This window comes from Campylobacter sp. RM9334 (assembly GCF_020138145.1).
Taxonomy (GTDB): Bacteria; Campylobacterota; Campylobacteria; order Campylobacterales; family Campylobacteraceae; genus Campylobacter_E.
In genome coordinates this window covers 1-57,671 of the sequence record NZ_JACGAX010000004.1, presented here as the reverse complement: position 1 = coordinate 57,671, position 57,671 = coordinate 1, and the positions used below count along the sequence as shown (strand labels likewise).

Genomic DNA, 57,671 nt, shown 5'->3' with positions numbered 1-57,671 from the left:
ATAATTTAGAAGATATTGTTAGAGTTATGTCTGCTTGTCAATTAGGCATAGTTATGCCAGATAAAGATGTTGATGATATAATAGAATTTTTAAAAACACTTGAAGGAAAAAGACCTAAGATTTTGGAAGAGAAATGAATAGAGAATATAAAAATATAGAAATAAAAACATTTGTTCAAAAGATTTTACAGATTTTCATTGCTGCAATGATGGTTGGCATTTTTGTATGCACTGGAATATTTTTTACCAAACTTCATCAAATAGATATTAATTACGATATAAATAATCATATACACGAAATTATGTTAGATAATCAAGAATTAATGCTAAATATAGAAAGACCAAGTATTTATGCAAATTTTGAAAATAGTGGCAAGAAGTTAAGTGAGATTGATGTTAAAACTAATGAGTTAATTCAAATTCTTAAAAACAATAATCAGTTGAGTATGGCTGAAGAAGAAAAAATTAAAAGTAGTATAGAAAAATTAAAACAATATATAAAAGATTTTAATAGTTTATTAGGGACTAGCGGAAGTGATTTTAAAAGCTTTAATGTGCTTTATTCTCAATCAAAATTGGTTGATGTAAAACAAAATGTTTTAGAGTATATATTTGCTACTAAAATTAGCGTGAGTTCAATAAAAGGATATATTGAGTTTTTAGACTCATTAATAGAAAATAATACAAAACAAATTATTGATTATAAAACACAATTAATTGAATTAAAACAAAATTATGCAAAAACCAAATTAGATAAAGATAAAGAATATATAGAGCTTTTAGAAGATAAAATATCAACTATTGATGATGAAAAAACATATTTAATATTAAGTAGAAAATTATTAGATGGAGTGAAAAAACTTCACGAAGAAAAAAATGAAATTAAAAATTTCACAGATTTTGAAAATATTTTAACTCAATTAAAATTGCAAGTTTTAAGTAAAATTGAGCATTTAGAAAAGACAAATGACCAATTAGTTTTAGTTGGTGCAATTTTTGCAGTTTTATTAATATTTACTACTTTTATTATTTTTAAATATAGCCTAGATTTAACAAATGCTTTAAATATTTTATATAAAGCATTTTTAAATTCTCCAATTCAACAAGTTTTAATAAATACAAAAAATAAAAAGAATTTATATGCTGAATATGTAAATGATACTTTTACATTCAATGTTCATGCACCAACTGAACAAAGTGAAAGTATAAGAAAAGCACAAGCGGTGAATTTTTATGATTCGTTAGATGGGATTATTGATTTAAGTGATAGTGCTAAGGGGTTTGATTATGGAACTTTAATTCAAGAAAGTCATAGCAAAATCCAAGCTTATAATGAAAATGATATTACAAGTAGAAAAGAAACTAGATTTTTCTCTGTATTTAGAAAAAATTTAGGTGATAATATTGAGCTGATTAATAAAGTTGATGTAACTAAAAAAATCTTACAAATTAAAGATTATAAAACCAAGCTTGATAATATGCAAAAGAAATTAGATACAGATAGCTTAACAGGTTTATTATCTTTACAAGCTTTACAAGATAGGGAATTAAAAGACGATAAAGCTAATAAAAATAATATTTTCTTATATTTAAAAATTGATAATTTCAATGATTTAAGGCTGAATTATTCAACTATTATGATTGATGAGATTATAAAAGTTTTTGCAAATTCTTTAAAAAATGCTTTAAATGTGAAAAATAACGATGAGGTATTAAAAAGCACTAGTATTTATCATTTGCAACTAGATGAGTTTTGTATAGTTTATAAAAACCACGAAGAAGCTATGGCAGCAGCTGATTTGATACAAAATCATTTTAAAACCCAAACAATGAACTCTACACGGGGCAAAAAAAATAAATTTGAGTTAAAAATAAATTCTGGTATGGAACTTAAAGACTTAGAATTAAATATCGGAATTTCAAGTGAGCGTGATATTAGAAAGTCAAATCAAGAGATTATTAATAGACTTGCACAAGCAATCTTAGCAAGTTATGAGACTATTAAAACAAAAGAGCCTTATTGTGTTTATAAAGAAGGTTTAAGTATAGAAAAACAACACGCAGAGCAACAAAGAGTAGTAGGTCAGATAAGATATGCTTTAGAAAATGATAAAATATTTGTGGTTTGTCAAGGTGTGCATAATTCTATTACAAAAGAAGTTTCTTATTATGAAGTATTAGTTAGGTTAAGAGATGAACATAATAATATAGTATCACCGGGACTTTTCTTAGATGTAGCAAGAAAAGTGGGTCTTTATAAAGATATTCAAGAAGTAGTAATTAATAAGGTTTTTGATTTGATAGAGCAATATCCTAATGCGAATTTTAGTATAAACCTAGCTAACTCTGATATTATCAATAAAGAAACTAGAGATGTATTTGAAGGTAGATTAGAAAAATGCTCTCGCCCAGAAGCTTTATGTGTTGAGATATTAGAAAGCGAAAGTATTGATAAATACGATGATTTATCAAATTTCTTAAAATCAATTTCGTTTAGGGGTTGTAAGATAGCAATAGATGATTTTGGTAGTGGATATTCAAATTTTTATAGATTATTAAAAATTAAGTTTGATTATTTAAAAATTGATGGCTCAATTATTGAAAGTTTAGTAATTGATAATAATGCTAGAACCGTTCTTGAAACTCTAGTAGGATTTGCTCATAAGCAAGGTTATGAAGTTGTGGCTGAGTTTGTAAAAAATCAAGAAATTTTAAAAATAGTTCAAGATTATGGAATAGAAAAAGCTCAAGGGTATGAGCTAAGCAAACCTGAAGAACCACATAATATTTTTATTTAGAATTTAAAATAGGAATTTGAAAATCTATTAATATATAAAAAGGAGCAATAATGAGAAGTGATACTATTAAAAAAGGTTATACAAAAGCACCAAGTAGGTCATTATTAAGAGCCGTTGGGCTAAAAGATGAAGATTTTGCAAAGCCATTTATTGGGGTTTGTAATAGTTTTATAGAGATTATTCCAGGGCATTTTTATCTAAACAAATATGCTGAAATTATCAAAGATGAAATACGCAAAAACGGCTGTGTGCCATTTGAGTTTAACTGCATTGGTGTTGATGATGGTATTGCTATGGGACATAGTGGAATGCTTTATTCGTTGCCAAGTCGTGAATTAATAGCAAGTAGTGTTGAGACGGTTATGAACGCACATAGCCTAGATGCAATGATAGCTATTCCAAACTGCGATAAAATTACTCCAGGTATGATTATGGGGGCTTTAAGAGTGAATGTGCCTACTATTTTTGTAAGTGGTGGAGCGATGGCTGCAGGTAAGCTTAAAGATGGTTCTCAAATTGATTTAAATACAGCGTTTGAAGCGGTTGGCGAATACGAAGTTGGTAAAATTGATGAAGCGAAATTAAAAGAAATTGAATGTGCCGCATGTCCTGGAGCTGGAAGTTGCAGTGGAATGTTTACTGCAAATTCAATGAATTCTTTAATGGAAAGCCTTGGTATTGCACTTAAAGGAAATGGAACTATTTTAGCTTTAACTTCTGAAAGAGAAGAATTATTAAGAAGTGCTGCAAGAAGAATTTGTGAGATTGCAAAGAGCGAAGAGCTAAGCGAAAAATACAAAATTAGAAATATTTTAAATAATAAGAGTTTAAAAAATGCTCTTGTTTGTGATATGGCAATGGGTGGTAGCACGAATACAATTTTACACACTTTAGCAATTGCAAAAGAAGCTTATGCTTATGAGATTGATTTAAAATTAATGCACGAAATCGCTCAAGATACACCACATATAGCTAAGGTTAGCCCAAGTCTGCCAGGAACTCATATGCAAGATGTAGGAAGTAGTGGTGGAATATATGCAATAATGAATGAAGTTAGCAAAAAAAGTAAATTCTTTAGCAAAGATGCACTTACTATTAGTGGAGATAGCATAGGAGAACTGATTAAAGATAGTAATCCTGATGGAAAGGCTATAAAAACTTTAAATAATCCATACTCTGAGCGTGGTGGATTATGCGTATTATTTGGCAATATCGCAAGAGAAGGTGCGGTAATAAAGGTAGCCGGTATCGTTGGTGATAAGGTTTTCCGTGGTAAATGTGTTTGCTTTAATTCTCAAGATGAAGCAATAGCAGGGATTAGCAGTGGAAAAGTGGTTGCTGGAGATTGTGTAGTAATTCGCTATGAAGGTCCAAAAGGTGGTCCTGGAATGCAAGAAATGTTAAGCCCAACAAGTCTTATTATGGGTAGGGGCTTAGGTGCGTCTGTTGCATTGCTTACTGATGGTAGATTTAGCGGGGCGACTCGTGGTTTTAGTGTAGGGCATTGCTCACCTGAAGCTGCTGAAGGTGGCGAAATAGGGCTTATTAAAGATGGAGATTTAATAGAAATTGACACTATTAAATGCACTATAAATCTATTAATTGATGATGAAGAAATGGCTAGAAGAAGAGCAGAATTTAAGCCTATTAAAAAAGAGCTTAATTCAAGATGGCTTAGAATGTATCAAAAGCTAGTTAGTAATGCTAGTAGTGGCGGTGTTTTAGACCTTGATGGTTTGAATGAAATTAAATAATTTTTAGGGATTTCTTAAGGAAATTCCTAGTTTTATATTTGAAATTTTTGTAGAATTTGAAATTGCTTTTTTACTTTAAATAAATTAATAAAAATCTCTTATTTTATTAGACTTGGTACGGAAAACCTAGAAAATCAAGTACAAAAAGGTGCAATTGATTTAGATATAGCTAGACAAACTAAAGATGATAAAATCGCACAAGAGCAAATAAAAACTGCAAACGATATGGAAACCCTAAAGCAAAATCAATTCGCTACAAAAACACAACCTGAAAATTTAAAATGCAACAACAAAGCCATAAAGCAAATATAAACAATATTTATTCAACGATAGCCGAGCGTAAGCAAAATATGTTCTTTAAAGACCAAGTTTATAAAGAACAAGAAGAAGCTAAAAAAGTAATGAGTGATTTTAATGAGTTTTCACTCAAGTTTCCTAACTTAAAAGGAGATGATTTAAAGAATGCTTATTTTAAAAACTTAGATTATAAGATGATATCATCTTTTAATGACCCACTAGCTGATAATACTACTCAAATAGCAAACGCTCAAAAATATTTAGATATGAAAACCCAAGCTACGAAACATTTAGGTTATGTATCTTCAGGCTATAATGCAATAGAAAGTAATTTTAACCCTATTCCTAAAGGTAGTGGTAATGGTGCAAATAGCGTGAGAAATAATGGCGTTTCTAATGTAGATTTAGCTATGTTTAATAAAGCACAAGAGCAAAATAAAGCTATAGAGCAGGAGTTTCTAAATAATGCAAGTAAGATAAAACAATTAGCCACTAGTTTAACAACTGCCGCATCAAACCTAGAAGACCCAGAAATAATTAGGCAAGAATTAGCAAAGCTACAAGAAAGACAAAAAGAACTAGAAAATATAAAAAATCAAAATAAAGCTTATATTAATAGCAATACTTCAGGTATTTATACTATGCTTAAGGATACTTTAGCAAGACAAGGATTTTCTAAACCTGAAGAAGAAATACAAGAAATACAAGATTTATTATTGTTATCTAAAGGCTTAAATGATATATATGATGTATTAGAAAATGGCAAAGGTAAGGATTTTAATGTAGGCTATACAGGTAATATTGGTAGATTTTTTACTAGAGTTGGTGGTAATTCTCATCCTGTAGACTTGCTAGAAAATAGAACAAAAACATTTATGAAGATATATCAAAATTCAGGCACTAAGCTAAAATCACAATATGAAGATATAAGGTCAGTATTCCCTGATTATACAGGTTTTTGGCAAAGTAAAGGCAAAGTAGCAAGTGATTTAAGAGATATTGAAGAGAGTATAAGAAATCAAATAAATAATAAATTATCAGCTTATAATAATGAGAGTAAAGAATTAATTAAGTCTTTAGTGGATAATATCTATACGAGTAAATATTCACTAAAGGCAACACAATAATGAAAAAAATATTAATTATTATAATGAGCCTTGTATATTCACAAGGCTTACAAATTAATCTAAGCGATGAAGAACTAATAAAGCAATTACCACAAGAATGGCACAATGATTATAAAATTAAAACAATTGAAAATTATAAAAAGTATGGCAAAGCAAATCAGAGCATAAAAGACTATTCAGAAAAAGTTGTTAATAATCTTCAAGCTATAAAAATACCTTTAAGTGAAAGTAATATAAAAAAATATTTTAATACCACTAAAGGTTATACACCTTTTACAAGTGATTATATAGATAAAGAAATGGAAAGGCATAAATTATTATCTAAAGCTAGTGAAGAGTATTTTAAATATGTAGATGAAGTAGCACCTACAGGAGAAAGAATATTAAGTGAAGATGAATGGATAGAAAAAAGAGCTTATAAGTTAGAGAATTTAGGTTCAAAATTGCAAAGTTATTATACAATGCTTAATGCGATAGATACGAAACAAAGCTATGAAAAAAATGCAAAAGAGCTAGGGCTTGAACTAACAAAAGAAAGTTTTATAAATACAATGCTATCATCTCATTTTAATGAATATGAATTAAGTAAAAATAACGATAATGAAACAATAGTAAAGGATAAAATACTTAATATTAATAAAAATGTAGGCGATATAGAAAGCTTTAATTACTACACCCTAAAGGCATTTATTCTAAACTATCTAGTAAGTTTTTTAGGATTAATCACAGGTATAATTCTATGCATAAAATATAAGGATAAGACATTAGTATATATAAGTCCGTTTGTATTATTAGCTTTAGGTTTAGTGATTGATTATTTTGTAATCGGAATAAAATTACTTAAATATGTATAAACCCTAGCAAAACACGGCTAATTTGCTAGGGTTAGGTGAATTGCTTTAAGCTTAGGCTAAGCCGTGCTTTACTATAATTTAGTTAGTTTGAAAAAATAAATGGTTTTACTAGAACTTTTTTAAAGTTCTTAGTAAAGCTATGATTAAAACGATTAAAATAATTGTTTCTCCCATATTACCACCTTTCCACCCTAACAAGCCTAAGGCAAAAAGCAAATCATATTATAAATTAATTTTTATTAAAAACATTTTAAATAATTATTTAAATTAAATAATTTTAAAACTATATTAATTTATAATTTTCATAAAACTACTTAAAATCTTGATTTAAATTATTTTAGGATAATTTTTGTATGATTAACATTTCTATTAACTTTTAACATTTATAATTTTTTAACAAATAAAAATTATTAATAAGGAGACAAATTATGTTAGTTACAAAAAAAGCACCAGATTTTACAGCTCCAGCTGTATTAGGAAACAATACAATAGATAACAATTTTAATCTATACAAAAATATGGGTAAAAAAGGAACAGTAGTATTCTTTTATCCAAAAGATTTTACATTCGTATGTCCAAGTGAAATTATCGCATTTGATAAAAGATTTAAAGATTTCCAAGATAGAGGAATTAATGTAATCGGAATTAGCGGTGATAACGAATTCTGCCATTTTGCTTGGAAAAACACTCCAGTGAATCAAGGTGGTATTGGCAATGTACAATTTCCTTTAGTAGCAGACCTTACAAAAGAAATCGCTCGTGGTTTTGATGTATTATTTGATGAAGCAGTAGCTTTAAGAGGTTCATTCTTATTAGATGCTGATGGCACAGTTCGCCACGCAGTAATTAATGACCTACCATTAGGAAGAAATATTGATGAAATGATTAGAATGGTAGATACAATGCTATTTACAAATGAGCATGGTGAAGTATGTCCAGCAGGCTGGCATAAAGGCGAAAAAGGTATGAAAGCTGATCCAAAAGGTGTTGCTGATTACCTAGCTAACAATAGCGAAAAACTATAATTTAAAGGCTAGGATTTTCCTAGCCTACTTAAAATTAAATAATTTTTTAAATATTGATTTTTTCACTTCTGTTTTCTTACTTATAAAATTTACTTTTATATTATTTATATTATTTGGTATAAAGTCTTTGTTGATTTTGTGATTATTTATATAAAAATATTTTTTGCTAATATTATTTGCGAATGGAATTTCGTTAAAAGATACATTGCCATCTCCAAGTGCTTTAAAAATCTCATCTTTTCTACTTTTTCTAAAATCATAAAACCTAAAGCCTTGCTTAATGCAGTTTAAATAAAATTCCACTTCTTTATCTATATCAAAATCTAACTCATTTGGGCTAAAAATACTATGATTTTTGGGTTTGAAATTATATAAAAACTCACAATTTTGATTAAATATTTTTATAAAATCTTGAGTGTATATAAATCTTAAAAATCTAGTTTTTTTACCCTTGAAATATCTTAAATCAGATTTTAAAAATCCGTTTGCAATAATTTTTGCATTTTTTGGAAAATTTATATTTTTTAAAAATGATAAATTTTCAATGAAAATATAATCAAAATATTTCAATTTTTTAACTTGTAAAATCGCTAAATCATTAAAAATATCTATGTGATAAATATTTTTATTTAAGCCTTTTGTATCAGTATTACAAATATATAAAACTAGATTATTTTTGCTTAGATTATTTGCTAATTCTTTTAAAAGAATTTCAATTTCGCTATTTTTAGAATATATATAAAATCCATCAAAATTCTGTGAAAACACATTATTAAGTGATGGATTTTTAAACATTTTAAAGCTTTAAAACGCCTTCTTCAATTAAAGAAATTGAGTGCGGCTCAACCACTCTTGTATGCACTTCTTCTCCATTTTTTAAAAAAAGTATCGTAGGAATATGGCGAATACCCAAATCAGCTCTTATATTTTCATCTTTATCAACATTTACATGGTAAAAATTTATATTAGTATATTTTTGACTAAGCTCTACCAAAAACGGCTCAGCAATCTTACAATCCCTACACCAAGGTGCTCCAAAAGCTATAACACAAGTTGCATTATCTTTAATATTTAAATATTCTTGATAATTAATCTCTTTCATTGTTTAAATCCTTATATTCATCTTTATTTAATGTTTTTAACTCGCTATCAGTCGCAATCGCTGCAATCATAGCACCATTTACATTGCTCATAGTTCTTACCATATCTATAATAGGGTCAATTGCAAAAATTACACCTAGTAAATAAAACTTATCCCCAAGTCCAAGCCCTGTAATCATAATAGAAGCTGCTACAATTGAAATTCCAGGAATTCCTGCGATGCTTAAAGACCCAACAATAGTAATTATGATAATTAAAACCGCACTAGATAAATCAATGCTAAGCCCTGCACTATGCATAATAAATGCAGCCACAAGCCCTACATAATACCCAGCACAGCCACTCATTCCTATAGTAGCACCTAGCCCTGCTACGAAGTTTGCATTGTTTTCACTAACGCCTAATTTAGTATGAAGTGTACGAATGGTAATCGGTAAAACACCCGCTGAACTTCTTGAAGTAAAAGCTAATAATAGCACTTCAAACGCTTTTTTATAATACACCATAGGAGATAAGCCGTGAAATGCTAAAATGATAGAAAATACAACAATCATTAAAATTCCACTTGCATAAGTTAATATTATAAATAACCCAGCTTCTTTCATAGCTGCAACTCCATTTGCTATTAGCACATTTGCAATCATTGCGACAACAGCATAAGGCATTAGTTGGATTATATTTGTAATTACATTCATAATAATTTTGTTTATAAAAATTACTAGGTTTTTATAGGTGCTAAATATTTCTTTATTTTCTTCTTTTGTGCCTATTTTTCTTGCACCAAGAGTGAATAAAAATGCTACTAAAATTACTCCTAAAATATTATTATTTGCAAAAGAATCTATGATATTATTTGGCATTAAACCTAATAAAATTGAGCTTAGGGTTCTAGCTTCTTTTATAGTTTTTGAAGTTTGCACTACAACATCGCTTCCTAGATTAAATATTACACCTAAACTAAGACCTATAGCACTTGCAATTGCAGTAGTTATTAAAAGCCAAAAAATACTTCTACTAAGAATTGATGAAATTTTTACTCCACCTTCAAGCTTTAATAAAGATGATGAAATTCCAAAAAACACAATAGGAACTATCATAAGTTTTAATAAGCTAATAAAAATACTTACAACGAAAGAATACCAAATTCTAGTTTGCTCAAGCCATAAAACTTCTTTAGAATTTGCAGGAAAATTTGCCAAATATTGAGCTAATACACCCAAAATAACACCTAAAAATAGTGCCAATGTCATTCTTTTTGCAAAACTTATAGTATATGCTAAACGATTTAGCCAAAAGCATAATATTAGATAAACTAATACAAAAGTAATTGATAAAGGCTCTGAAAGTGTAAAAAAGTTAATGAAAAAATCTTTCATAATTCTCCTTTAATATTTTTTTTTAAGAGATAGATTTTATCCTAAATAAATTAAGAAATAAAAATATTAAAGGAGAGAACTATTGTTTAAATTTTTAAAAGAAAGGGAAATGGCGCGGCGGACGGGGCTCGAACCCGCGACCTCCGGCGTGACAGGCCGATATTCTAACCAGCTGAACTACCGCCGCAACCTAGTTTAAGAAATGGTGGTCGCTATAAGACTCGAACTTATGACATCCACCTTGTAAGGGTGGCGCTCTACCAACTGAGCTAAGCGACCAAGATTGATGGTGTCCTGTGCTGGATTCGAACCAGCGGCCCCCTCATTAAAAGTGAGATGCTCTACCTGCTGAGCTAACAAGACATTAAAATATTTGTGAAAGGTTGAATAATACAAAAAAAATTTTTAATTGTCAAGAAAAATCTAAAAAATTATATTTTAATTCAAGAATTTGGCATAAAAAATAAAAAGAATTTAAATTCCGATAATTTAAAATAAAATATATTATAATTTTATAATTTAATTAAAATTTTTAAGTATAATTTAATTAAATACTTTGAAAGTATTGAAATTGAAGGAGTATTAATGCAAAGAAGGGAATTTTTAAAAGGCTCTGCATTTTTAGGTTCATTAGCCTGTATTAATCCAGTTTTGAGTGCTAATGCCTTAACACACGGGGATAAAAAAAGTGTTTTTTCGGTTTGCGAGATGTGTTCTACTCGCTGTCCTATTGAAATAAGCGTTAAAGATAATAAAGGTGTATTTATTAATGGTAATCCAAAATTTAGTGCAAATAAAACAAGCGTATGTGCAAGGGGTGGAGCAGGAATTAATCAATTATATGATAAAAACCGCCTTATTAAGCCTTTAATTCGTGTAGGTAAGCGTGGGGAAAACAAATGGCGTGAAGCTAGTTGGGATGAAGCTTTAAACCTAGTTGCAACAAAGTTAAATGAAATAAAAGAAAAGCACGGAGCAAAAAGCGTAATATTTACAAGCAAAGCCGGAGAATCTCACACTCATATGAGTAATTTTGCCTATGCTTACGGCAGTCCTAATATATTTTCACATTATTCAAGCTGTCCGATTACTTATAATATGGTTTTAGAGCATACTTATGGTGGCGGCTTATCAAGAGATTTTGCTAATGCAAAATATATTGTAAATTTCGGACATAATTTATTTGAAGGTATAGTGATAAGTGATGCTAAAAAACTAGCTAAATTTGCAGCTGCAAGTGATACAAAGCTACTTGTCCTTGAGCCTAGATTTAGCGTAGTTGCTGCTAAGGCTGATGAGTGGCTACCTATTAAGCCAGGAACTGATGTGGCGTTTTTAATGGCATTAATTCATATTTGGCTAAGAGATGAAAAATATGATAAAGAATTTGTAAATGAATATTGCATAGGACTTGATGAACTTAAAGCTAGTGTAAAAGATACAAGCCCTAAATGGCAAGAAAGTATCACTGGAATTAGTGCTGATACTATTGAGCGAATTGCTGATGAAATCTATAAAGCTGCTCCTAAAGTAGTAATTGATTGGGGACATAAAACCACTACTACTTATGCAGAATATCAACGCACAAGAGCTATTGCAATAGCAAACGCTTTAATGGGAAATTACGAGAAAAAAGGTGGCATTCACACTAGCAAAAATACAAATACTTTAAACAAAATCATAGGCGAAGATATTTTCCCTACTCTTGATAATCCTAGCAATGTTTTTAAGGTTCCTAACACTCCTAGAATTGATGGTGCAGGTGAAGATGGAAGTAAAAACTATTTTGTATCTAGAAAACACGGAGTTTTAATGGATATTGCCCCTGCAATACTTAGCAAAAAGCCATATCCTATTAAAGCTTGGGTAAATACTAGGTTTAATCACTTAGTAAATGTAGCAAATGTAAATGAGAGTTTAAAGGCTATAAATGAGTTAGATTTTATAGTAAGTATTGATATATATTTAAATGATTTTAGCAATTTAGCTGATGTGGTATTACCAGAAAGCTCATATTTAGAGCGAGATGAGAGCATTGCAACTATAGGAAATGGCTATTATATGAGAAATAAAGCCGTAGAAGTTATAGGCGATACAAAAAGTGGTTTTGATATTTTTAGAAAACTAGCAAGTATGATGAAAATTGATGAGCTTTATACTTATACAACAATAGATGAGTATAGAATGCAACAAGCTAAAGGCAATGTAGATTTACTAGCAAATCTTAAAAAAGATGGCATAGTAACTTATAAAGTCCCTAGTCTTTATTTAAGAGAGCCAAAAACTATAAAAGAATTTGCTAAAACTTATCCACAAATTAAAGATAAAATTAATAGTAACGGCGAACTTAGTTCGCTAATTAGTTTTAAGACACCTAGTAAAAAAATAGAGCTTTTCATAGAAAAAGTTGAAAACTTATTCCCAACTCACGGCTGTTTAAATACAACTGATTATGATGTATTTAAAAATCATGAATTTTGTCTAACGAGTGGCAAAACTCCAATTCATACAAACGCTCATACTCAAAATATCCCAATTTTAAATGAATTAATGAGTGAAAGTCCTGTGTGGATAAATGAAACTAAGGCTAAAGAATTAGGCTTTAAAGATGGCGATTTAGTATATTTAGAAAATGAATTTGGCAAAATCCAAGTAAAACTTATGCTAACTCAAGGAATTCGTCCTGATACATTGTTTATTTATCACGGATTTGGTCGTAATACTCCAGCACTTAAAAACATTCACGAAATAGGTGCAAATGATAGCATAGTGCTAGGTTCAAGAAGTGGTTATGTTTGTAGCACAATGGTTACAAATATAGGCGTAGATATTAAAAGGGCTTAAAGATGAAAAAGTTTGTAATGATTCACGATGAAAATTTATGTATAGGTTGCGAGGCTTGTAGTGTAGCTTGTAAAAACGAAAATCAAATTCCAAGTGGGGTTTTTAGAGTGCAAGTTCATGCGAAAATGAAGGGAGTTTTTCCAAATCTTCAAACAGATTTTACAAGGGCAAGTTGTGTAATGTGTGAAGATAGCCCGTGTGTAAGCGTATGTCCTACGGGAGCTAGTTTTAAACTAGCAAATGGAATAACATTAATTGATGAAAATTTATGCGTATCTTGCAAATACTGCATATTAGCCTGTCCTTATAATGCAAGATTTCTTAATCCTATCACAAAAGCAATTGATAAATGCACTTTTTGCTATCCAAATAGAGTAAGCGATGGTTTAACCCCTGCTTGTGTTAGCGTATGTCCTACTGATGCACTAATTTTTGGGGATATAAATGATAGCAATTCAGAAGTTAATAAAGTCTTAGCAAGTAAAAGCGTTGAATATCCTAAAGCTCATTTAGGCACTAAACCAAAACTAGGTTTTATAAAAAATACAAAAGGAGGACGCTATGAATAATATGGCAGGGAGTTTAATGCAATATAGTGAGATTTATTGGCCTTGGCCTATTGCACTATATTTGTTTTTAGCAGGGCTTAGTGCTGGGTGTTTGATGGTTTCATTAATAGTAAAATTTAATAGATTTACACATAATACTAATAGTATTTGGGACGCAACGATTAAAGCAGGAGCGTTAATTTCTCCACTTGCTATTAGCTTGGGGCTTTTGCTTTTAATAATTGATTTAGGCAAACCGCTTACATTTTATTTATTGCTAATAAAATACAATTTTACTTCGGTTATGACTTTAGGTGTTTTATTTTTATTAGTTTATACACCTTTAGCATTTTTATACGCATTAATTATTTTTGAGCGTGAAATAGGGCTTTATTTTAGGTTCTTAATTCCTATTACAAATTCCATAAGAAAAATGGCTAATTTTGCAAAGATGATTGAATATGTATTGTTTTTCTTAGCTTTATGTGTTGGTGCTTATACGGGATTTTTATTAAGTGCGATTTCTAAAATCCCTTTATGGAATACTCCTATTTTACCATTGCTTTTTGTGGTTTCTGCGTTTTCTTGTGGAATAGCTGCAAATATACTTGTGGGAATTTTATTTTTTAAAGCTCATTTAAATAAAGAAAACATAAAGTATTTATTAGTTTTAGATTTAAGAGCAATAATGCTTGAAATTCCTATCTTGCTTTTACTTTTTGTAGGAATGTATTATAGTGGGGGCGAGAGTTTAATATCGCTTAAGGCTATTTTTTCTCATGAGTTTTATTCAAAATTATTTTGGTTTGGAGTGTTAGGAACGGGGCTTGTTTTACCTATTTTAATAGCCCTAACTGCACTTAAAAACCACGCCTATAAACCTGCATTCATAATAATAAACTCTCTTGCTGTGCTAATTGGCGTAATAATGTTAAGATTTTTTATCGTTTATGCAGGGCAAGTTTGCATTAGCTAAAGGTTTTTCCTTTAGCTAAGCTATTATTTAACGCTATAAGTTACAAAGCCTTTATTTGTATATACGCTAAATTCCACAACATCAGAACAATCAAATATGCCAAATTGTTTAGTTTCACCAAATTTCATTGGCACTTTATAATCATAATAATATTTCCCATTGTATTTTTCTTTAGCAACTTGTTTTGCTTTTTCACAATTTTCAATATATTTTTTATTTTCTGTTTTTTCTACTCTTTCATTTATGTTTTTATAATCTTCGCTTGTATCATCTAAATCGTATTTGTACTCATAACTACAATCTTCTTTACTTAGTTCTGCCCATTTAATTAATTTTTCGCAATAATCAATCCAATTTTTATTTAATATTCCAGCATTACATACTTTTGGTGGAGTTTCATCAGATATTAAGTTATCGCTTAAATTGTATCCATCATGTTCTTTATTCCAATCTCTTACTTCACAAGCACCACGATTTGCTGTAATTTTTTTAATTTCAATATCATCTTTAGTTGTTAGACTTAAAATGTGTCTTATCGTAATATATTTACCGAATCCTTTTGTTTCAGTTTCAATATCAAACTTAAACACATCTTGACTTAATTCTTTTTTTTCATCAGAACAAGCACTCATAAATAATGCCACGCTACAAAACAAACTAGCTGTTAATAATTTTTTCATTTATTCTCCTTAAATATTTTAAAAATCAGTATAATACCCCCCCCCATTCTTAATCTTTACTTAATTTGTATTGGCTACATATAATTTATTTAGCTAAGCTAATTGTTTAATGAGTGTTTTTATACTATTTGCTGAATATTTTTTAAGGAGAATTTATGAATAAGTTAATTTTAAGTGTTGCTTTAGCTTCATCGCTTTTTGCTGCTACATCGTGTGATAAGGTTTTAAATAAACTTGATGAGCAAATCACAAAAGTTCAAAATCAAAAAAAGGCAAATCCAGAAAGGTTAGAATATTTAAAAACACAAAAACAAGAAATCAGCAAAAATTGTGTAGATGGTAAAATAGATAGTGAAAAATTAAAAACCATCAAAGCTGAAACTAAATATGATTACGAGAGTAAAAAATTAGAAAAAAGCCAAGCAAAACTAAATGCTAAAAAAGAAAAAGTTGAAGATAAATACAAAGATGATTTAGAAAAAATCAAAGCTAAAAAAGATAAAGAAGCTAAAAAATTAGCTGATAAAGAAGAAAAAGAATTAAAAAATAAAGCTAAAAAAGAAGCTAAAGAATTAGAAAATAAAGTTGATGATAAAGTAGAAAAAGTTGAAAAAGAGCATAAAAAATCAGAAAAAAAGCTTAAAAAACTTGAAGAAAAACTAAAAGAACAAACAAATAATTAAAACTTTCCCTAAATACTATTAAGTATTTAGGTTTTAACTAACTATTGTAAAAACACTAATTGCCAAGCCAAACAATTAAAATAGCTAATTAGAATATTTTGCAGTTGATTAGGCAAGGCAGATTATTAAAATAATTTGTTTTTTATAAGATTTTGCTATGTATTGATTAAATATCTTATCGTTTTCTTGCTTTTAAGTCTTTTTAATACTATTAAATCTATCTATGTAGTTTTTATAATTTAAACTCACTAATTAGCTCAATATTTCTTAGAATATTACAAATTTATTAGCAAAATAATTTAGCCTAATTTCCTTAATTTTGCTATGAAAAAGCCTGAATGAGTATTGGTTGGCTTTATGCGATAAGTTTTAGCAAGTCTAATATCGCTATATTTTTCATCGTAATTACTTAGTCCTTGCAAATATTCGCAAGGCAAATCAATTTCTAAAAGTTCTATATTAAATTTAGAATTAAGCGCATTATAAATCACTGCTTCGTTTTCATAAAAATTATGCGTGCAAGTGCTATAAACTAGCTCCCCACCTATTTGTAAAGCTGTTAGGGCAGAGTTTAAAAGCTTTTTTTGAGTAGTGGCAATTTGCTTTATTTCTTTTTGGCTTTTTGTGATAGAAAAATCGTGCATAAATGTGCTACAAGGAGCATCAAGCAATATTTTGCTAAATCGCTCGGGCGTTTTACGACCTATCAAAACGCCATCGTGATTATAGGTTTTTGCCTTTACGCCGTAGTTTGCTAGGATTGTTTTAAGCTTATGAAATCTTTTGCTATTTAGCTCATTTGAGCTTAGATTTTCACAATTGTCGCTAAAATTAGCTAGATTTATACTCTTACCCCCTGGAGCAGCACACATATCCAAAATAATATCGCTTGAGCTAACATTTAAAGCCTTAGCGCATAAATAGCTTGAATAATCTTGTATATAAATACCGCCATTTATTGCTAAATCGTGAGTTGAAATTCTTATTTTAAATTCTTGATTAAAAATATAAAAATTATTATCTATTTTTGTAGGTTCGTAAGTGCTAAATGCGCTTAAAAACTTTTCTTCATCGCATTTGATAGAGTTTATAAATACTCCGAAATACTCCAAATCAATTGGCTTTTTAAAGCCATAAATCTCGTTAAAATGCTCGGTATGATTAAATATCATTAATATCCTTGTTCGTTTAATACTTTATAATTATTACAACCATCTTGATGTCCTAATTCACAAGCTTTTTTAAAATAATCTTTAGCTTGTTTTTCATCTTGTTTTACGCTTTGTCCGTTGTAATACAAAATCCCCAAATTAAAACAACCTCTATCATCATTACCATTACAACCTTTGGTATAAAATTCTTTTGCTTTAGAATAATCTTGCTTTACTCCTAATCCTTCATAATATAAAAACCCTAAATTAGTGCAACTTGGAATATTTCCACCATCACAAGCTTTGATAAAAAGCTCTCTTGCTTTAGAATAATCTTGTTTTACACCTTGTCCGTTTTCATACAAAATCCCCAAATTAAAACAACCCATAGTTTTCCCACTATCACAAGCTTTGATAAAAAGCTCTCTTGCTTTAGAATAATCTTGTTTTACACCTTTTCCGTTTTTATATAAAATTCCTAAGTTAGTACAACCATTAACATCCCCACCATCACACATTTTATGCCATAATTCTTGTGCTTTTACATAATCTTGTTTGCCATAATATTCTAATCCTAATTTAAAACAAGCTTGAAAATCTCCATTATTACACTTACTCTCAAGCTCATTCGCACCTAAAATACCAGCACCTAAAAGCACTAAAAATAATAATTTTTTCATTTTACTTCCTTAAAATTTCTTATTATTAATATCCTTGCTCGTTTAATTTTCTATACCAATAACAACTATTCTGACCGCCTAAATCACAAGCTTTGCCAAAATATTCCTTAGCCTTTGTTTTATCTTGTTTTACACCTTTGCCTTTATAATACAAACTGCCTAAATTAAAACAACCATTAGGTAACCCATTTTCACAGGCTTTAGTAAAAAGCTCTTTTGCCTTAATAGGATCTTGTTTTACTCCATACCCACTGCTATATAAAACACCTAAATTATAACAACCAACACTTTCTCCACCATCACAAGATTTAGTATAAAATTCGCTTGCCTTTAAATAATCTTCGCTTGTTCTAATCACCCCTTTGCTATATAATAATCCTAAACCATAACAACCTTCAGTAAATTCATCATTACAAGCTTTAGTAAAAAGCTCTTTTGCTTTATCATTATCTTGCTTTACACCATTTCCGTTAGCATATAAATTTCCTAAATTAACACAGCCAACAACACTTCCTGCATCACAAGCTTTGGTAAATAACTCTTTTGCTTTTATATAATCTTGTCTTACTCCAAACCCTTCACTATATAACAACCCTAGATCAGAGCAAGTCGTAGCATCTTCATCACAAGCCTTAATAAAATATTCTTTTGCTTTAGCATAATCTTGATTTATAAAAAAGTAAAATTCACCCAAGCTAAGGCAACTAAGAATTTGTCCGTTATCACAAGCTTTAGTAAATAACTCTTTTGCTTTAGTATAATCTTGATTTTTAGCATATTCTACTCCTAAATTAAAACAAGCTTCCAAATCACCCTTATTACACTGACTTTCAAGCTCATTTGCACTTAAAATACCAGCACCTAAAAGCATTAAACATAATAATTTTTTCATTTTACTTCCTTTAAATTTATCATTGTTATTTATCAAAACCCTTGCTCATCTAATATTTCATAATGACTACAGCCGTTGTGTTCGCCTAAATTACAAGCTTTTCTTAAGTATTCTTTAGCTTTTATTTTATTTTCTCTAACGCCTTGCCCGTTATTATATAAAGCCCCCAAATTATAACAACCCATAGCATCGTTACCATCACAACCTTTAGCATAAAGTTCTATTGCTTTTGCATAATCTTGTTTTGCTCCAAATCCATTTGCATACACAACCCCTAAATTAGAGCAACCACTAGCGTTTTCACCATCGCAAGCTTTAGTAAAATATTCTTTTGCTTTTATGTAATCTTTTTTTACTCCAAATCCATTTGCATATAAAATTCCTAAATTAAAGCAACCCGTAGCATTTCCGTTATTGCAAGCTTTGGCATAAAACTCTCTTGCTTTAAAATAATCTTGCTTTATTCCAAGTCCTTTTTCGTATAAAAACCCTAAATTAGAGCAACCCATAGTATCCCCATTATTACAAGCTTTAGCATAAAACTCTCTTGCTTTTGTATAGTCTTGTTTTACTCCAAATTCATTCGCATAAACAACCCCTAAATTATTGCAACCCGTAGCATTTCCGTTATCACAAGCCTTAGTAAAATATTCTTTTGCTTTAGTATAATCTTGATTTTTAGCATATTCTACTCCTAAATCTGAACAAGCTTCAAAATCCCCTTGATTACACTGACTTTCAAGCTCATTTGCACCTAAAATACCAGCACCTAAAAGTGCTAAACATAATAATTTTTTCATTTTACTTCCTTTAATGTCATTGCTTGTTTATTTTTTTATACAGCAAACAACTAGTATGTTCTCCATAATCACAAGCTTTTTTAATTAATTCAATAGACTTTTTAATATCATTTTCATATAAACTTGATAAAGCTAAACAGCTTTCTCCATTTTTATTATCGCAAGCTTTAGTCCATAATTCTTTTGTTTTTTCAATATCTTTTGCAACGCCAATTCCAGAATAATACATAAAGCCTAAAAATCCACAAGCACCAAAATCTTGTAGTTCGCAACTTTTAGTATAAAATTCTCTCGCCTTATTTAAATCTTGTTTTATGCCATCTCCTTCAAAATACATAGAACCTAAATTTGTGCAAGCAAAAGTATGTCCACCATCACAAGCTTTTGTGTAAAACTCACTTGCTTTTTTTAAATCTTGTTTTACTCCGTTTCCTTGTTCGTAAGATAATCCTATATTAAAACAAGAAGAAGCATCTTTACCTTTACAAGCCTTAATCCATAATTTATTTGCTTTTTTAAAATCCTGCTCTACATCTTCGCCACTTGCATATAAATATCCAAGAGCATCACAAGCTTTATAATCGTTTTTATTGCAAGCTTTTTCTAATTCCTTAATATCAACTGCACCTAAAACACTTGCACCTAAAAGTGCTAAACATAATAATTTTTTCACCTTACTTCCTTTAAATTTCTAATTTAATTTTTTAAATTCTCAATACTTTTACAAGCTCTTTCATCACCTAAATCACAAGCTTTTTTTAAATATTCTTTAGCTTTTTTATCCTTATATAAAAATGATAAAAAATAACACCCAACAGCATAATTATGATTACAAGATTTAGTATAGAATTTAATAGCTTTTTTCTTGTTTTGTTGCGTTCTAATCCCATAAGCATTCATAAAACCTACTGCATAACAAGCTTCATATAAGTTATTTTCACAAGCTTTAGTATAAAGATTTATGGCTTTAGTATAATTTTGCTTAGTTCCTATTCCGCTCTCATATAAAAACCCTAAATCATAACAAGCTTGCATATTTTTATTCTTACAAGCTTTAGACCATAAATTATAAACTTGTTTTAAATCATTTTCGTATTCAATTGGCTCTTTTGTAAAATCAATATTTTTAAAAATCTCAAATCCTAAGTCATAATCATTTGCTAACAAAACTTTAAATATAAGCAAACAAACGAGCTTTTTCAATTTAAATTCCTAAATAATCCTTAAGCAATAAAAATGCTGCAATGCTATCTTGTTTGCCATCTTTTTTTTTGCTACTAATAATTTTTGCTGCTTGTTTGCTTGTAAAACTTTCATCGTGATAGACTATATTACTAAACTCAATTAGTTTTGAAAAATGCTCCACTCTTCTTCTCATCTCATCTTCAGCACTACCACCCATTGGAATGCCTATTACAATTTTAGTGATTTTGTGCTTTTTGATTAGTTCTTTTACTTCTGTGGCTGCTTGGTTGCGATTTATTCTAATTATTGCAGGTTGTGGCATAGGAATTTTCATTATGCTAATTGCAACGCCAATTCGTTTAAGCCCTAAATCAAGTGCAAGTATATTTTCCATTAAACACTCCTAACTAAAACTCCATCAATTATTATTTTTCCATCAAGTTCATAATCATATACTAATTCGCCGTATCGCTCTAAGGCTTCATCAAGATTTGCTCCGTTTTTACAAAATTCTAAAAACTCATCGTAGTTTTGAGTGTAGCATTTTTGAACGCTGAAGTATTCTTGCATTTGTGCTACGAAAATATCAATATCATAAATTATTTTTGCCTTATAGTTTGCGATTAGCTCGTTTGTGCCATCACTTTCTCCTATTCTTTGGGCTAATACATAAATATCTTTTCCATATTCTAGGGCGTGTTTTGCTGAGTTTAATGAACCGCTTTTAAGGTCTGCTTGGGTGATGATTAAAATATCTCCAAGAGTTACTACAAGGCGATTTCTAGCTAAAAAATCGTGTTTTAATGGGATATGATTTGGTTCGTTTTCGCTTAGTGCTAGGGCGTTTTCATATATTTGTTTTATGATTAATTCATTGCTTTTTGGATAGATTTTATTAAGCCCGTTTGCAAAAATTCCTATATGATAAGGCAGACTTGCTTTTGCACTTTCAATATCTACTCCAATTGCTCCACCACTTACTATGCAAATACCTATTTGGCTTAGTTTTTGTGCTAGTTTAAAGGTTAGATTTTTTGTATAAACGCTCATTTTTCTAGAGCCTACTATACTTATTTTAGGCATTTTTAAAAGCTCTAAATTACCTTTATAATAAATCTTATCAGGCGGGTTTTTAAGAGTATTAAACTCATTTATAATCGTTGTATATATCATCTATATAAACTAGCTCAACTTTAGAAAAGTCATATTCGCTAATTGCTTTTAGGCTATTTTTGTGTGGGTGTGCTATGGCTATTGCTCTTTTGTGTTTTAGGGCAAATTCCACTGCTTCATCTAGCTTTTTGCGAATATCATTTAAATCTTGTGAATTATCTAAAAATACATTTCTGTGGATATAAAATTGATTAAATTCTTTTGCAATTGTAGGTGCTTTTGTGTTGGCACTAGTCCTTGAATCAACGAAAATCAAATCATATTTTTTCAATGCTTTAAATAAATTTCTCATAGCGTTTTCATCTTCGCTAAATAATGAGCCTGTATGATTGTTTAGATATTTTAGATTTGGAAAAGCGATTTTGATATTTTTAATCCTATTTTCAATCACTTGATAACTATCACTTGGAGTAAGGGTTAGCGGCTCTTCTTTATTAAACTTTAAAGCCCTTAAAGGAAGGTGTATCATAAAAGATTTAAATTCTTTTGAATATTTATTAGTATCTGGGTGATTGTTTGTGTTAGGAAAAAAGCTCGGAGTGATTTTTTTACCATTTTTAATAATTTTTTTGATTTCTTCGCTTTGTTCTTTTGTCGCAACATCATCAATAATAATTGCTAATTTTGCCTTAATATTAGTAGCACTTGCTAAAGAACCAAAGGCTGAAGTTTCTTTAGTATCAAAACAAGTTACGCTAGTTACCTTACAATTATCATCATTTTTTTCTAAATCCATATTAGCAAATATATCACTAAAATTTTGATTTAAATTCTTGTCTTTATCAATGCTTTTTTCATTTTTATAATTATTTATAGCATTTACTATTGTTTGCGGTTTTGGTTTTTGAATTTCTTTTTGAGTTTTTATCTCTTTAGTTTCGCTAATTTGTTCTTTGCTTTCATATATATTTAAATATACCAAAAGCCCTATGCCAAATAATAATAAAAATAAAAAAATTATTTTAAGAGTTGTAGCAAAGCTAGAATTAGCTTTGCTTTTTTGCTTTTTTTTAGCCATTAATTTTTGTCTTGTTGAACTAATTTGCTCTTTTCAATCCAAGGCATCATTTTGCGTAATTTAACGCCAGTTTGTTCTAAAAGGCTGTTTTTAGTAATATTGCGTCTTGCATTCATTTTTGGATAATTTGCACGGCTTTCTAAGATGAAATCTTTTGCAAATGTGCCATCTTGAATATCTTTTAATACTTTTTTCATAGCTTTTTTGCTATCTTCGTTTATAACTTTTTCGCCTGTAATATAATCGCCGTATTCAGCTGTATTTGAAATAGAATATCTCATATCAGCAATTCCGCCTTGATACATTAAATCAACGATTAATTTCATTTCGTGTAAGCACTCAAAATATGCCATTTCAGGTTCATATCCAGCTTCTACAAGTGTATTAAATCCTGCTTCAATAAGTGCAGTCAAACCTCCACAAAGCACTGCTTGTTCGCCGAAAAGGTCTGTTTCTGTTTCGTCTTTAAATGTAGTTTCAATTATAGCTGTGCGTCCGCCACCAATTGCACTTGCATAGCTTAGTGCTAGAGCTTTTGCATTACCGCTTTCATCTTGAGCAACTGCTATTAAATCAGGAACACCGCCACCAATTACAAATTCATTTCTTACCGTATGACCTGGTGCTTTAGGTGCTATCATTATAATATCTACTCCTTTTGGAGCTACAATTTGTCCGTAATGAACATTAAATCCGTGAGCAAATGCTATAGCTTTTCCTTCGCTTAAGTTTGGTTTAATTTCGCTATTAAAAATTTGAGCTTGAAACTCATCAGGAGTTAAAATCATAATAACATCAGCTTTTTTAGTCGCATCAGCTACGCTTAAAACTTCAAAACCTTTAGCACGAGCTTTATTAGCCGAGCTTCCTTCTCTTAGACCAATTACAACTTTTACACCACTATCTCTTAAGTTTTCAGCGTGAGCGTGTCCTTGTGAGCCAAAACCAATAATCGCAACTATTTTGCTTTTAATTAAACCTAAATCGCAATCACGATCATAATAAACATTTACTGCCATATTTTTCCTTTTTCTTTTGATTTAATTAAGCAAATTATAACTATTTTAGTTACAATCTAATAAAAAAATATCAAATTTTATTTACTTAAAAGGTTTATTATGCAAGATTTTATTAGTAAAAGAATAAAAAGCCTACCTCCGCTTAATGAAAGCACTTTAGAAATTCAAAGAATTTGTAATGACGAAAACTCATCTTTAAAAGATTTAGCAAAAATAGTTGAAAAAGACCCAATGCTAACTGCAAATATTTTAAAATCAGCAAATTCGCCTTTATACGGATTTTCAAGAGAAATTAGTAGTGTTGATAGGGCTGTTAATTTGTTTGGAATGACAACTATTAAAGGATTTGCTTTAAATGCAGCTGTTAAAAACTCTTTTAAAATCAATTTAAGTGCTTACAATATGAATGAAGCAATGTTTGCAAAAATCTCAACTATGCAAAATTCATTAGCAATTAATTGGCTTAATAGAAGTGCAGACAATACTAAAAAAGTCGTAATTCCAGCATCGTTTTTGCTAGAAATTGGCAAGATAATTATATCTTCTGAATTAGTTGAAACAAATAAAGCAGAAGAATTTAAAAATGGATTAAGTGATTTAAGAAATATTAAAGAATTAAGTGATTATGAAAAGCAGTTTTTAGGAATGAGTAGCGAAGAAGTAACTTCTATGATATTTGATAAATGGAATCTTGAAGTTGATATGATTGATGCTATTTTTTATAGTGTAAATCCAGAAAACGCAAGTAATGATATAAAAAAGAATGCAATTGCATTAAATATAGTTTCAAATCTTATTAATATTTTTGGATTTTTTAATGAAGAAATGATAGTTCAATGTGTATTAGACGCTAAAAATAATGGCTTATTAGGAGATAAATTAATAGACGCTATTAAAGTAGTAGAACAAGATGCTTGAGTTTTTAGAAAACATTAGGCAAGGTTTTAATAAGCTTAATGCTAATTCAAAACAAAAAGAAATAATTAAAGTCTTATTAACAGAAAAAATAGTAAGCGAATACAATAATAAAATCTATTTTAATAATGGATTTTATTATGGCAAAATGGATATAAATTCTAAAGGCGATGGATTTTTACAAGCGTCGTTTTTAGAGCGAGATTTACTCATAAAATCAAAAGACTTACATTCAGCAAGATACGGCGATATTGTAATTGCAAAAAAGATTAAAAAGCAAAAAGGTCGCCCGAGTGCTGCTGTAATACTTGTCTTAAAAAGAGAAGAAGAATTTTCTTTAGTTATTACTCAAATGCTAAAAAATGTAGTATTTGGAAAATGCTTTAAAACAGGACTTTTAAGACAACTTAGCGTATCTCAAAAATCATTAAAAGCCTTACCTGTTGGCACTATTTTAAAGATTGATAATGCAAGTTCAAATGTAGTAGAAGTGCTAGGGCATATTAGTGATGAAAAAGTAGATGAAAAAATCTCTATGGCTTTATTTAATAAAACTGAAGAATTTGATAAAGCGTGTTTAGATGAAGCAAATGCTTATAGTGGCAGTGTTGATGCTAGTTTTTATCCTGATAGACTTGATTTAAGGCATTTGCCATTTTGCACGATAGACCCAATTCACGCAAAAGATTTTGATGATGCTATTTATTTTGATGAAAAAAATCAGATTTTATATGTAGCAATTGCTGATGTAAGCGAATATGTAAGGGCTTTTAGTGCTTTAGATAACGAAGCTTTAAAGCGTGGATTTAGTATATATTTTCCACATAAAAGCATTCCTATGTTGCCAAGAGTTTTAAGTGAAGGAATTTGTTCTTTAAACCCAAATGAAGACAGGCTTTGTTTTGGTTTTAAAATATATTTTGAAGGTGCAAAAGTAATAAAAGAAGAAATCTATGAAGGCATAATTAATTCAAAAAGAAGATTTAATTACGATGAAGTAGATGAATATTTAGACAAAAAAACTGATTTAAAAGAATGCAATTATTTATATTCTTTAAATGAGCTTACAAAAAAGATAAGAAACGCTAGATTAAATAAAGGTTTTAATTTTTTAACAGAAGAGCTAAGAATGGAGATTGATAGCGACTGGCAAATTACTAAGACATATTACGAGCAATCAACAAGGTCTCATCAATTGATTGAGGATTGTATGCTACTTGCTAATAAAGCAGCGGCTAAAATGTGCCCTGATTTAGCTATTTTTAGAAATCATCAAAGCCCAAATTACAATAAAATCGCTGCTATGTATGAAGAATTGCAATTATTAGGACTTGATTTTAGTGGTGGAGAAAATATCTATGAAAATATCAAAAATATTCAGAGCTTAGCAGATGAATTAAATATCCGTGCTGAAGTAGATAAAATCATCATTCGTTCATTTAAAAAAGCTGAATATGGACATGAAAATAAAGGGCATTTTGCATTAGGATTTGAAAGGTATTCGCATTTTACAAGTCCTATTAGAAGATATTCGGATTTGATTTTGCATAGATTATTAAAAGCTCTTATGAAAAATCAAGATAAACTATTTACATACCTTAGCACGAACCTTGAGAATAAATGTTTTGAAGTTAGTAATCTTGAAAGAGAAGCTGATAAGGTGGCAATGGATTTTTGTGATAGGGTTTATGCAAGGTATTTTCACAAAAATATTGGCAAAAGATTTTATGTAAAAATCACTAAAAACGAAGATATTACAATAGGTGTTTTAGATGATGAGTTTAAGGGTGCAAGGATATTTATTGCAAATCCTAATGTAACTTTATTTTCTAGGGTTTTAGTTGAGATTTATGAAGTAGATTTAATAAGCGCTAAGGTTTTTGCTAGGATAGTTAAAGATGTATGAAGCAGAATTTAACAAAATAAAAAACAATCTTCCTAATGCCTTTATGCTTTATGGGGCGTGTAGATTAAGTATATTTATAAACTTAGAAATCATAAAAAGTCTGAAAAAATACGATGAAAGGCTGATTTTAAGAGATAGCGATTATAAATTAAATAAAGCTGTTGATTTTTTAAGTGAGAGTTCGTTATTTGCTAGTTCTAAGCAATTGATTTTAGAATTTGAAAAAGGAATTTCAAGTAAGGATTTAAAAGAAATTCTAAAGCATATTAATAGTGAAAATCAATTAATATTAGCTATTTATGATGGAAAAGCTTTAAAAGATTTAGAATTAAGTATTAATAATAATTTTGTTAGATTTTTTGAGAAAAAGACTAGCTTTGAGCAAATTGCTTTATTAAAAGAAATTACTAATTTTTATAAAATAAATGCTAGTGAAGAAGCCTTGCAATATCTTCAAAAAAATTATGAATTTGATATATTTAAAGCAGGTTGTGAGCTTTTAAAATATAAAAATCAAACACTAGATTTAAGCACTATTAAAGAGCATTTAGAAAGCGATAATGCTTTAGGGTTTGATGATTTTTTGAGTAATTTTTTAAAGACAAAAGAGCCAAATGAATATATTTATAAAATATTAGAAAATGAAGATGAAATCGCTTTAATTAATAAACTTTATTCAAGTTTAATAAGACTTTTTACAATAAGTGCAAATCTAAAAACAAATGGTAGAATTGATTATAAAATAGCCTTTGGTTACACTCCACCAAGACAAGTTTGCGTAGAATTAGAAAATCAAGCGAGAAAATTATCTAATTTTTACGAAGAAATTTTCGCAATTTTATTAAACGCTGAATATGAATTAAAACTAAATAACAATAATTCTTCAAAAGAAATAGCATATTCAAATCTTTTAAAAATATATTTTTTAATAAACTCATAAAATATTAAGATTAAACTGCTAAAATCAAGCCTTGCTTTATGCAAAATTCCTTGCTTAGTAAATCTAGGCTTAATATCCAAAAGGAGAATCATGAGACATTATGAGGTTTTATTCATCGCAAAGCCAACGCTAACTGATGAAGAATTAAAAGCAAGAGTTGAGTTTGTTAAAGAAACTCTAGTAAAAAATGGTGCTGAAATTGCAAATACTATTGAAATGGGTACTAGAAAATTAGCTTACCAAATTGATAAATATGAGCGTGGCGTATATTATGTAATATATTTTAAAGCTCCAGGTTCATTAATTAAAGAACTTGAGCGTGTTTTAAAAATCACTGAAGATGTAATTAGATTTTTAATCGTTAAATACGAAAACAGACGCGAAATCGCTGCGTGGGAAATACTTTCTCAAGGCAAAAGATTAGGTAAAAAAGAAAGCAAAAAAGAAACTAAGGCTGAAACTCCAGCAGAATAAAGGATAAGATATGAATAAGGTTATTCTAATAGGTCGTTTGGTAAGAGATGTAGAAATAAAAACTATTAGTACAACAGGTAGTGCGGTAGTAAATAATGCAATGGCTGTTAGTAGATATAGAAGCTCAAACACAGGCGAAAGAATAGAAGAAACTTTATTTATAGATGTAGTGTTTTATGCTAGATTAGCAGAAATTGTAGGGCAATATTTAAGAAAAGGTTCAAAACTAATGGTTGAAGGCTATTTACAACAACAAACTTGGGTAGATACAGCAACCAATCAAAATCGTTCAAAAATTCAACTTGTAGTTGAAAATATGGAAATGTTAGACAACAAACCTGATGAAATGCAAAATAATAATGCTCCTAGAAACAATTATCAAGCAAATAATAACTACAATAGACCTACTCAAAATAATTATCAACAAAATAATTATGCAAGAGAAGAGCAGAATTATCAAAGACAAAATAATTTTGCTGAAGAAAGAAATAATTATAATTATAACTCGGCAGATGATGCAGAGATACCATTTTAAAGGATAAATTATGGCAGAAAAAAGAAAGTATTCAAGAAAATATTGCAAATTTACAGAAGCAAAAGTTGATTTTATTGATTATAAAGATACAGCATTATTAAAACACGCATTATCAGAGCGTTTTAAAATAATGCCAAGAAGATTAACAGGAACAAGCAAAAAACACCAAGAAATGGTTGAGCTAGCTATTAAAAGAGCAAGAGCAGTTGCTTTAATTCCTTATGTATGCGACCGCAAAAACGTAGTTACAAATCCGTTTGAAGGTCTATAATTCTTAGGCTAGATTTTCTAGCCTAATTCTTTTATCATATACAAAAATCAAAATAAATATAGCCAAAGTAATAAACAACTCACTTAAAGCATTTATCACACCTTCACTGCTTGCAAAGTAACTATGTGCAAACTCTATAAAATAATGAAGTATCAAAGGCATTGATAATAAAAATAAATAAATACTTCTAAGCCTTATATAAATTGAAATTATAAGTAAAATCAAAAAAGAAACTAAAATATAAAAAATATCTATGAGCTCATAAAGAAGTAGCGAGCAAGTAAGATATAAAATAATGCTAAAAAAATAATATAAATTATCTTTAGCAATTATAAATAATAATATAGATATAAACACAAATGCCGTTAAACAAATAAAGAAAAGCTCATTAGATTGGCTAATAAAACTTAAGGCACAAAATATGCAAAATACAAATATAAACGCATAAAATAAAGCCTTGAAAAAATCTTCTAATTCACAAGCAAGATTGATTTTATCTTTATCAATTAATAAGCTAAATAAAACCACTATAAAAGATGGGATAAATATCACAAAAGAAATAATCTGAAGTCCTGTAAAAGGAATTAATAAAAATATATCATCATATACTGCTTTTTCATCTATAAATACACGAAATATTTTAGTAATATTATCAGGTTTTATAAGCAAGTATAAAGCAAAAAATAAATAATAATAAATATTTAATTTTTTAGTAGAAAAAGAAAAAGCTATGAAAGATTTTTCATTTGATTTAATCTCACTTATTAGCCAGTTTAAAAATATTTTCATATTTTATTCTTTAATTCCTATTAAAATATCACTCGCTTTTATTAAAACATTTACATTATCACTTATATTTAAATCCATCTTATTTGCACTATCATTGGTTATGCTAGCTGTAATTAAAATTCCATTACAATTAATTTCTATTATGCTATATACCGAACCATTTTTTATACTTACGATTTTGCCATTTAGTTCATTTGCACTACTTAAGCGAGTAGCACATTCGTTTTTGCTAACAATTACAGAATTTGCTTTAAATACTGCTATAGCATTATCATTTATTTTTAGATTTAAATCATCTACACTTTCTGTAGTTATTAAAGATTTGATTGTTTTATTATTTTCTAATTTTGCGGTAACTAATGAAATAATAGGCGAACTCTCAACTTTAGTTATTTGTATTTTTAATATATTTCTTGCACTTAACATAATCTTCCTTTAAATTCATAAATTTCATCTAATAATAAAATAAAACCTATATTAAAAATTAAATGTATAATAGTTAAAAATCATAAAAAGGATATGAATGGGACTAAAAAGTGATGCTTGGATAAAAGAAATGGCATTAAAACACGAAATGATAACTCCATTTTGTGAAGAGAATGTAGGTAAAAATGTGGTTAGCTATGGACTTTCTAGTTATGGGTATGATATTCGTGTTGGGCGTGAGTTTAAAATATTTACAAATGTAAATAGCACTATGATTGACCCTAAGGATTTTAATGATAAAAATGTAGTTGATTTCGTAGGTGATGAGTGTATTGTTCCTGCGAATTCATTTGCACTTGCAAGAACGGTTGAATATTTTAAAATGCCAAGAGATGTATTAGCAATTTGTCTTGGTAAAAGCACATATGCAAGATGTGGAATTATTGTAAATGTTACACCTTTTGAGCCTGGATTTTGCGGTCATATTACAATAGAAATTAGCAACACCACTCCACTACCTGCAAAAATATATGCAAATGAAGGTATAGCTCAAGTGTTGTTTTTACAAGGTGATGAGCCTTGCATTACTTCTTATGCTGATAAAAAAGGTAAATATCAAAATCAAACAGGCATAACTCTTCCAAAAGTTTTAAAGTAATTTATCTTCAAGAATTTGAAAGTGATTTTTCAAATTCTTAAGTTTTATTATTATTCCAAATAATATTTGCATTCTAAAATTATTCTTAGCAAGCACCTTAATCTAAGGCAAATTAAATATTCAATAAAATATTTTATGAATAAAAATTATTTACTATTTAGTGCAATAATTTTATAATTTTTAACAAGTTTTAAAAATTAATTTTTATTTAAGGAGATTTATGAAAAAGATTTTTTTAAGCTGTGCTTTAGCGGCTTCAGTATTTGCTGCAGAGCAATTTAGCGGTAAAATTATTAATCTTTACACTTCAGTAGATGCGAAAAAAGCAGAAGGAAAACTACTTCCAACTAATGCTTTTGAGATAGTAAAAGACGGCGATTTAGCTGAACTTAAAATTAAAGGATATTACAATCCTAATCAAGGTAATATTTTATATTTTAATGACAAAAATAGAATTTTAGTAGCAGCATTTGGTAAAAATGCTAAAGTAGATTTTAAAGTTGAAAAAGAATTAAAAAATGGTTTTAAATTAGCTAGTATTAAAGTATTTGCTAAAAAAGATGAGCTAGTGGATTTAGAAAAATCAGCAAAACCACTTTTTGAAAAAGGTAAAGCTATGTTTGAAGAAAATTGTGGCATTTGTCATCCACTTCATCCTGTTAGTGAATTTAATGCAAATCAATGGCCAGCTACATTTAAGGCAATGGAGACTAGAACAGGAATTGATAAAGCTGATAGACAATTAGTGGTGCAATATCTACAAAAACACGCAAAAGATATGAAATAAAGGAGACATTATGCTAAATAGAAGAAGTTTTTTAAAAGGTTCAGCTGCAGTTGGTGCTATGAGTTTTGCACCTATAAATGTATTAGGAGCTGAAAGTAAAGCAGTTGCTAGTGGTTTAGTAAAAAATGGCGAAGTTGTAACGGGTGCACATTGGGGTATTTTAAAACTTACTATAAAAGATGGTAAGGTAGTAAAAAGTGAGCCATTTGATGCAAATCAAACTAAGAATTTAAAAAATGATTTACAACACTACACACCTGATTTAGTATATGCTAATCGTGTTAAATATCCTTATGTTAGAAAAAGTTTCTTAGAAAATCCACTAGATAATAAACCTGAACTTCGTGGTAAAGATGAGTGGGTTAGGGTAAGCTGGGATAAAGCTTTAAAATTAGTTGCAGAGAGTTTAAAAAGAACTTATGATGAAAAAGGAGCTAATGGGATTTTTGCAGGTAGCTATGGCTGGAAATCAAGCGGAAATGTGCATAATTCAAGAATATTACTTCATAGATTTATGAACTTAACGGGCGGATTTGTAGGCTCATTAGGAGATTATTCTACTGGTGCATCACAAGTTATTATGCCTCATGTTGTTGGCTCTATTGAAGTTTATGAGCAACAAACTAACTTGGATTTAGTATTAGAAAATACAAAAGTTATAGTTATTTGGGGTGCAAATCCTATTGATACTTTAAAAATTGCTTGGACTGTAACTGATGGCGAAGGTCGTGCATATATGGAAAAAATTAAAGAAAGTAAAATAAAAGTAATTTGCATAGACCCAAGAGCTAGTTCAACTGTTAAATTTTTTGAAGGTAAAGGCGAATGGTTAGCTCCACGCCCAAATACTGATGTGGCAATGATGATGGGTATGGCTACATATTTAATTGATAATAAGCTTTATGATGCTGAATTTATGGAGAATTACACAATAGGATTTGATAAATTTAGTGATTATTTAATGGGTAAAACTGATGGCGTTAAAAAAGATAGCAAATGGGCTGAAAATATTTGCGGAATTAAAGCAAGTGTAATTGAGAATTTAGCTAAGGAATTAAGAGAAAATCTAAGCTTAGTAATGAGTGGTTGGGGTATGCAAAGAGCTCATCACGGAGAGCAACCTCATTGGATGCTTGTAACTTTATGTGCAATGCTAGGTCATATTGGTAAAGATGGTGGCGGATTTGGTTTAAGCTATCATTATTCAAATGGTGGCGTTGCTACAACTAATGCTCCAATAGTAGGCGGAATTAACGCTAGTATGAATGGTCTTTGGGATAAAGGTGTATTTAAGGGCGTTAAACAAGGAACATTTGATAAAAATGGTAAATTTATACCTGGAAATAGTGGTGCAGGCGAAAATCTACCTGAGTGGTTATCAAAGACAAGTGATAATGAAATTCCTGTGGCAAGAATTGCTGATATGCTATTAAACCCAGGTAAAACAATAGACCACAATGGTAAAAAAATTACTTATAGTGATATAGATTTTGTTTATTGGGTAGGTGGTAACCCATTCGTTCATCATCAAGATTTAAAAACTCTAAAAAAAGCTTGGCAAAAGCTAAAAACCGTTGTAGTAAATGAGATTTACTGGACTCCAACTGCTAGAATGGCTGATATATTATTACCTACAACTAGCCAATATGAAAGAAATGATATTTCTATGAGTGGGGATTATTCTAATATGCATATAGTTCCTATGAAAGCTGCTGTTATGCCTGTTGAAGAGAGTAAAGATGATATGCAAATCTTTGTTGAACTTGCTAAAGTTTATGGAACTCTTTGTGCGATTAGCAAGGGTGCAAGTGAAAAAGATGCAGCAATGTTAGCTACAAAATTAGTAAATGCTTATACAGAAAATCAAACTCCAGAGCAAATGATAGAAAAATACTATAACGCTGCTAAGAAAAGCACAAGCGTAGAAATGCCTGAATTTAAAGAGTTTTGGGAAAATAATAAAGCATTGAAATTTGAAGCTTCTCAAGATGCTTATGAGTTCGTTAGATTTAAAGACTTCGTAGAAGACCCTATCTTAAATCCATTAGGAACTCCGAGTGGTTTGATTGAGATTTATAGTGAAACTATTGAAAAAATGAACTATAAAGATTGTAAAGCCCATCCTATGTGGTTTGAACCAATTGAATGGCTTGGTATGAAAGAAAAGAGCGCAGAATTTCATATGATTAGCCCACACCCAACGAGCCGCTTACATTCACAACTATGCCACACAAGTTTAAGAGAAACTTATGCTGTAAATGGACACGAGCCTATTTTAATTAATAGCGAAGATGCTAAGGCTAAAGGTATTAAAAATGGAGATTTAGTTGAGGTTTTCAATGCTCGTGGTAAAGTTATTGCAGGAGCAGTTGTAAGCAATGATGTATTAAAAGGCGTAGTAGTGTTACAAGAAGGTGGCTGGTATGACCCTGATGATAATAATGATTGCAAATACGGATGTGCGAATGTGCTAACAATAGATATTCCAACAAGTGAGCTTGCAAATGGAAATATCTCTCATACAGCTTTAGTAAATATCAAAAAATTTGAAGGCGAAAAACCTGAAATCGTAGTATTCACTGAACCTGTAAAAGCATAATATTAGGGGCATTTGCCCCTAGAATTTAATTTTAATTATTCATTATTTTTTCAAAATCAAAAAACCATTCTAATTCTTCAATATCATTAAATTTATCGGATAAATTTGATAATTTAACTATTTTAAAACCACATTTATTAACATAAAAATGGATATTTCTTATTTCAAAATAAGGTGTTGTTGTAGTCCAAACTTTAGTTTTAGGAAAAGTTTTTTCCACCATTTGCCAAGTTTTAAAACCATAGCCTTTATTATGAAATTCTTCAAGTATATAAAATAAATCAAGATTATTATGTTGAGTATTCTCATCTATTAAAAGGCATACTCCACCTATTTTTACACCATTGTCATATACATAAAAATTTTTAGCATTTTTATTCTCTAAAGATTTGAAAATCTCATCGATGGTGATTACATTTTCATCAGTTTTATCTCTAAGACTTATTTGAAAAGTATTTTGCACATCTTTTGCGAAATTACAAAACTCATCACTAGAAATTTCTATTAATTTCATAATCTTCCCTTAATTTAGATTAAAATTTTTAATTTTATAAATTTATAAAAATTATATGAAAATTTTTTAATTAGCTTATTGAAAAGTTTTTATAGTGATTAACCACTTGGTATTTAATTGTTATCTTGATGGTTGTATTCAATCTAACAATCAAAGAGTAAAAAATTCACTCAAGATTTGTCATTCTTTTTAGTGGTGTTGCTAAGCAAGTGGGTTGATTAGCATTTTTTTATAAAGAAGTCTTTGCGATAAATATGAGATAAATTTTTTATATTACTAAGTTTTAAATTCCTTAAAATTAATAATTACAAGTGAAGTTATAATTTAAATTTGAATATTAAAAACTCATATTATTTAATGAGCCTATGAAAGCATAGTTAAGGGGATTTTCCCCTTTTTAATAATTATTTAATTTAACACAACCCTCTTTTGAGCCGAACGAACACGCAAGATTATATAGTTGTTTTATTTTGTCTAAGTTTTCTTTAGAATTTGAGTTTTTAGCTAATTCATCAGCGACTTTAATACAAGAATTTGCATCTTTATCTTTTATACATTTTGCTTGATTGCTTATTAAATCAGGGTTTGATAAAAGCTCCATAGGGTTTAAATTACTTAATTTAAAATCATTACAAGCACTAAAAACTAATGCAACTAAAATAGCAAGGGTTTTTTTCATTATATCTCCTTATTTGTAATTAGATAATAATTATACCCCCCCCCCTAAGTTAATGTATGATAAATATTTTTAGAAAACTGATTTATTAAAAAATACAAATTCTATTATCGTTTTTCTTTACAACTCTAGCAAAGGCGTAGGCGTTTATGTTTGCATTTTGTAAAATATCTAAAGCTTTTTGAGTGTCTTTTTCGTTAATGCTAAGGATTAATCCACCGCTTGTTTCTGGAGAATATAAAAGTAAATCATCTTCAATAAATGATTTTACAAGTCCTTTTAAACTATTTTTGTTTGTATAACTAGCTGCTCCAAAAAGTCCTAAATTAGCGTAATTTAAAGTATTTTTATAATACTTTATCGCATCAGAATTGATTTCAATTGATATTTTATCATTTAGCATTTCGCTCAAATGCCCAATAAGTCCAAAGCCTGTAATATCAGTACAAGCATTTATTTTTATGCCATTTAAAAGTTCTAAAGCTTTATTGTTTAGACTTTTCATACCATTTATACATTCGCTAAAATCATCGTCTAAATTAGCCTTAATAGCCATAGCATTAAGACTTGTTCCTAGTGGTTTTGTAGCTATTAAAACATCATTTTCTAAGGACTTATTATTGCTTAAAAAACTATCTTTTTTAACATAACCAGTAACGCTAAGCCCTAAAAATACTTCACTAGAATTTAAAGTATGCCCACCAGCACAAAATCCACCCGCTAAATTAATAGTATCATTAAGCCCTGCTATCATTTGTTTTAAAATATCTTGAGATAAGCATTCGCTAAATGCAACTATATTCATAGCACTCATAACTTTTGCACCCATTGCAAAAATATCGCTTAATGAATTTGCTGCAGCAATTACAGCGTAATCATAAGCATCATTTACGATTGGGGTAATAAAATCAAGTGTTTGAACTAAGGCAAAATCTTCTAAATTAGTAGAAATTACCTTAGGATAATCAATAACACAAGCATCTTCATTACTAGTAGTTGAGCTTAATATAAATTCGCTAGGTTTAATATTAGCTAATGCGTTGTGTAAGTCAGCCTGACTTAGCTTAGCTCCTCAACCTGCGTGCTTGCTAAATTGAGTAAGTTTCATAGATTTACCATTTTTGTTTCAAATAAAGTATCTATTATCTCAACTGCGTTTGAACTTCTACCAATTTTTGGACTAACTTGAAAATAATTTAAGCAATTCGCACAACATAAAATATCAACTCCATCATCACTTAAAGCTTTTAAAGCATTAAATGCTGGATGGGTATCATCACAAGCTATAAAAACTGCTTCGTTTATTAATACAACTTTTTGAATTTTTCTTTCTTTTACAGCAGTTAAAAATCCAATTAAAAGCATTGCTCCTAATTCGCCTTCGCCAACTTTTAAAGATTTTAAAAATATTCCTTCTTGTTGTTTTGCTTCATCTTTTGAGCTTTTTATTTCGCTTTTTCTTAATTTAAAGCAAAATCCATTAAGTTCAAATTCTTGATTTAAATTCTTAAGCAATCTTTGGATATTTTCTTTTGCCGCTTCATTATCAACTATTATTTCTAACTCATCATTAATTGCTAAATTAATTAATGTTTTTTTTGTTTCAATTACAGGTATCGGACAAGCCTTGCCGCTAAAATCTAGTTTCATTATTCTTCCTTTTTAAATAGTTCGTTAAATCTTTTTTCTAAAAATTCTTCTAATTCTCTTTCTAATAATTCATAATTTTTCATAAATTCTAAAGCCTTAGGGCTAAGAATAGTTCCGCTATCTTTACTAGCTCCTTTTTTGCTAATAAATATATCTCCGCCTAAAAATTTTTCTGTGCTAGTTTTCTTAGTCCAAGCCTTTTTATAACTCATACGAAGTTGTTTTGAGCTCTCATTAATTGAGCCAAATTTTTCTATGGCTTTTAATATCTCATAATTACCTTTTCCAAAAATTTCGCCGTCTTCTTCTAGCCAGAATTTGATTTTAGGTGTTTTATTTTTCATAGCTATAACTCGGTGTTATTTTTCCATTTTTTGTAAGTTCTTTATACCAATAAGAATGCAAAATATATACTTCTTCTTCTTCTTTATATCCTGTTATCATTGCGTGAATTGAGCCTTTGATAGCAAATACAGCCATATATAAATGCACGAAAAACATAGCAGCACAAACAATGCCTAAGATATTATGAACTATTGCACTAAGTCTTAAAATATTAATATGGCTAATTCCTAACATATTTTGTAAAAATTCGCTTTGAAAATCTAAAAAGAACATAAACGCACCAGTAATTATCATAATAGCTCCACCAAAAACGGCTATGTAATACCACATTTTTTGACCGAAATTATATTTTCCCGCTGGAACAGGTCTTTTAACCTTGCTTAAATATCCACCTACTATCATAAGCCATTTTATATCATAACTAGCAGGTAACATTCTTTTAATCCAGCAAAAAAACATAGGAATAATTGAGATAAAAAATAAAATAGTAGCAACTCCGTGAAGGTTTTTGCAAAGTCTTACAAATACTCCACCACCAAAATAATGACCATTCATAATAATTAAGCCTGTTGGAATTAATATAATCCAAGCAAGTGCAGCAATGAAATGAAAACCACGCTCAAATAATGAAAAGGCATATATTTTTTTGCCTTCGTGACTAAATGTTTTAGGTCCTATTACCATATAATGTAATGAAAACGCACAAAGCACTGCAATTAAGACAATTAAAGCAAGTGAAGCAATATAACTTGATGCTAATATTGTCCAAATTTCTCCTAATTCATAGCTAGTAATATTAGTAACTCTTCCTGTAGTTGTTAAATCACTAGCATTTAAACAGGTAAATAAAAATGCTAATACAAAAAACTTTTTCATAATATCTTCCTAAAATGATTTTATTCTTTAATTTATATCAAAATATTTTTAATTTCTCCTTGAATAGTCATTAAAATTAAATTCTTTTTGACTTTTAATGCTACCATCTTCACCAACATAAATTAAACTTGGTAATTTTACTCCGTTAAAAGTTGTATTTTTTACTATTGTGTAATGAATTTGATCGCAAAATATTATCTTATCTCCTATATTTAGTTCTTGATTAAACTCATATTCTCCCATAATATCTCCTGCAAGGCAAGAATTACCTGTTAAAAGATAGCTATTTTTAGTGCTTTTAGTTTCTGCTAATTCATCACGACTTGCTAGGATTTTTGCATTTTTTACTTCGCTAGTGTAAGGCATAATGATAGTATCAGGCATATGAGCTTCAGCACAAATATCTAAAATTGCTATTTTTTTCTCATTTTCAACAATATCTAAAACACTAGCTATTAAATCCCCCGTTTGCCAACCAATAGCTTCTCCTGGTTCAAGGTATATTTCAAGATTATATTTTGATTTAATAGCTTTTAAGAATTGAATTAATTCTTCTACTTTATAGCCTTTTTTTGTGATATGATGACCACCACCAAAATTAATCCATTTTAATGGGTGTTTTGCTAGATATGGTTTTAAGAAATTATCTTCAAATACTTTAAAGACTTTTTCTAAACTCTCAAAACTCTCTTCGCATAAAGCGTGAAAATGTAGCCCATCAACTATTATTTCGCTATCTAATAAATCCTTTGCTTTAATGCCAAGCCTTGAGAATTTGCCGCAAGGATTATAAATTTCTTTTGGAGCTACTGAAAACTCTAAATTACAGCGAATTCCTAAAGATTGATTTTTATAATTTTTATGATTTATAACTTTTTTATATTCATTCAATGAATTAACCACTATATGATGACTAAGATTTAATATTTCTTCTAAATCATCATTACTAAATGCTGGTGCGTAAGTGTGGATTTCTTTATCTACAAATTCTTTAGCAAATTTTGCTTCCCATAATCCACTGCAAGTGCAGCCTTTTAAGTAATTTTTAATTAAAGGCATAGCAGCACTAAATGCAAATCCTTTTAAAGCTAATAAGACTTTAACTCCACTTTCTTCTTGAATTTTTTTAAAGATTTCAAGGTTATTTTTTAGTTTGCTTTCGTAGCAAATGTAAGCTGGTGTTTTAATATTATTTTCAATATATTTCATTACAATTTCCTTTCGGTATTAATAATTTTGCTATAATATCATATTAAATTTATAATATATTAGGTATTTTATGAAAGAAAGAAAGTCAATTTTAGAAGAATCAATAAAGAGCTTAACTCTTTATTCTATAATATTTTTCGCATTAATTTTTAGTGTTGGAATATTTGTTATTAAATCAAGTTATACGGAAGAAGTAAAAAATTTAGAACAAGAATATAGCGAGCAAATCAATTTATCGTCAAATAAATATATTAAAGAAGAACTTAAAAATATTAAAAAATATTTAGATGCAGAATTTTCATATTTAGACGATAGCGCTAAAGAATTCGTAGATAGTGCTTATAATTTCGCATTAAATTATTTAAACACTCACGAAGATAAACAAAAAGCTTTAGAATTTTTAAAAGCAAATATGGGTTATCCTATTGATATTGATGTTTTTGATGGAATTGACCCGACTTATTATTACTACGCTAGGTATGTGGAATTAGATAATAAAAAAATATTAAGAGTTACTTTAAATCCTAAAAAATATGAAGAAACTCAAAGGGTAGTAGCATTAAATAATATTAAAAATCTTCACAATGCTCAACTTTCTTATTTTAACGCAAAAAGATTAGATGATAATTTTAATTTTTTAGGTAATGAAAGATGGTATTGTGTATATGAAAACGAAGCTTATACTTGTTATGATAAAAATTGGTGGTTGGCTTTAGAATTTACCGTTAAAAGTGATGTATTAAAAGAAGCTTTAGAAGAAGTAAAAAGCAAAAGATTTGAATCAGCATTGATACAAGGTGCATTTTTAGGTTGTTCTATATTAGTTGGATTTTTAGGAATTTTAATTTACATAATAAGAAAGAAAAAAGAAGTAAGATCTCAAATAGAGCTAGCTACAAAGCATTTTGATATAGCATTAAATAAACATATATCTAATTTTAATAAGAATAAACAATTAAATAGCGATTTTGCATTTAAAGAATTTAGAACTTTAAGTTATGCTTTACTTAGATTTATAAGACAAATTCAAGCAAAAGATGGGAATATCAAAAAACAAGCATATATTGACAATATTACCGGTCTTATGAATATGATAAGTGTTACTGAAAGCCTTGATAATTATGTAAAAAAAGATAATAAGGTATTATTATTTTTATTTTTTAATATAGATAATTTTAGAATTTATAACTCAATGTATGGAAGAAGTTTTGGTGATGAAGTTCTAAAAATCGTAGCTTATAGAATTTATACAACATTAAAGGGTATAGCAACAGGAGATAATGAACATTTTGAGAGCTTAGACTTTATAAAATATGATAAATATAAATTTATACAAAATAAAACTACTTTTGAATGTCTTGCTAGGGTTAGTGCTGATGAGTTTTTATTAGTAATTGAAGTAGATAAAAATGAAGATTGCTTTACAATAGCTAAGAAGTATCATCAAAAATTAACTGCAAGAAGTATTAAAATTAATTCAAATGATGATTTAATAGAATATGAGCCATTTAAAATTAATGCTAGAGTTGGGTTTAGCATATATCCAAAAGATAGTAAGAATTTACACGAATGTATAGGAAATGCTGATTTAGCAATAGAAAATGATAAGGCTAGTGGAGATAATTGGATATTTGGTTATACAGCAGAAATCGGCAAACAAAATGAAGCTAATTTAAAATTACAACAAGATATAAGAAATGGTATTGTAAATAAAGAATTCTTATTATATTATCAGCCAAAAGTAGATGTAAAATCTGGCAAAATTATAGGAGCAGAAGCTCTTGTTAGATGGCAAAAAGGAGATAAATTAATATTTCCAGACCAATTTATAGGAATTTGTGAAAGAAGTAATTTAATTATTACTTTAGGTAATGAAATTATTAAAATGGCTTGTGAAGCTCAAAGAAGATGGTTAGAAAAAGGTCTTGAATTAAAACTTAGTATAAATCTAAGCACCAAGCAGCTTTTAAGCGAAGGAATAGTTCATACAATAGAAAAAAACATTCAAGGCATACCGCCAAGATTAATTGAATTTGAAATCACAGAAAGTTTTTCAATAGAAAACGCAACAAGTAAAGCTATTATTGATAAAATCAAAAAACTTAATGTAGGTTTATCAATGGACGATTTTGGTAAAGGGTATAGTTCTTTATCTTATTTAAATGACCAAGATTTAGATTTTGATGTTGTTAAGATTGATAAATGCTTTATACAAAATATAGACACTAATGAAAAAAATAGAAGATTGGTTGAGTTTATTGTAAATGTTATTAAATCTTTAAATAAACGCTCTGTAGCTGAAGGTGTAGAAAATATTGAGATTTTAAATTTCTTAAAACACTTAGGTTGCGATGAATATCAAGGATATTATTTTAGTAGGCCTGTTCCTGAAAATATTTTATTAGAAAAGGTATATGAAAATGGTAAAAGTTAATTTTTTAGGGCCAATTAATAAAAATTCTATTGAATTAGATGTAAAAAATATTCTTGAATTAAAAAATGAATTATTGAAATTTGAAGATTTAAAAGAGTGGTTAGAGATTAGTGCTATTGCTATAAATGATAATTTTATAGATAGTTTAGATATTTCATTACAAGATAACGATGTAGTAAGCATACTGCCTCCTGTTTGTGGTGGTTGAGCGTGAAAGAATTTCAATTATTTAATAATGCTCTTGATGAAAAAGCTTTATATAATGAGTTTTGCGGAATTTGTAAAGAATTAAACTACGGAGCATTTTTAAGTTTTAGTGGAATTATTAGGGCAGAAGGCAATATTAGCGGTCTTAGTTTTGATATATATGAGCCAATTTTAAGAAAATGGTTTGATGATTGGTGTGAAAAAACTAGGAATTTAAATATTAGATTATTTTTTGCACACGCAAAAGGAGATGTATTAGTAGGAGAATGCTCTTATTTTGCAGGGATTGCAAGTTCGCATAGAAAAAATGGCTTAGATATATTTGCTAAGTTTATTGAAGATTTTAAGCAAAATGCGCCTATTTGGAAATATGATTTGATTGATAATCAAAGAATTTATGCAAAGGATAGAAGTTTTAAATTACCGAATGCGGGAATATTAAGCAACAAGGAAAAATAAATAATGAATAAAAAAGCATTAGTAATAGAAATTATTATTGTATTTATTGTGGTACTTGCGTTACTTATTTTACTAGGTCTTAAGATATATAATTCAAAAAATGAAGCAGAAATGTCAAAATCAATCAGAAACTTAGCTACATTGATTAATGATGTAGATACTTACTATTCTAATAATGAAAATTTCATAGATATTCCACTAATGACTAAAGTAGGGCTTGATAAAGATATGTGGTTTTTTGTCAAATCTGAAAAATGTTTGCATTTTGGAACTTTTAGGGATTTTTTAATAGTTAAAAAAGTAGAAAAACCTGGGAAATTATGTTCTACTTTATTAAATTATGATTCTGTTAAATCGCTATTAATAGGCAAAGACACTCCAGGCGATGAAGCTGTAAGCGTTAATATAAGCAATTCTAATACTATATTTATTAGAATGGGTATTAAATACGATAATTCTATATTATAAAACTATTTTATAACCTGTTGAAGTAATATTTTTTATAATATTTACACCCAATTTATCTCTAAAACGCTTTATAAATGTTCTTACCGAACCATCTTTTACATCACTTTTACCCCAGCAAACCTCTTTTATCTCATCAAGGCTTACAACCCTACCAACTGGCTCACTAAGTGCTTTTAATAAAGCTAGTTCTTTTTTTGTAAGTTCAACTTCAAATTCTAATGTTTTAAAAGTTGATTTCATATAATCAATTGAATAATCTCCCATTTTAGTAACTTTACTCATATTAGAAACCAAGCTTTTTACACTTGCGATTAATTCTTCTGGAATTACAGGTTTGATTAAATACTTATTCACATTAACATCAATAGCTTTTAGTAATTTTTCTTTATCACTATGAGCTGAAATTACTATAATAGGCGTATTTGGGCTTAGGTCTTTAATACTTTTTGCAAGGCTTAAACCATCTTTTAGTGGCATTAATACATCACAAATTACAATATCAGGACGAAGTTTTTTAAATTTATTTAATCCACTTAAGCCATCTTGAGCGTAATGCACTTCATAAAACAAAGGTGCTAAAATATCTCCCATTAGATGAGCTATATTTTTCTCATCTTCAACAATTAATAAACTTAACATTCTTCTCCTTTAAAAATAAGTTCAAAATATGCACAATTGCCCTTGTTAAAACATCTTATATCTGCATTTATTTTATTTAAAATTTGCTTACAAATGTAAAGCCCAAGTCCTACGCCTTGTTTTTTATGTTTAGTTGTAAAATATGGGTCAAATATATGCTCTATTATGTTAGAAGGAATTGCCCCTGCATTATCGCTAATTTGTAAAATCAAATTCTTTTTTTCTTTAAATACTTTAAAATGTAGTATTTTATCATCTAGTTCTTGTTCTAAAAAAGCATCTTTAGCATTGTTTATAATATTTACAAGAACTTGCACTAATTCATTAAAATTGCATAACAAACAGCATTTTTTAGCACGAATATCAAATGTAGTTTTTATATTATTTTTTTTCAATGCTTGATAGCTTATGTATAAACTATGCTTAATTACTTTAATTAAATTATGCTTTTCTAAAGGCGTATTAGGATTAATAAAGTCCCTAAAATCATTAATAGTTTGGCTCATATTTTGGATTAATTTTTGACATAATTTATAATGTTTATCTTTTTTTTCGTTATGTAATAAATAAATAGCTAAAGATAATTCATTTAAAGGTTGTCTCCATTGATGAGCTATATTTTCTAGCATTTGTCCTAAGATAACTTGGCGATTTTGCTGAAATATTATTTTTTGTTGAGCGTTATTGATTGCTATTGCGTCTTCTATTTTCTTTTCTAAATTCTCATTGAGTATTTTTAAAGAATTTGTCTTTTGAGCTACGACTTGTTCTAAATTCTCATTTAATTGCATTAGCTTTTGTTTAGTTGCAACAAGCTCTTCATTTAAGGTAAAAAGCTTAGTAACATCGTGTCTAATAGCTATAAATTCAAATATTGTTCCATCTTCATCAAAAATTGGAATTATTGTTGTTTGTGCGTAGAAAAAATCCCCATTTTTCTTTTTATTCTTAACCACTCCTTTATGAACACGCCCAGCTAAAATAGTGTCCCATAATTTTTTAAAAGCACTCTTAGGTGTATCAGAGTGGCGGATAATATTGTGATTTTGTCCTAGTAGTTCATCTTCGCTAAAGCCACAAAGATTGCAAAATTCTTCATTTACAAAGGTAATAATCCCATTTATATCTGTTTTTGAAACTATATTTGTGTTTTCAATCGCATTTTTATATTCATTTAATCTATACATTTTTACCTACTTAATTTAAGTGCTAAAAAGCACAAATAAAATCCATAAACAATAATTAAAGCAAAAAATAAATATTGAATATTTTTAATTTTTCTAATTTTATTTATAAATATAGAGCCTAAAAGCATAGCAGGAAGAGTGCTAAGTCCAAAAATTAACATATTAAGCCAAGCTTCATTAACGCTTTTTGCAATCATTGATTTTGCTACGAAAAAATATACTAAACCACAAGGAAAAAATCCATTTAAAAAGCCAAATATAAAGCCTTTATATTTTGAAGTTTTTTTATTGTTTAAAAATACCATTATTTTTTTATATATGAATTGATTTTCTATAAAAGCTAGTAGTTGTCCCTTAACAATTAAAGCAAATCCTAAAACAACGCAAAAAGCACCTAAGATAAAATATAAAAATACTTGTAAGTTTAAAGAATTTAAAAAATAACCTAAAAAATAAGCTATAAGACCTATTAAAATATAAGCACAAATTCTACTAAAATGATATATAAAAATATCAAAAAAATTACTCTTTTTGTGGTTGAATAAAAGAATTATCCCACCACACATAAAAAAACAATGAGTAAGACTAAGACCTAGTCCTAGCACAAAAGTGCTAAGAAGATTGTTTATAACATCTTCCTTTTTTTAAGCTCTTCTTCATAAAGCTTTTCGTAAATTAAATCGTATTCTTCGCTACCAGGAACGATTTTTCTTTTGTAATTATTAATTTTATCAAATACTAGGTCTTCAATATCTTCGTAAGTTTTTAAGTATTCAATCATACTTGAATAAATCACATTTTTTACTCTATTTTCTGATACATTAAAATTGATTAAATCTTCATCAACCAAAGCGTCCAAAATAGCGTGAGATAAGGCATTATATCTATCTTCATAATTCATTTGGATTTTATATTCATCTGCTAGTTTTTTCTTAAGTAACCAAAACATATTTTTTCTATCAACTTGCATTAAATCCATTTGGCTTTCTTGCTCTGCTAAAATCTCATTTACCTTCTCATCAAGTGATTTTTCTTTTAATACTAAGGCTGTAATAATTTTTGAAACTACTTCTTTAACTGGCTCTAAACCATTTACTAATTTTACAAATTTTGAGTTTAATAAATCTATTGAAATTTTATTTGAAACATAAGGAATATGTGGTTGTCTAATACGCATTTTTAATCCTTTTTTATTTTTCTTCATTATAAAATATATTAGTAAAAATGAATATAACAATAATAATTAATTTTTAACTTTTGATAATTTTTAAAATGCCTTAATATTAAGCTTTTTAAGAGTTTTGAAGCATTGATTTGAATTCGGAATTTCCGAATTCAAATTCTTTTAATCGCCTATATAAATTTGTCTTGGGCGAACTATTTTTAATGGGCTTTCTTTTTGCTCAATTAGTTGTGAAATCCAGCCAGGAATTCTACCTACTACGAATAATACCGCAAACATTTCATTTGGAATTCCTAGAGCTTTTAAGATTAAGCCGCTATGAAAATCAACATTCGGATATAATCCACGGCTTACAAAATACTCATCATTTAATGCGATTTCTTCAATTCTAGTTGCAACTTTTACAAAGTTTGCATCAATTCCAATTTCGCTAATTAATTGGTCTCTTAATTTTTTAAGAACTTTTGCTCTAGGGTCAAAGTTTTTATAAACTCTATGTCCAAAGCCCATTAGTCTAAATGGATCATTCTTATCTTTTGCTCTTTTAATAAACTCATCAACTCTATCAGGTGTGCCAATTGTCTCAAGCATTCTAATCACACCTTCATTAGCACCCCCGTGTGCGTGTCCCCACAATGCACCAATTGCTGAACTAATACAGCTATATGGGTGAGCGTGAGTGCTACCGACTGAACGCACTACACTTGTGCTTGCATTTTGTTCGTGATCAGCATGAAGCATTAAAACCGTATCTAGTGCTTTTACCTCAATAGGTCTTAGATTTACATGCTCGTATGGATAAGTTCTTAGCATATATAAAAAGTTTTCGGTAAATCCACGATCAAGATTAGGATATGCCATAGGAAAGCCATTTTTATAGCGATACGCACTAGCGGCTATTGTTGGTATTTTTGCTACGATTCTGGCTGCCATTTCCATATAATCTTCGTGCTTATCCATATTTAAATGGTCAGGATAAAATGTTGAAAGTGCTGCAACTGCTGCTTGCATAACTGCCATAGGATGAGCATTGTCAGGGAAAGCGTCAAATAATTTATGCATACCTTCGTGAATAAAGCTTCTTTTTTTAAGCTCGTATCTAAACGCTTCTAATCTTTCAGGACTTGGTAATTCTTTATGTAATAATAAATGCACTACATCTAAAAAAGTTTTATTTTCTGCTAGCCATTCAATAGAATAACCACGATGCCTTAATTCTCCTGCTTCTCCATCAATATAAGTAATACTTGATTTACAAGTTGCAGTGCTAGTTAATCCTTCATCATAAGAAAATGCACCTGTTTTTGAATATAAAGACGAAAAATCAATTGATTTTGCACCTCTAGTTCCACTTAATACATCAAATTCAAATTCTTTACCATCGTAAATTAATTTTGCTTTTTCCATTTTTAACTCCTTTTTTAATAGTTATGTATATTTTAAAAGGAATTTGTGAAATATTGTAAAAAACTTACTTAGATTTTTGCTTATATGTTTCAATAAGTAACGAAATTTTAGGAATAGCCCACATAAATATAACAGCTTCAATTAAAGATGATAAAACCAAAGCTAAATAAAAAGAATTATCAATTAAGTTTAATTTCATTCCTAAAGTTGCAATTGCGATTAATAAAGTAAGCGGCATACAAGATGTAAAAGCTAATAAAATACAAGATATTTTAAAGTCTTTATAAAATACAAAAGAACTAATTATTCTACAAACTAACATAGTAAGAATAATAGCAAATGACATTAATATAAGCTCTTTATTAACCAAGCTAAAATCAAGGCTTAGCCCAACATATACGAAAAATATAGGTATTAAAAAAGGGTGTCCTAATGAGCTTAATTTATGCTCTAAATCCTTTTTATGCCCAAAAAAGCTAGATATAAACATACCAGCTAAAAACGCTCCTAAAGCTATTTCAAAATCAAAATAAAGCATTAAAGCAACTGCTAGCATCCACAATGCAAGACTAAGCCTTACATTACGCTCTGCTTTATCATAATCAGGCATTAAAATCTCTTTAAGCCAAGGTAACCACCAAAAAATCGCATTAAAAATATAATAAATTACAACAAAAATCCCTAAAAAGAATAGTATTGACAATACAGAAGTAACAACTTGCATTGTGCTACTTGAGTTTGAAAAGCTATTTAAAAGAGTTATTAAAACAATGCTTATTACTTCGCCAAGTGCTGCTAAAACCATAGTAAAACTAAGCCATTTTGGAGTAATTTCGTATTCTTTATATAAAATACTAATAAGCCCTATACTCATAACAGGAATTATTATTGCAACTACTAAGCTAAGTTTTAGTATCAATGAAATACTAATAGCTAAAGCGTAAAGAATTAAATAAAATAAAGATATTTTTTTTAGCTCATTTGCATTTAATTTTATAAATTCTTTAAGGCTTACTTCAAGCCCTGCTATAAACATTAAATAGCAAAATCCAATATGAGAAGCTAGGGTAAAAGCAGGTGTTTTTGTGATTATTCCAATAGCACCAGCAATACTTCCTAAAATAATTTCAACCGCTAAAATAGGTAAGCTAGTAAGCTTTGCTATATAAGGCGATGAAAAAACAACAAAAGATATAAATAATAAAATATTTAAATCATTTGAGCTAAGTTCCATTAATTTCCTTGTATATATCTAGTATCCTCAAAAATTATGCTTTTTGCAATTATTTCAATTTTTTCGGGGATATTTTCAATAATTATAATAGGACTTAGGTTATAGTGATTAAATAATTTTGCTCTAAAACTTATTTGCTTTTTAATACTTGGTGGATTTTTTAAAAATTCTTCATAATTTTCGTATTTAAAAAACTCATTCGCTTTTTTAAACGATATTACACATAATTCATCTTTATTACACATTATTAGCTCTTTACTTATGTCAAGACTTAGATTAATTTTGCGTGATTTAAAATGCGAATAAAACAAAACAAAAGCTTTTGCAGTATTTTTATTAGCTTTAATTCTTGCATAAAGCAAACGATAATTTAAAAACTTTTCTCTAATAATGCTAAATTGTTGATTTTTACTTTCTAATCTTACGACTTTTTTAAAAAATTGCAATTTTTCTTCTATTGAGCCAGGTAGAATTTGATTTTTATATATACTTGAGCTTAATTCTTTTATTAAATGCTCTTCGCTTTTTTGTTGAGCTAAGCCGTAAATACAGCCACAATAATTTTGATGATACAATAAATCATCTTTTGCTAATTTTAATTGCCTTTGAGTTCCACCATCTTTTCTAAAATCAACGCAAAAAAACTCTAAATCAGTCCCTTTTAAAGCTTCTTGCATAGATACTCTTAATTGCTCTAAATCTTTTTTAGGAGAGCATAAAAGTGTGGTTGTAAATGTTTTTTGCCCTAATTTTAAAGCCATTTCAACAGAACTTTGCATTCTAAAATCAAAACATTTAGAACATCTCTTCCCACGCTCAGGCTCATTTTCATAGCCTTTTACATAATTAAACCATTCAGCATAATCATATTCACCTTTAATTAGCTTAATACCAAGCTTTTTACAAGACCTTGCTACATCAAAATATCTTAATTCATATTCGCTAAAAGGATGAATATTTGGGTCATAAAAATACCCGATGAGTTCTTCATCAGGCATTAATTTTCTTAATTCTTGCAAAAAAAAGTGCGAATCAACGCTACAACAAATATGAACTAGCATTAATTTATTTTATACTTTTTACTAATTTCATTTATTGTGCCATCATCTAGCATTTCTTGTAGGCTTTTATTTATTATCTCAAGTAATTTTGTATTACCTTTATTTACAGCAAATCCTTGTGAATCTTCATCTTTATACTCGCAAACTACTTGCAAATCAGGATTTTTATTTAAAAAATTAACAGCAGCAACCTTATCTAATACTATAGCATCTATTTTTTTGCTTTGTAATGAAAGTATGCTAATGCTAGAATTTGCAAAGCCTTTTACTTCTTTTTGGCTAGATTTTTTTGCTATATCATATTGCACCGAGCCAAGTTCAGCCCCAAAAAGCGTATTAGTAAAATCTAAATCTTTACAATTTTTAATTTCTTGATTTTCATTATTTTCTATTCTTTTTATGAAATAATTAGAACTATCTTTAAAATTAATTGTAAATTCTACTGCCTTAGCTCTTGCTGGAGTTTTTTTCATAATTGCTCCGATTAAATCCACTTTATTGCTCTTAAGACTTGGGATTAATCCGTCAAAATCCATATATTTAAACTCCACTTCTAAATTATTTCTTTTAGCAATTTCTTTAATAATATCAACATCAAAGCCTTTTAATTCGTTGTTCTCTAAATATTCATAAGGCGGATAATTAGGTGCTGTTGCTACTCTTAAAATATCAGCACTCATACTTGTTAATAATGCTAAAGAAAATAATATTTTTTTCATTTTGCTCCCTTACTTTACGCTATCTTTATAAACTGCGTTTTCATTTACTACTTCTTTAATAATTAAAGACCTTTTTGTCTCTCCTGTGCTATCTATGCTAATAATCCCACTAACGCCTTCGTAATCTTTAGTTTTTTTAATCTCTTGATTTATACATTCGCTAGTGATTTGCTCGCAACGATTTGCAGCTTCTACTAATACAAAATAAGCATCAGCACCCATTGCAGCAAAATTTGATGGAAGACTTCCATTATAAGCTTTTGCATATTCTGCTAAATATTTTTTGCTAAGTTCTGTTGGTGGAACATTTGCATCAAAGCTATCTGTATATAAATGATTGTTTGAATACTCTGCTGCAAGTTTGATAAATTGCTCATCAGCAACCCCATCAGCACTAGCGATTATACTTTTAACACCTGCTATTTTTGCTTGTCTTACAAAAAGTGCTGCTTCTTGATAATAAAGTGGCAAATACACTACATCAGGATTTAAACTAGCAATTTGAGCTGAAATAGCGTTAAAATCTTTATCTCCACTTGTAATGATTAATTCTTTTAATATTTCTCCACCACCTTGAACAAATTCTTTTTTGTAAGCTTTTGATAAACCTAGTGAATAATCAGTCGCTTGGTCTTTTACAATTACTGCTGTTTTTTTACCTTGAGCTAATAAATATTTTGCCATAGCTTCGCCTTGAAAACTATCATTAAAGCACACTCTAGCAGCGTAATTTTTGCCTTTTAATAATTTATCATTTGTAGCAGCTGGTGCAATTACAGGCACTTTTTTCGCTTCAGCTGTATTCATAACCACTATAGTATTTGCAGTAATCATTTCTCCAATTATTGCACTAACTTTTGGTAAAACTCTTTCAGTTGCTGTGATGGCTTCTATTTTATCGCCTTTTGTATCAACTATATTTAAATTGATTTGCTCTCCATTTTTTAAAGTTGGTTGCATTGCATTTGCTACTTTTATTCCATTAAGTGCCGCATTTCCATACGCTGCAACGCTACCGCTAAGTGGTAAAACTACACCAATATCTAAAGCAAAAGCCGCACTAGAAGCTAATAAAATTAAACTTTTTTTCATAATAAATCCTTTAAATAATTTAAATAAATTCCTTGAATTACAAGGCATAAAAGACCTGCAAAAAATCCTGCAAGTAAATCATCAAGCATAACGCCTAAGCCACCTTTTAGCTTTTTATCAACTTTACCAATAATACTTGGCTTAGTTATATCAAAAAGCCTAAATAAGATAAAAGCTAAAGCAAAATGCCACCAAGAGTTGTTAAAACTCATACCAATCGCCAAAAAAACCCCACAAACCTCATCAATTACTATTTCTTTAGCATCGTGTTCGTGAGTTTTTTCATAATCGTCAATGATTTTAATACTTGCAATAAAAATTGCAATACTTAATAGCATTAAAGTGCTTTTATCTGTGTAAATTAGTAACAAATAAGCAAATGGTAATGCCGCAATAGTCCCCATTGTGCCACTTGCAAACGGACTAAGACCTGAATAAAAAAATGTTAAATATAGTTTTGCTAATTTTTCTTTCATTAAAATCCTTTGTAATTTGGAAAAATATCTTAAGTTAGTTAAGGAATAATTTGTTTTTAGAATTTGATTTAAAGAATTTAAATATTGTTTTTAAATTCTATGATTTTTAATTTAAGAAAAACATTATAAAATAACGATTATTTTTTATAAAAAAAGGCAAAAAATGTTGAAAAAATCAATAATTTTAATGAGTATTTTATATTCTAGTTTAAATGCAAGTGCCGTTGATAGTAGATTTTCGTATCAAGATTATTTAGATTTTGGTGCTAATAAAGGCAAATTTAAAGCAGGGACAACAGAGCTTAGCGTAAGCTCTAAAGATGGGACTTTAAAAGTAGATAGTTTTTCTTCTATGCCTATGATTGATTTTAGTGCTAGTAATAAAACGGGTATTTTAAGGGGAGAATTTACAAATATAGGTGGCAATAGGGTTTTAAGTGCAGCTCATATGATTTTTGGAGACCAAGCAAATTCTTTGCATAAATATTCAGCTTTACAATTTGGTGGAGTATTAAATACTGTTGTAAGTGCATCAAATAATTTTGATAAATGGACTTGTACTCAAGGAACTTGTGGAAAAGATGATTTTTTAGCTCTTAGAATGGGTAAGGTTAATATTAATAAAAAAGCGGATATTGCTCCGATAAAATACTATGATGAAAATGGAAAAGATACAAATTACGAAGCTTTTAAAACATATTCATCAGATATTAATAATGATTTAGCAAATTTTGAAGATAAAAGTGGTAAGGCAGCTTTATATGATAATTTTAGATATACACTTTTTGTAAGGAGTGGAACAGGTCTTCAAAAAATTAACACAGTAGAAACAATAAATAAAAACGGATACGATTATTTTAGTGTAAAATCAGATAAATTGGCTGATGCAAATAAGTATTTTACAGGTGGAATTATAAACAACATAGATAAAAATGAAAGTTTCAGACAAGAATTTGGAATCTATACAATTAATTTTAATCAGAATAAATTATTGAATTTTTCAAGCACAGGCGCAAAAGGCGATAGTGGAAGTGCTTTATATGTATGGGATAATGTAGATAAAAAATGGTATATGATAGGAGTAGCTAGTGTTGCAAATTGTAATGAAAATAGCACATCTTGTACTTATACAAATTATCATTTAGTAAATAATAATACTTTAGATATTTTTAATAAGGCTCATAGTGTTATTACATCTGCTAATTTAACACTTAATAATGATGGTTTAAAAGATGATAAAAATCATCTTGTAGAACAAACAATGGGGGCTTTATCTTTTAAACACCATTATTCTGGTTATATAAGCAGTTTAAATAAAAATTACGATGCTTATAAGCAAAGATTAGATTTAATGGCTAATGATAAGGATATTTATATAAATGGTGGTTCTTTAACTCTTAGTGCTAATGCTGATTTAGGTTCTAGTGCATTGATTATAAAAGATAATTTAACTTATGATATTAAAGGTAATTTTGACTTTTTACATGGTGGTCTTGATATAGGTGCTAATTCGGTCGTAAATTATTATGCAAAGACTACTCAATATGATTTCTTACATAAAATCGGAGCTGGCAAGCTAAATGTATATTCAAGTAGCCCCAATGCAGGTCTTAGAATAGGTGGGGGCGAAGTTGAGTTTAAAAATTCTTCAGGCACAACTTTTGGTAGTATTTATATGACTAATAATTCAAGTTTAAAGATAAATAACGCCAATCAAATAAATACAAATTATTTATATTTTGGCGAGAATGCAGGCAAGCTTGATTTAAATGGTGCTAGTTTAAAATATTTTAATAATTTTTATGCAAGTGATAATAATGCAGTGATAACAAATACTAGCACTAACTTAAGCACTTTGGAAATCAATAAATTTGCTACAACAGAACCTACAAATATTATTTATCACGGAAATATTAAAGGAAATATCAATATAATTCAAAATCACAATAATAAATCCGATAAATATGCTGTTTATGATGGTGGTTTAGATATTCAAAATATGGAATTTAAAAACGGAAATTTAGTTTTACAAGGTCATCCAATAGTGCATAATTATGTATCACAAGATGTAAAAGATAAGCTAAAAGAAGATATATTTACTACCCCTACAAGGCTAGACCAAGAAGATTGGGAAGAGAGAAATTATAAAATGGCTAGCCTAACTTTAGACAAAGCTAGTCTTGATATTTTAAAACATTCAAATGTGGATATTAAAAACATTAATTCTATTTCTTCAACCATTAAAATTGGCGATAATTTAGCTTATATAGATAGGTTTGATGGAGAAAATATAAAAGCAAATGATACTATGGGTAGTGATACTAATGAAAGTTATTATAATAATCTAAAATATCAAGAAGAAGTAACAAAAGGCAAAAGCATTGCTAAAAATATCAAAATTAATTCAAATTTTGATTTGAAAACCAATTCAAAACTAAGCCTTTTAAATGGCACAGATTTTAAAGGCACAATAACAGCTGATGATAGTTCTAGCCTTGAGTTTAATGGTGCAATGATTAATGCAAATATAAACGCAAGTAGCCTAAACTCAACCAATACAACATATATTTACGAAAGCAAAACTAATGCTTTAAATATAAGCAAAAGCACAAGTGGAGCTAATAATACCTTGCTAATCCAAAAAGACTTTTTAAACGGAGATGATAAAATACTTTTAGCAAGTCTATCAAACTCTACTTTAGTGGCTGAAAATTATTTTGATATTAAGGGTGAAGCTTCAGTATTTGCCGACCTTAAACCTAATGTAAAATACTATGATGAAAACGGCACAGCTAAATGGTATCTTGAAAAAATACCATCTACTCCATCACCAGAGCCAAGCCCAACACCAAATGAGCCTAGCACTCCAAATAAACCAAGTGAGCCTGATACTAAACCAACTCCACCAACTAACACAGACACAACTCCAAGTGAGCCTATTAATCCAAATGAGCCTAGTGTTAATAATCCAAGCGAACCTAGTATTCCTAGCACTCCAACAACTCCAAGCGAACCTGATACTAAACCGATTGAGCCTAAGCCAGACACCCCAACAACTCCAAATGAGCCTACAATACCAGATGAGCCAAGCACTCCAAATAACCCAGAAGAGCCTGTTATAGTTGAGCTTGACCCAAATCCTAGCAACAATCCAAGCAATGTAGAAACAAAAGGCCATTATCAAGAATACTTCTTCGTAAGAGAGAAAGAAAGTTCAATAAATACAGCTAAAAACACGCTAAATCAAGCATTTTTTAACTATGTTTTAGAGTGGAACAATATGCAAAAGCGTATGGGAGAGCTAAGAGATGAGGTTGCAAATGGTGGAATTTGGATTAGGAATTTCGGTGGAGCAAGTTCGTATCTAAAAGATAATAAGACCAAATATTATGAATTACAAATCGGTGCTGATAAGATTAGCGAAATGGATGATTTCAATGCTTATGCGGGAATTATCTTTACTAATTCAATTTATAAACTAGATACAAAAAATATGCTAGAAGGTAAAGTAAAAGGCATAGGCGGGGGACTTTATTCAAGCTTTATTTTTAATAATGGTTTTTATATTGATATGATTGCAAAATATGTTGATTATAAAAATGACTACACTCTAACGCTAAATAATGGCAATAATAAAGCAATTTATATTAACGCGAATAATCATTCTAAAAGCGTAGTAGCAAGCGTAGAATTAGGCAATAGATTTTATATGAATAATTATTATTTAGAGCCTAGCGTTGAGTTAATTAGTGGCTATGTTAGTGCGATTAGCCTTGAAAATAAAGCCGAGCATATAAAATTAGAAAGCAAATCATTCGTTCCATTTAATACAAAAACAATGCTAAGTTTTGGTAAGCAAAGTAGCGAAGATTCAAGATTTGGATTTAGATTTGGGGTTGGAATTGCTGCTGATTTAGCTAAAAACGGCGATAAAACCATAAGAGATTTAAATGTAATTAGACAAATTGAAGGTAAAAAAGATACAAGAATGCTAACTAATGCTTCATTTAATTATAATTTCACGAATAATTTAAGGCTAATGACCGAGTTTGAAAGGACATTTTTTGGTGATTTGAATGTGGATTATTCGCTTAATATGACTTTAAGAAAGAGTTTTTAATTTATTTTGCACCTATTTTAAAGGTGCAAAATCTTTATATGTTTTTATCTTGTCAATAAATATTATTTATTGGGTTTTTTAATGAGTTTAAGCATAAAGAGTTTCAAAATACATTTATTCTATCGCCTAAATACTCAAATTATGATGCAAAGCTTAATTTTTGATATAAAGAAGCAAAAATAACCATTAAATAATAATCTTTATTCATTCACTCGCATTACTAAATACAAAAAATAAAGAATTTAAAATAATAATTCAAATAAAAATATTTTAATTTTCTTTAAAAGTAAGAAAATTTAAATTGCTAAGTTATTGTTTGTATTAAACTACTTCTTAAATCTTGCCAAATTACTAAGCGGTAAAGATAGCTAAGATTTATAATTTTTACCAACAAATTTCTTAAAAGTTTAGTTATTTTTAATGTTACTTTTACGCATTTAATTGTATTTTTTACTCATAAAATCACTTGAAATCTCACTGATATTGATTTTTTTAAGTATTAAAAAATAAAGAATTTAAAACAATAATTTACACATAAAAACTAAAAAATATAAAGCAATATTTTTATTATTACCAAAGCTTTATATTTTGATTTAGAGATAGCCTAAATAGTATTAAATCAATAATATGATAAATTCAAATTTATGTTTAAGCTATTATTTTTTTTAAAAGATTATTTTTTGAATGAATTGCTGTGATTTGCAATATTAATGCAAGTTAGCGTTAGAATATTTTTATCTTTTTCGTAAATTAGCACCAAATCGTTTTTCACATGGCAATCTCTATAGCCTTTAAATTTACCTTGCAAAGCGTGGTCTTTATAAACCGGTTCTAATACTTCATCATTTGCCAATCTTAAAATAATTTTATTTGTTAATTCTTTATCAGCTTTGCTTAGTTTTTTAAAGGCTGTTTTGTAAGCTTTAGTCTCCCTTACTTGATACTTCACCATTTTATGCTTTCTTCTACGAATTTTTCAGCGTCCATATATTCAATTTCCCCACGCAAATATGCAGCTTTTAATTCTTTTGCTTCTTTTATAGAATCTAAAAATTCTTTACTATTATAAAAATCATCTAATTTGCTTTTTTCTTTCTTTATCTTTATCGGCTCGTTAAATGCCTTTGCTAATTCTTTTAAAGCCTTTAAAAAGTGCGGATTATCATTCATCTTTACTATTACATTCATATTTACTCCTTTTGTAATCGTTATCTTATACTAAATATGTTTAATTTATCAAGTTTTAAGTAAAATTCTTGCTTTAAATTCTTAAAAGTTTAAAATGTTTTTTGATTATATTTTTTAAAAAGTTTAATAAGTAAAAGGTGCTAAGGATAGCACCTTTTTTGTTATTACAAATAATCTTTAAAACTATTGTAATAACCTTAGTCGTTTTTTAAGATAGCTAAACGCTATCTTAAAAACTCCATTCAGT

General features: G+C 28.7%; 57 protein-coding genes, 3 tRNA genes and 2 pseudogenes (1 of these 62 running past the window's edge). 24 read left to right on the top strand and 38 right to left on the bottom strand.

The features are described 5' to 3' along the window. The 6 genes from AVBRAN9334_RS02825 to AVBRAN9334_RS02800 all read left to right on the top strand — a co-directional run. On the top strand, window positions 1–137 hold the 3' portion of the coding sequence (locus tag AVBRAN9334_RS02825) for a cytochrome-c peroxidase (RefSeq protein WP_214116310.1). 727 nt of this gene lie to the left of the window's left edge; the window shows 137 of its 864 coding nt (coding positions 728–864); the start codon falls outside the window, past its left edge; its stop codon occupies window positions 135–137. Further along, window positions 134–2,797: an EAL domain-containing protein gene (locus AVBRAN9334_RS02820; protein WP_336606968.1), complete on the top strand. Its 2,664-nt coding sequence runs from the start codon at window positions 134–136 to the stop codon at window positions 2,795–2,797. The genes AVBRAN9334_RS02825 and AVBRAN9334_RS02820 overlap by 4 nt, the downstream gene beginning before the upstream one ends. 50 nt (window positions 2,798–2,847) lie before the next feature. Beyond that, entirely contained in the window at window positions 2,848–4,551 is a 1,704-nt protein-coding gene (gene ilvD, locus AVBRAN9334_RS02815) for a dihydroxy-acid dehydratase (RefSeq protein ID WP_336606967.1), read from the top strand. A 281-nt stretch (window positions 4,552–4,832) separates the two neighbouring features. Further along, on the top strand, window positions 4,833–5,975 hold the full coding sequence (locus AVBRAN9334_RS02810; protein ID WP_336606966.1) for a hypothetical protein: 1,143 nt from the start codon (window positions 4,833–4,835) through the stop codon (window positions 5,973–5,975). Then, window positions 5,975–6,829 carry a hypothetical protein gene (locus AVBRAN9334_RS02805; RefSeq protein ID WP_336606965.1) on the top strand — a complete coding sequence of 285 codons (855 nt, stop codon included), beginning with the start codon at window positions 5,975–5,977 and terminating at the stop codon, window positions 6,827–6,829. The genes AVBRAN9334_RS02810 and AVBRAN9334_RS02805 overlap by 1 nt, the downstream gene beginning before the upstream one ends. 428 nt (window positions 6,830–7,257) lie before the next feature. Beyond that, complete coding sequence (locus tag AVBRAN9334_RS02800; RefSeq protein WP_214116319.1) at window positions 7,258–7,854, top strand: peroxiredoxin; 597 nt, start codon at window positions 7,258–7,260, stop codon at window positions 7,852–7,854. 24 nt (window positions 7,855–7,878) lie between these two features. Here AVBRAN9334_RS02800 and AVBRAN9334_RS02795 read toward each other — a convergent pair whose 3' ends face one another. From AVBRAN9334_RS02795 to AVBRAN9334_RS02770, 6 genes are all read right to left on the bottom strand, one after another. Next, on the bottom strand, window positions 7,879–8,649 hold the full coding sequence (locus AVBRAN9334_RS02795; RefSeq protein ID WP_336606964.1) for a hypothetical protein: 771 nt from the start codon (window positions 8,647–8,649) through the stop codon (window positions 7,879–7,881). Between the two features lies 1 nt (window position 8,650). Further along, window positions 8,651–8,956, bottom strand: a complete 306-nt coding sequence (locus AVBRAN9334_RS02790) for a thioredoxin family protein (RefSeq protein WP_336606963.1) — start codon at window positions 8,954–8,956, stop codon at window positions 8,651–8,653. Next, window positions 8,943–10,331 (bottom strand): cation:dicarboxylate symporter family transporter, encoded by a 1,389-nt coding sequence (locus AVBRAN9334_RS02785; protein ID WP_336606962.1) that lies wholly within the window; start codon window positions 10,329–10,331, stop codon window positions 8,943–8,945. Before AVBRAN9334_RS02785 ends, AVBRAN9334_RS02790 begins: the two co-directional genes overlap by 14 nt. A 110-nt stretch (window positions 10,332–10,441) precedes the next feature. Next, window positions 10,442–10,518: transfer RNA gene (locus AVBRAN9334_RS02780), tRNA-Asp, on the bottom strand. A 16-nt stretch (window positions 10,519–10,534) separates the two neighbouring features. Then, window positions 10,535–10,610 (bottom strand) — tRNA-Val (locus AVBRAN9334_RS02775). Between the two features lie 8 nt (window positions 10,611–10,618). Next, a tRNA-Lys gene (locus AVBRAN9334_RS02770) sits at window positions 10,619–10,694 on the bottom strand. Between the two features lie 222 nt (window positions 10,695–10,916). On the opposite strand from AVBRAN9334_RS02770, the gene phsA reads away from it, so the two are divergent. The 3 genes from phsA to nrfD are packed head-to-tail and all read left to right on the top strand — an operon-like array spanning window position 10,917 to window position 14,699. Then, complete coding sequence (phsA, locus tag AVBRAN9334_RS02765; protein ID WP_336606961.1) at window positions 10,917–13,175, top strand: thiosulfate reductase PhsA; 2,259 nt, start codon at window positions 10,917–10,919, stop codon at window positions 13,173–13,175. 2 nt (window positions 13,176–13,177) lie between these two features. Further along, the gene (locus tag AVBRAN9334_RS02760; RefSeq protein ID WP_214150087.1) at window positions 13,178–13,744 is read left to right on the top strand and encodes a 4Fe-4S dicluster domain-containing protein; all 567 of its coding nucleotides are present in this window, start codon (window positions 13,178–13,180) and stop codon (window positions 13,742–13,744) included. Continuing rightward, window positions 13,737–14,699: an NrfD/PsrC family molybdoenzyme membrane anchor subunit gene (gene nrfD, locus AVBRAN9334_RS02755; protein WP_336606960.1), complete on the top strand. Its 963-nt coding sequence runs from the start codon at window positions 13,737–13,739 to the stop codon at window positions 14,697–14,699. The genes AVBRAN9334_RS02760 and nrfD overlap by 8 nt, the downstream gene beginning before the upstream one ends. Before the next feature lie 23 nt (window positions 14,700–14,722). Here the strand turns inward: nrfD and AVBRAN9334_RS02750 are convergent, their stop codons facing one another. Next, window positions 14,723–15,379: a hypothetical protein gene (locus AVBRAN9334_RS02750; RefSeq protein ID WP_336606959.1), complete on the bottom strand. Its 657-nt coding sequence runs from the start codon at window positions 15,377–15,379 to the stop codon at window positions 14,723–14,725. 155 nt (window positions 15,380–15,534) lie between these two features. On the opposite strand from AVBRAN9334_RS02750, the gene AVBRAN9334_RS02745 reads away from it, so the two are divergent. Further along, window positions 15,535–16,062, top strand: coding sequence for a hypothetical protein (locus AVBRAN9334_RS02745; RefSeq protein ID WP_336606958.1), 528 nt, complete (start codon window positions 15,535–15,537; stop codon window positions 16,060–16,062). Between the two features lie 299 nt (window positions 16,063–16,361). Here the strand turns inward: AVBRAN9334_RS02745 and AVBRAN9334_RS02740 are convergent, their stop codons facing one another. The 10 genes from AVBRAN9334_RS02740 to ilvC are packed head-to-tail and all read right to left on the bottom strand — an operon-like array spanning window position 16,362 to window position 23,980. Next, window positions 16,362–17,234: an RsmB/NOP family class I SAM-dependent RNA methyltransferase gene (locus AVBRAN9334_RS02740; RefSeq protein ID WP_336606957.1), complete on the bottom strand. Its 873-nt coding sequence runs from the start codon at window positions 17,232–17,234 to the stop codon at window positions 16,362–16,364. Continuing rightward, window positions 17,234–17,893, bottom strand: a complete 660-nt coding sequence (locus AVBRAN9334_RS02735; RefSeq protein ID WP_336606956.1) for a tetratricopeptide repeat protein — start codon at window positions 17,891–17,893, stop codon at window positions 17,234–17,236. Before AVBRAN9334_RS02735 ends, AVBRAN9334_RS02740 begins: the two co-directional genes overlap by 1 nt. Window positions 17,894–17,918: 25 nt before the next feature. Further along, the gene (locus AVBRAN9334_RS02730) at window positions 17,919–18,785 is read right to left on the bottom strand and encodes a tetratricopeptide repeat protein (RefSeq protein ID WP_336606955.1); all 867 of its coding nucleotides are present in this window, start codon (window positions 18,783–18,785) and stop codon (window positions 17,919–17,921) included. Between the two features lie 32 nt (window positions 18,786–18,817). Continuing rightward, a complete protein-coding gene (locus tag AVBRAN9334_RS02725) occupies window positions 18,818–19,585 on the bottom strand; it encodes a tetratricopeptide repeat protein (protein ID WP_336606954.1) in 768 nt (255 codons plus the stop codon). 16 nt (window positions 19,586–19,601) lie between these two features. Further along, a complete protein-coding gene (locus AVBRAN9334_RS02720; RefSeq protein ID WP_336606953.1) occupies window positions 19,602–20,258 on the bottom strand; it encodes a tetratricopeptide repeat protein in 657 nt (218 codons plus the stop codon). A gap of 23 nt (window positions 20,259–20,281) precedes the next feature. After that, a complete protein-coding gene (locus AVBRAN9334_RS02715; protein WP_336606952.1) occupies window positions 20,282–20,788 on the bottom strand; it encodes a tetratricopeptide repeat protein in 507 nt (168 codons plus the stop codon). 1 nt (window position 20,789) lies between these two features. Continuing rightward, complete coding sequence (ruvX, locus tag AVBRAN9334_RS02710) at window positions 20,790–21,164, bottom strand: Holliday junction resolvase RuvX (RefSeq protein WP_214119608.1); 375 nt, start codon at window positions 21,162–21,164, stop codon at window positions 20,790–20,792. Next, entirely contained in the window at window positions 21,164–21,943 is a 780-nt protein-coding gene (locus AVBRAN9334_RS02705) for a DNA-processing protein DprA (protein WP_336606951.1), read from the bottom strand. The genes ruvX and AVBRAN9334_RS02705 overlap by 1 nt, the downstream gene beginning before the upstream one ends. Further along, entirely contained in the window at window positions 21,918–22,961 is a 1,044-nt protein-coding gene (locus tag AVBRAN9334_RS02700) for a divergent polysaccharide deacetylase family protein (RefSeq protein ID WP_336606950.1), read from the bottom strand. The genes AVBRAN9334_RS02705 and AVBRAN9334_RS02700 overlap by 26 nt, the downstream gene beginning before the upstream one ends. Beyond that, on the bottom strand, window positions 22,961–23,980 hold the full coding sequence (gene ilvC, locus AVBRAN9334_RS02695) for a ketol-acid reductoisomerase (RefSeq protein WP_214150100.1): 1,020 nt from the start codon (window positions 23,978–23,980) through the stop codon (window positions 22,961–22,963). The genes AVBRAN9334_RS02700 and ilvC overlap by 1 nt, the downstream gene beginning before the upstream one ends. A gap of 99 nt (window positions 23,981–24,079) precedes the next feature. On the opposite strand from ilvC, the gene AVBRAN9334_RS02690 reads away from it, so the two are divergent. The 6 genes from AVBRAN9334_RS02690 to rpsR all read left to right on the top strand — a co-directional run bounded on the left by AVBRAN9334_RS02690 (window position 24,080) and on the right by rpsR (window position 29,021). Next, on the top strand, window positions 24,080–24,898 hold the full coding sequence (locus AVBRAN9334_RS02690) for an HDOD domain-containing protein (RefSeq protein ID WP_214116357.1): 819 nt from the start codon (window positions 24,080–24,082) through the stop codon (window positions 24,896–24,898). Next, a complete protein-coding gene (locus AVBRAN9334_RS02685; RefSeq protein WP_214119601.1) occupies window positions 24,891–26,801 on the top strand; it encodes an RNB domain-containing ribonuclease in 1,911 nt (636 codons plus the stop codon). Before AVBRAN9334_RS02690 ends, AVBRAN9334_RS02685 begins: the two co-directional genes overlap by 8 nt. Beyond that, window positions 26,794–27,741 carry a hypothetical protein gene (locus AVBRAN9334_RS02680; RefSeq protein ID WP_214119599.1) on the top strand — a complete coding sequence of 316 codons (948 nt, stop codon included), beginning with the start codon at window positions 26,794–26,796 and terminating at the stop codon, window positions 27,739–27,741. The genes AVBRAN9334_RS02685 and AVBRAN9334_RS02680 overlap by 8 nt, the downstream gene beginning before the upstream one ends. A 90-nt stretch (window positions 27,742–27,831) precedes the next feature. After that, entirely contained in the window at window positions 27,832–28,215 is a 384-nt protein-coding gene (gene rpsF, locus AVBRAN9334_RS02675) for a 30S ribosomal protein S6 (protein ID WP_214116362.1), read from the top strand. 10 nt (window positions 28,216–28,225) lie between these two features. Beyond that, the gene (gene ssb / locus AVBRAN9334_RS02670; RefSeq protein ID WP_214116364.1) at window positions 28,226–28,750 is read left to right on the top strand and encodes a single-stranded DNA-binding protein; all 525 of its coding nucleotides are present in this window, start codon (window positions 28,226–28,228) and stop codon (window positions 28,748–28,750) included. A 10-nt stretch (window positions 28,751–28,760) separates the two neighbouring features. Then, window positions 28,761–29,021, top strand: coding sequence for a 30S ribosomal protein S18 (gene rpsR, locus AVBRAN9334_RS02665; RefSeq protein WP_214116366.1), 261 nt, complete (start codon window positions 28,761–28,763; stop codon window positions 29,019–29,021). A 3-nt stretch (window positions 29,022–29,024) separates the two neighbouring features. Here the strand turns inward: rpsR and AVBRAN9334_RS02660 are convergent, their stop codons facing one another. Both AVBRAN9334_RS02660 and AVBRAN9334_RS02655 read right to left on the bottom strand, forming a co-directional pair. Continuing rightward, window positions 29,025–29,810, bottom strand: a complete 786-nt coding sequence (locus AVBRAN9334_RS02660; protein ID WP_336606949.1) for a hypothetical protein — start codon at window positions 29,808–29,810, stop codon at window positions 29,025–29,027. Between the two features lie 3 nt (window positions 29,811–29,813). Continuing rightward, window positions 29,814–30,236, bottom strand: a complete 423-nt coding sequence (locus AVBRAN9334_RS02655; RefSeq protein ID WP_214116375.1) for a TOBE domain-containing protein — start codon at window positions 30,234–30,236, stop codon at window positions 29,814–29,816. A 97-nt stretch (window positions 30,237–30,333) separates the two neighbouring features. Here AVBRAN9334_RS02655 and dcd point away from each other — a divergent pair, with 97 nt between their 5' ends. The 3 genes from dcd (at window position 30,334) to AVBRAN9334_RS02640 (ending at window position 34,280) form a co-directional block, all read left to right on the top strand. Beyond that, complete coding sequence (dcd, locus tag AVBRAN9334_RS02650) at window positions 30,334–30,894, top strand: dCTP deaminase (protein WP_214116378.1); 561 nt, start codon at window positions 30,334–30,336, stop codon at window positions 30,892–30,894. Between the two features lie 220 nt (window positions 30,895–31,114). Then, window positions 31,115–31,681 carry a cytochrome C gene (locus AVBRAN9334_RS02645; protein ID WP_214116380.1) on the top strand — a complete coding sequence of 189 codons (567 nt, stop codon included), beginning with the start codon at window positions 31,115–31,117 and terminating at the stop codon, window positions 31,679–31,681. 10 nt (window positions 31,682–31,691) lie between these two features. Continuing rightward, on the top strand, window positions 31,692–34,280 hold the full coding sequence (locus AVBRAN9334_RS02640; protein ID WP_214116383.1) for a molybdopterin-dependent oxidoreductase: 2,589 nt from the start codon (window positions 31,692–31,694) through the stop codon (window positions 34,278–34,280). Window positions 34,281–34,311: 31 nt separating this feature from the next. Here the strand turns inward: AVBRAN9334_RS02640 and AVBRAN9334_RS02635 are convergent, their stop codons facing one another. From AVBRAN9334_RS02635 to nspC, 7 genes and pseudogenes are all read right to left on the bottom strand, one after another. Then, on the bottom strand, window positions 34,312–34,794 hold the full coding sequence (locus AVBRAN9334_RS02635) for a GNAT family N-acetyltransferase (RefSeq protein ID WP_336606948.1): 483 nt from the start codon (window positions 34,792–34,794) through the stop codon (window positions 34,312–34,314). 397 nt (window positions 34,795–35,191) lie between these two features. Then, window positions 35,192–35,473, bottom strand: a complete 282-nt coding sequence (locus AVBRAN9334_RS02630; RefSeq protein ID WP_214119593.1) for a hypothetical protein — start codon at window positions 35,471–35,473, stop codon at window positions 35,192–35,194. Window positions 35,474–35,558: 85 nt separating this feature from the next. Then, window positions 35,559–36,530, bottom strand: a pseudogene (selD, locus tag AVBRAN9334_RS02625) (selenide, water dikinase SelD); the annotation flags it as partial. A gap of 44 nt (window positions 36,531–36,574) precedes the next feature. Then, entirely contained in the window at window positions 36,575–37,120 is a 546-nt protein-coding gene (gene yedF, locus AVBRAN9334_RS02620; RefSeq protein ID WP_214149899.1) for a sulfurtransferase-like selenium metabolism protein YedF, read from the bottom strand. Continuing rightward, the gene (locus AVBRAN9334_RS02615; RefSeq protein WP_336606947.1) at window positions 37,120–37,464 is read right to left on the bottom strand and encodes a winged helix-turn-helix domain-containing protein; all 345 of its coding nucleotides are present in this window, start codon (window positions 37,462–37,464) and stop codon (window positions 37,120–37,122) included. The genes yedF and AVBRAN9334_RS02615 overlap by 1 nt, the downstream gene beginning before the upstream one ends. After that, a pseudogene (locus tag AVBRAN9334_RS02610) lies at window positions 37,454–38,272 on the bottom strand (formate dehydrogenase subunit gamma); the annotation flags it as partial. The pseudogene AVBRAN9334_RS02610 and the gene AVBRAN9334_RS02615, both read right to left, overlap by 11 nt. Window positions 38,273–38,389: 117 nt before the next feature. Continuing rightward, on the bottom strand, window positions 38,390–39,550 hold the full coding sequence (gene nspC / locus AVBRAN9334_RS02605) for a carboxynorspermidine decarboxylase (protein WP_336606946.1): 1,161 nt from the start codon (window positions 39,548–39,550) through the stop codon (window positions 38,390–38,392). 70 nt (window positions 39,551–39,620) lie between these two features. Here nspC and AVBRAN9334_RS02600 point away from each other — a divergent pair, with 70 nt between their 5' ends. From AVBRAN9334_RS02600 to AVBRAN9334_RS02585, 4 genes are read left to right on the top strand one after another with little or no spacing between them, the layout of a single operon-like run. Then, window positions 39,621–41,984, top strand: coding sequence for a putative bifunctional diguanylate cyclase/phosphodiesterase (locus tag AVBRAN9334_RS02600; RefSeq protein WP_336606945.1), 2,364 nt, complete (start codon window positions 39,621–39,623; stop codon window positions 41,982–41,984). Further along, on the top strand, window positions 41,971–42,192 hold the full coding sequence (locus AVBRAN9334_RS02595; RefSeq protein ID WP_336606944.1) for a MoaD/ThiS family protein: 222 nt from the start codon (window positions 41,971–41,973) through the stop codon (window positions 42,190–42,192). The genes AVBRAN9334_RS02600 and AVBRAN9334_RS02595 overlap by 14 nt, the downstream gene beginning before the upstream one ends. 2 nt (window positions 42,193–42,194) lie before the next feature. After that, a complete protein-coding gene (locus tag AVBRAN9334_RS02590; RefSeq protein ID WP_336606943.1) occupies window positions 42,195–42,650 on the top strand; it encodes a molybdopterin synthase catalytic subunit in 456 nt (151 codons plus the stop codon). 3 nt (window positions 42,651–42,653) lie between these two features. Beyond that, complete coding sequence (locus tag AVBRAN9334_RS02585; protein WP_336606942.1) at window positions 42,654–43,118, top strand: hypothetical protein; 465 nt, start codon at window positions 42,654–42,656, stop codon at window positions 43,116–43,118. On the opposite strand, the gene AVBRAN9334_RS02580 is transcribed toward AVBRAN9334_RS02585, so the two are convergent. From AVBRAN9334_RS02580 to AVBRAN9334_RS02535, 10 genes are all read right to left on the bottom strand, one after another. Next, entirely contained in the window at window positions 43,113–43,757 is a 645-nt protein-coding gene (locus tag AVBRAN9334_RS02580) for a response regulator transcription factor (RefSeq protein WP_336606941.1), read from the bottom strand. The genes AVBRAN9334_RS02585 and AVBRAN9334_RS02580 overlap by 6 nt on opposite strands. After that, window positions 43,751–44,944, bottom strand: a complete 1,194-nt coding sequence (locus AVBRAN9334_RS02575) for a PAS domain-containing sensor histidine kinase (RefSeq protein ID WP_336606940.1) — start codon at window positions 44,942–44,944, stop codon at window positions 43,751–43,753. Before AVBRAN9334_RS02575 ends, AVBRAN9334_RS02580 begins: the two co-directional genes overlap by 7 nt. A gap of 2 nt (window positions 44,945–44,946) precedes the next feature. Beyond that, window positions 44,947–45,549, bottom strand: a complete 603-nt coding sequence (locus AVBRAN9334_RS02570) for a sulfite exporter TauE/SafE family protein (protein WP_336606939.1) — start codon at window positions 45,547–45,549, stop codon at window positions 44,947–44,949. 20 nt (window positions 45,550–45,569) lie between these two features. Next, complete coding sequence (locus AVBRAN9334_RS02565) at window positions 45,570–46,121, bottom strand: DUF507 family protein (RefSeq protein ID WP_214116410.1); 552 nt, start codon at window positions 46,119–46,121, stop codon at window positions 45,570–45,572. Between the two features lie 168 nt (window positions 46,122–46,289). After that, a complete protein-coding gene (locus AVBRAN9334_RS02560) occupies window positions 46,290–47,534 on the bottom strand; it encodes a citrate synthase (protein ID WP_214116418.1) in 1,245 nt (414 codons plus the stop codon). Between the two features lie 64 nt (window positions 47,535–47,598). Further along, window positions 47,599–48,768 carry a cation:proton antiporter gene (locus AVBRAN9334_RS02555; protein WP_336606938.1) on the bottom strand — a complete coding sequence of 390 codons (1,170 nt, stop codon included), beginning with the start codon at window positions 48,766–48,768 and terminating at the stop codon, window positions 47,599–47,601. After that, a complete protein-coding gene (locus tag AVBRAN9334_RS02550; RefSeq protein WP_336606937.1) occupies window positions 48,768–49,829 on the bottom strand; it encodes an epoxyqueuosine reductase QueH in 1,062 nt (353 codons plus the stop codon). Before AVBRAN9334_RS02550 ends, AVBRAN9334_RS02555 begins: the two co-directional genes overlap by 1 nt. Beyond that, window positions 49,829–50,548 (bottom strand): substrate-binding periplasmic protein, encoded by a 720-nt coding sequence (locus tag AVBRAN9334_RS02545; RefSeq protein WP_214116433.1) that lies wholly within the window; start codon window positions 50,546–50,548, stop codon window positions 49,829–49,831. Before AVBRAN9334_RS02545 ends, AVBRAN9334_RS02550 begins: the two co-directional genes overlap by 1 nt. Window positions 50,549–50,557: 9 nt before the next feature. Continuing rightward, entirely contained in the window at window positions 50,558–51,640 is a 1,083-nt protein-coding gene (locus tag AVBRAN9334_RS02540) for an ABC transporter substrate-binding protein (RefSeq protein WP_214119584.1), read from the bottom strand. Continuing rightward, window positions 51,637–52,116 carry a phosphatidylglycerophosphatase A family protein gene (locus tag AVBRAN9334_RS02535; RefSeq protein ID WP_214119583.1) on the bottom strand — a complete coding sequence of 160 codons (480 nt, stop codon included), beginning with the start codon at window positions 52,114–52,116 and terminating at the stop codon, window positions 51,637–51,639. Before AVBRAN9334_RS02535 ends, AVBRAN9334_RS02540 begins: the two co-directional genes overlap by 4 nt. Before the next feature lie 163 nt (window positions 52,117–52,279). On the opposite strand from AVBRAN9334_RS02535, the gene AVBRAN9334_RS02530 reads away from it, so the two are divergent. Then, complete coding sequence (locus AVBRAN9334_RS02530; RefSeq protein ID WP_336606936.1) at window positions 52,280–56,236, top strand: autotransporter outer membrane beta-barrel domain-containing protein; 3,957 nt, start codon at window positions 52,280–52,282, stop codon at window positions 56,234–56,236. Window positions 56,237–56,909: 673 nt separating this feature from the next. Here AVBRAN9334_RS02530 and AVBRAN9334_RS02525 read toward each other — a convergent pair. Together AVBRAN9334_RS02525 and AVBRAN9334_RS02520 are read right to left on the bottom strand one after the other, a co-directional pair. Then, window positions 56,910–57,188 (bottom strand): type II toxin-antitoxin system RelE/ParE family toxin, encoded by a 279-nt coding sequence (locus tag AVBRAN9334_RS02525; protein ID WP_250325694.1) that lies wholly within the window; start codon window positions 57,186–57,188, stop codon window positions 56,910–56,912. Continuing rightward, window positions 57,182–57,424, bottom strand: a complete 243-nt coding sequence (locus AVBRAN9334_RS02520) for a hypothetical protein (protein ID WP_214116441.1) — start codon at window positions 57,422–57,424, stop codon at window positions 57,182–57,184. The genes AVBRAN9334_RS02525 and AVBRAN9334_RS02520 overlap by 7 nt, the downstream gene beginning before the upstream one ends. Between the last annotated feature and the right edge of the window lie 247 nt (window positions 57,425–57,671).

Bases quoted from the DNA above. Each gene is read 5' to 3' on its own strand.
- AVBRAN9334_RS02540 (WP_214119584.1), bottom strand. From the start codon at position 51,640: ATGAAAAAAAGTTTAATTTTATTAGCTTCTAGTGCGGCTTTTGCTTTA.
- AVBRAN9334_RS02635 (WP_336606948.1), bottom strand. From the start codon at position 34,794: ATGAAATTAATAGAAATTTCTAGTGATGAGTTTTGTAATTTCGCAAAA.
- AVBRAN9334_RS02800 (WP_214116319.1), top strand. From the start codon at position 7,258: ATGTTAGTTACAAAAAAAGCACCAGATTTTACAGCTCCAGCTGTATTA.
- nspC (WP_336606946.1), bottom strand. From the start codon at position 39,550: ATGAAATATATTGAAAATAATATTAAAACACCAGCTTACATTTGCTAC.
- AVBRAN9334_RS02655 (WP_214116375.1), bottom strand. From the start codon at position 30,236: ATGTTAAGTGCAAGAAATATATTAAAAATACAAATAACTAAAGTTGAG.
- AVBRAN9334_RS02760 (WP_214150087.1), top strand. From the start codon at position 13,178: ATGAAAAAGTTTGTAATGATTCACGATGAAAATTTATGTATAGGTTGC.
- AVBRAN9334_RS02580 (WP_336606941.1), bottom strand. From the start codon at position 43,757: ATGTTAAGTTTATTAATTGTTGAAGATGAGAAAAATATAGCTCATCTA.
- ilvC (WP_214150100.1), bottom strand. From the start codon at position 23,980: ATGGCAGTAAATGTTTATTATGATCGTGATTGCGATTTAGGTTTAATT.
- AVBRAN9334_RS02645 (WP_214116380.1), top strand. From the start codon at position 31,115: ATGAAAAAGATTTTTTTAAGCTGTGCTTTAGCGGCTTCAGTATTTGCT.
- AVBRAN9334_RS02575 (WP_336606940.1), bottom strand. From the start codon at position 44,944: ATGTATAGATTAAATGAATATAAAAATGCGATTGAAAACACAAATATA.
- AVBRAN9334_RS02700 (WP_336606950.1), bottom strand. From the start codon at position 22,961: ATGGCTAAAAAAAAGCAAAAAAGCAAAGCTAATTCTAGCTTTGCTACA.
- AVBRAN9334_RS02545 (WP_214116433.1), bottom strand. From the start codon at position 50,548: ATGAAAAAAATATTATTTTCTTTAGCATTATTAACAAGTATGAGTGCT.
- ilvD (WP_336606967.1), top strand. From the start codon at position 2,848: ATGAGAAGTGATACTATTAAAAAAGGTTATACAAAAGCACCAAGTAGG.
- AVBRAN9334_RS02820 (WP_336606968.1), top strand. From the start codon at position 134: ATGAATAGAGAATATAAAAATATAGAAATAAAAACATTTGTTCAAAAG.
- dcd (WP_214116378.1), top strand. From the start codon at position 30,334: ATGGGACTAAAAAGTGATGCTTGGATAAAAGAAATGGCATTAAAACAC.
- rpsR (WP_214116366.1), top strand. From the start codon at position 28,761: ATGGCAGAAAAAAGAAAGTATTCAAGAAAATATTGCAAATTTACAGAA.
- AVBRAN9334_RS02740 (WP_336606957.1), bottom strand. From the start codon at position 17,234: ATGATATTTAATCATACCGAGCATTTTAACGAGATTTATGGCTTTAAA.
- AVBRAN9334_RS02680 (WP_214119599.1), top strand. From the start codon at position 26,794: ATGTATGAAGCAGAATTTAACAAAATAAAAAACAATCTTCCTAATGCC.
- AVBRAN9334_RS02730 (WP_336606955.1), bottom strand. From the start codon at position 18,785: ATGAAAAAATTATTATGTTTAATGCTTTTAGGTGCTGGTATTTTAAGT.
- ruvX (WP_214119608.1), bottom strand. From the start codon at position 21,164: ATGGAAAATATACTTGCACTTGATTTAGGGCTTAAACGAATTGGCGTT.
- AVBRAN9334_RS02630 (WP_214119593.1), bottom strand. From the start codon at position 35,473: ATGAAAAAAACCCTTGCTATTTTAGTTGCATTAGTTTTTAGTGCTTGT.
- AVBRAN9334_RS02735 (WP_336606956.1), bottom strand. From the start codon at position 17,893: ATGAAAAAATTATTATTTTTAGTGCTTTTAGGTGCTGGTATTTTAGGT.
- AVBRAN9334_RS02560 (WP_214116418.1), bottom strand. From the start codon at position 47,534: ATGGAAAAAGCAAAATTAATTTACGATGGTAAAGAATTTGAATTTGAT.
- AVBRAN9334_RS02725 (WP_336606954.1), bottom strand. From the start codon at position 19,585: ATGAAAAAATTATTATGTTTAGCACTTTTAGGTGCTGGTATTTTAGGT.
- AVBRAN9334_RS02785 (WP_336606962.1), bottom strand. From the start codon at position 10,331: ATGAAAGATTTTTTCATTAACTTTTTTACACTTTCAGAGCCTTTATCA.
- AVBRAN9334_RS02585 (WP_336606942.1), top strand. From the start codon at position 42,654: ATGAATAAAAAAGCATTAGTAATAGAAATTATTATTGTATTTATTGTG.
- AVBRAN9334_RS02805 (WP_336606965.1), top strand. From the start codon at position 5,975: ATGAAAAAAATATTAATTATTATAATGAGCCTTGTATATTCACAAGGC.
- AVBRAN9334_RS02795 (WP_336606964.1), bottom strand. From the start codon at position 8,649: ATGTTTAAAAATCCATCACTTAATAATGTGTTTTCACAGAATTTTGAT.
- AVBRAN9334_RS02525 (WP_250325694.1), bottom strand. From the start codon at position 57,188: ATGGTGAAGTATCAAGTAAGGGAGACTAAAGCTTACAAAACAGCCTTT.
- AVBRAN9334_RS02790 (WP_336606963.1), bottom strand. From the start codon at position 8,956: ATGAAAGAGATTAATTATCAAGAATATTTAAATATTAAAGATAATGCA.
- phsA (WP_336606961.1), top strand. From the start codon at position 10,917: ATGCAAAGAAGGGAATTTTTAAAAGGCTCTGCATTTTTAGGTTCATTA.
- AVBRAN9334_RS02685 (WP_214119601.1), top strand. From the start codon at position 24,891: ATGCTTGAGTTTTTAGAAAACATTAGGCAAGGTTTTAATAAGCTTAAT.
- yedF (WP_214149899.1), bottom strand. From the start codon at position 37,120: ATGAAACTAGATTTTAGCGGCAAGGCTTGTCCGATACCTGTAATTGAA.
- AVBRAN9334_RS02565 (WP_214116410.1), bottom strand. From the start codon at position 46,121: ATGCGTATTAGACAACCACATATTCCTTATGTTTCAAATAAAATTTCA.
- AVBRAN9334_RS02530 (WP_336606936.1), top strand. From the start codon at position 52,280: ATGTTGAAAAAATCAATAATTTTAATGAGTATTTTATATTCTAGTTTA.
- AVBRAN9334_RS02550 (WP_336606937.1), bottom strand. From the start codon at position 49,829: ATGCTAGTTCATATTTGTTGTAGCGTTGATTCGCACTTTTTTTTGCAA.
- AVBRAN9334_RS02595 (WP_336606944.1), top strand. From the start codon at position 41,971: ATGGTAAAAGTTAATTTTTTAGGGCCAATTAATAAAAATTCTATTGAA.
- AVBRAN9334_RS02745 (WP_336606958.1), top strand. From the start codon at position 15,535: ATGAATAAGTTAATTTTAAGTGTTGCTTTAGCTTCATCGCTTTTTGCT.
- rpsF (WP_214116362.1), top strand. From the start codon at position 27,832: ATGAGACATTATGAGGTTTTATTCATCGCAAAGCCAACGCTAACTGAT.
- AVBRAN9334_RS02810 (WP_336606966.1), top strand. From the start codon at position 4,833: ATGCAACAACAAAGCCATAAAGCAAATATAAACAATATTTATTCAACG.
- ssb (WP_214116364.1), top strand. From the start codon at position 28,226: ATGAATAAGGTTATTCTAATAGGTCGTTTGGTAAGAGATGTAGAAATA.
- AVBRAN9334_RS02750 (WP_336606959.1), bottom strand. From the start codon at position 15,379: ATGAAAAAATTATTAACAGCTAGTTTGTTTTGTAGCGTGGCATTATTT.
- AVBRAN9334_RS02555 (WP_336606938.1), bottom strand. From the start codon at position 48,768: ATGGAACTTAGCTCAAATGATTTAAATATTTTATTATTTATATCTTTT.
- AVBRAN9334_RS02520 (WP_214116441.1), bottom strand. From the start codon at position 57,424: ATGAATGTAATAGTAAAGATGAATGATAATCCGCACTTTTTAAAGGCT.
- nrfD (WP_336606960.1), top strand. From the start codon at position 13,737: ATGAATAATATGGCAGGGAGTTTAATGCAATATAGTGAGATTTATTGG.
- AVBRAN9334_RS02615 (WP_336606947.1), bottom strand. From the start codon at position 37,464: ATGAAAAATAAAACACCTAAAATCAAATTCTGGCTAGAAGAAGACGGC.
- AVBRAN9334_RS02600 (WP_336606945.1), top strand. From the start codon at position 39,621: ATGAAAGAAAGAAAGTCAATTTTAGAAGAATCAATAAAGAGCTTAACT.
- AVBRAN9334_RS02660 (WP_336606949.1), bottom strand. From the start codon at position 29,810: ATGAAAATATTTTTAAACTGGCTAATAAGTGAGATTAAATCAAATGAA.
- AVBRAN9334_RS02705 (WP_336606951.1), bottom strand. From the start codon at position 21,943: ATGATATATACAACGATTATAAATGAGTTTAATACTCTTAAAAACCCG.
- AVBRAN9334_RS02690 (WP_214116357.1), top strand. From the start codon at position 24,080: ATGCAAGATTTTATTAGTAAAAGAATAAAAAGCCTACCTCCGCTTAAT.
- AVBRAN9334_RS02535 (WP_214119583.1), bottom strand. From the start codon at position 52,116: ATGAAAGAAAAATTAGCAAAACTATATTTAACATTTTTTTATTCAGGT.
- AVBRAN9334_RS02640 (WP_214116383.1), top strand. From the start codon at position 31,692: ATGCTAAATAGAAGAAGTTTTTTAAAAGGTTCAGCTGCAGTTGGTGCT.